The sequence below is a fragment of the Diaphorobacter oryzae DSM 22780 genome (genome assembly GCF_059568935.1).
In genome coordinates this window covers 246093-300499 of sequence record NZ_JCANUL010000002.1, presented here as the reverse complement: position 1 = coordinate 300499, position 54407 = coordinate 246093, and the positions used below count along the sequence as shown (strand labels likewise).

General features: G+C 70.0%; 59 protein-coding genes (1 of these 59 only partly in view). 24 read left to right on the top strand and 35 right to left on the bottom strand.

Annotation, left to right across the window (positions count from 1 at the left end; genetic code table 11):
• Positions 1 to 176, top strand: partial view of a ferric iron uptake transcriptional regulator gene (fur, locus tag BP68_RS04610; RefSeq protein ID WP_496369439.1) — the 3' portion only. Its footprint begins 244 nt before the window's first position; 176 of the gene's 420 nt are visible here — the last part of the coding sequence; its start codon lies beyond the left edge, outside the window; the stop codon is at positions 174 to 176.
• A gap of 7 nt (positions 177 to 183) precedes the next feature.
• Here fur and hprK read toward each other — a convergent pair whose 3' ends face one another.
• From hprK to hpf, 3 genes are all read right to left on the bottom strand, one after another.
• The gene (hprK, locus tag BP68_RS04605) at positions 184 to 1137 is read right to left on the bottom strand and encodes an HPr(Ser) kinase/phosphatase (RefSeq protein WP_496369438.1); all 954 of its coding nucleotides are present in this window, start codon (positions 1135 to 1137) and stop codon (positions 184 to 186) included.
• A 25-nt stretch (positions 1138 to 1162) separates the two neighbouring features.
• On the bottom strand, positions 1163 to 1630 hold the full coding sequence (locus BP68_RS04600; RefSeq protein WP_496369437.1) for a PTS sugar transporter subunit IIA: 468 nt from the start codon (positions 1628 to 1630) through the stop codon (positions 1163 to 1165).
• A gap of 136 nt (positions 1631 to 1766) precedes the next feature.
• The gene (hpf, locus tag BP68_RS04595) at positions 1767 to 2117 is read right to left on the bottom strand and encodes a ribosome hibernation-promoting factor, HPF/YfiA family (protein ID WP_496369436.1); all 351 of its coding nucleotides are present in this window, start codon (positions 2115 to 2117) and stop codon (positions 1767 to 1769) included.
• A gap of 371 nt (positions 2118 to 2488) precedes the next feature.
• Here hpf and BP68_RS04590 point away from each other — a divergent pair, with 371 nt between their 5' ends.
• Positions 2489 to 3409: a phosphoribosylaminoimidazolesuccinocarboxamide synthase gene (locus BP68_RS04590; protein WP_496369435.1), complete on the top strand. Its 921-nt coding sequence runs from the start codon at positions 2489 to 2491 to the stop codon at positions 3407 to 3409.
• Between the two features lie 15 nt (positions 3410 to 3424).
• Here the strand turns inward: BP68_RS04590 and BP68_RS04585 are convergent, their stop codons facing one another.
• Both BP68_RS04585 and trxA read right to left on the bottom strand, forming a co-directional pair.
• Complete coding sequence (locus BP68_RS04585; protein ID WP_496369434.1) at positions 3425 to 4234, bottom strand: META domain-containing protein; 810 nt, start codon at positions 4232 to 4234, stop codon at positions 3425 to 3427.
• A gap of 40 nt (positions 4235 to 4274) precedes the next feature.
• Positions 4275 to 5183, bottom strand: coding sequence for a thioredoxin (trxA, locus tag BP68_RS04580; RefSeq protein ID WP_496369433.1), 909 nt, complete (start codon positions 5181 to 5183; stop codon positions 4275 to 4277).
• 176 nt (positions 5184 to 5359) lie between these two features.
• Between trxA and BP68_RS04575 the strand changes: the two genes are divergently transcribed.
• The 6 genes from BP68_RS04575 to BP68_RS04550 all read left to right on the top strand — a co-directional run bounded on the left by BP68_RS04575 (position 5360) and on the right by BP68_RS04550 (position 10182).
• Positions 5360 to 5941: a DJ-1/PfpI family protein gene (locus BP68_RS04575; RefSeq protein WP_496369432.1), complete on the top strand. Its 582-nt coding sequence runs from the start codon at positions 5360 to 5362 to the stop codon at positions 5939 to 5941.
• A 132-nt stretch (positions 5942 to 6073) separates the two neighbouring features.
• A complete protein-coding gene (locus BP68_RS04570; RefSeq protein WP_496369715.1) occupies positions 6074 to 6418 on the top strand; it encodes a ribbon-helix-helix domain-containing protein in 345 nt (114 codons plus the stop codon).
• Positions 6419 to 6482: 64 nt separating this feature from the next.
• Positions 6483 to 6977 (top strand): 5-(carboxyamino)imidazole ribonucleotide mutase, encoded by a 495-nt coding sequence (purE, locus tag BP68_RS04565; RefSeq protein ID WP_496369431.1) that lies wholly within the window; start codon positions 6483 to 6485, stop codon positions 6975 to 6977.
• Positions 6974 to 8149, top strand: coding sequence for a 5-(carboxyamino)imidazole ribonucleotide synthase (locus BP68_RS04560; RefSeq protein WP_496369430.1), 1176 nt, complete (start codon positions 6974 to 6976; stop codon positions 8147 to 8149). The genes purE and BP68_RS04560 overlap by 4 nt, the downstream gene beginning before the upstream one ends.
• 11 nt (positions 8150 to 8160) lie before the next feature.
• On the top strand, positions 8161 to 9159 hold the full coding sequence (locus BP68_RS04555; RefSeq protein ID WP_496369429.1) for an L-threonylcarbamoyladenylate synthase: 999 nt from the start codon (positions 8161 to 8163) through the stop codon (positions 9157 to 9159).
• Between the two features lie 69 nt (positions 9160 to 9228).
• A complete protein-coding gene (locus BP68_RS04550; protein ID WP_496369428.1) occupies positions 9229 to 10182 on the top strand; it encodes an SGNH/GDSL hydrolase family protein in 954 nt (317 codons plus the stop codon).
• Positions 10183 to 10195: 13 nt separating this feature from the next.
• Here the strand turns inward: BP68_RS04550 and dacB are convergent, their stop codons facing one another.
• Positions 10196 to 11695, bottom strand: a complete 1500-nt coding sequence (dacB, locus tag BP68_RS04545) for a D-alanyl-D-alanine carboxypeptidase/D-alanyl-D-alanine endopeptidase (protein ID WP_496369427.1) — start codon at positions 11693 to 11695, stop codon at positions 10196 to 10198.
• Positions 11696 to 11782: 87 nt separating this feature from the next.
• On the opposite strand from dacB, the gene tsaB reads away from it, so the two are divergent.
• The 9 genes from tsaB (at position 11783) to corA (ending at position 19523) form a co-directional block, all read left to right on the top strand.
• Positions 11783 to 12496, top strand: a complete 714-nt coding sequence (gene tsaB, locus BP68_RS04540) for a tRNA (adenosine(37)-N6)-threonylcarbamoyltransferase complex dimerization subunit type 1 TsaB (RefSeq protein ID WP_496369426.1) — start codon at positions 11783 to 11785, stop codon at positions 12494 to 12496.
• The gene (gene rimI, locus BP68_RS04535) at positions 12493 to 12969 is read left to right on the top strand and encodes a ribosomal protein S18-alanine N-acetyltransferase (RefSeq protein ID WP_496369425.1); all 477 of its coding nucleotides are present in this window, start codon (positions 12493 to 12495) and stop codon (positions 12967 to 12969) included. The genes tsaB and rimI overlap by 4 nt, the downstream gene beginning before the upstream one ends.
• Positions 12966 to 13745, top strand: coding sequence for a uracil-DNA glycosylase family protein (locus BP68_RS04530; protein ID WP_496369424.1), 780 nt, complete (start codon positions 12966 to 12968; stop codon positions 13743 to 13745). The genes rimI and BP68_RS04530 overlap by 4 nt, the downstream gene beginning before the upstream one ends.
• 193 nt (positions 13746 to 13938) lie before the next feature.
• Positions 13939 to 14433 (top strand): 4Fe-4S dicluster domain-containing protein, encoded by a 495-nt coding sequence (locus BP68_RS04525; RefSeq protein WP_496369423.1) that lies wholly within the window; start codon positions 13939 to 13941, stop codon positions 14431 to 14433.
• Between the two features lie 40 nt (positions 14434 to 14473).
• Entirely contained in the window at positions 14474 to 16321 is a 1848-nt protein-coding gene (locus tag BP68_RS04520) for an aldehyde ferredoxin oxidoreductase family protein (RefSeq protein WP_496369422.1), read from the top strand.
• 89 nt (positions 16322 to 16410) lie between these two features.
• The gene (locus tag BP68_RS04515; protein ID WP_496369421.1) at positions 16411 to 17691 is read left to right on the top strand and encodes an NAD(P)/FAD-dependent oxidoreductase; all 1281 of its coding nucleotides are present in this window, start codon (positions 16411 to 16413) and stop codon (positions 17689 to 17691) included.
• A gap of 88 nt (positions 17692 to 17779) precedes the next feature.
• The gene (gene thiS, locus BP68_RS04510) at positions 17780 to 18034 is read left to right on the top strand and encodes a sulfur carrier protein ThiS (RefSeq protein ID WP_496369420.1); all 255 of its coding nucleotides are present in this window, start codon (positions 17780 to 17782) and stop codon (positions 18032 to 18034) included.
• Positions 18035 to 18038: 4 nt separating this feature from the next.
• On the top strand, positions 18039 to 18338 hold the full coding sequence (locus BP68_RS04505) for a hypothetical protein (protein WP_496369419.1): 300 nt from the start codon (positions 18039 to 18041) through the stop codon (positions 18336 to 18338).
• A gap of 198 nt (positions 18339 to 18536) precedes the next feature.
• The gene (gene corA, locus BP68_RS04500; protein WP_496369418.1) at positions 18537 to 19523 is read left to right on the top strand and encodes a magnesium/cobalt transporter CorA; all 987 of its coding nucleotides are present in this window, start codon (positions 18537 to 18539) and stop codon (positions 19521 to 19523) included.
• A 206-nt stretch (positions 19524 to 19729) separates the two neighbouring features.
• On the opposite strand, the gene BP68_RS04495 is transcribed toward corA, so the two are convergent.
• From BP68_RS04495 to BP68_RS04445, 11 genes are all read right to left on the bottom strand, one after another.
• Positions 19730 to 20491 carry a 5'-methylthioadenosine/adenosylhomocysteine nucleosidase gene (locus tag BP68_RS04495; protein WP_496369417.1) on the bottom strand — a complete coding sequence of 254 codons (762 nt, stop codon included), beginning with the start codon at positions 20489 to 20491 and terminating at the stop codon, positions 19730 to 19732.
• Between the two features lie 85 nt (positions 20492 to 20576).
• On the bottom strand, positions 20577 to 22256 hold the full coding sequence (locus BP68_RS04490; protein ID WP_496369416.1) for a long-chain-fatty-acid--CoA ligase: 1680 nt from the start codon (positions 22254 to 22256) through the stop codon (positions 20577 to 20579).
• A 114-nt stretch (positions 22257 to 22370) separates the two neighbouring features.
• Positions 22371 to 23795 (bottom strand): NAD(P)(+) transhydrogenase (Re/Si-specific) subunit beta, encoded by a 1425-nt coding sequence (locus BP68_RS04485; RefSeq protein ID WP_496369415.1) that lies wholly within the window; start codon positions 23793 to 23795, stop codon positions 22371 to 22373.
• A 12-nt stretch (positions 23796 to 23807) separates the two neighbouring features.
• Positions 23808 to 24137: an NAD(P) transhydrogenase subunit alpha part 2 gene (locus BP68_RS04480; protein WP_496369414.1), complete on the bottom strand. Its 330-nt coding sequence runs from the start codon at positions 24135 to 24137 to the stop codon at positions 23808 to 23810.
• A gap of 57 nt (positions 24138 to 24194) precedes the next feature.
• Positions 24195 to 24914, bottom strand: a complete 720-nt coding sequence (locus BP68_RS04475) for a hypothetical protein (RefSeq protein WP_496369413.1) — start codon at positions 24912 to 24914, stop codon at positions 24195 to 24197.
• A gap of 33 nt (positions 24915 to 24947) precedes the next feature.
• Entirely contained in the window at positions 24948 to 26063 is a 1116-nt protein-coding gene (locus BP68_RS04470) for a Re/Si-specific NAD(P)(+) transhydrogenase subunit alpha (protein WP_496369412.1), read from the bottom strand.
• A gap of 210 nt (positions 26064 to 26273) precedes the next feature.
• Positions 26274 to 27338 (bottom strand): class II fructose-bisphosphate aldolase, encoded by a 1065-nt coding sequence (gene fba / locus BP68_RS04465; RefSeq protein ID WP_496369411.1) that lies wholly within the window; start codon positions 27336 to 27338, stop codon positions 26274 to 26276.
• A 136-nt stretch (positions 27339 to 27474) separates the two neighbouring features.
• Positions 27475 to 28911 carry a pyruvate kinase gene (gene pyk, locus BP68_RS04460; RefSeq protein WP_496369410.1) on the bottom strand — a complete coding sequence of 479 codons (1437 nt, stop codon included), beginning with the start codon at positions 28909 to 28911 and terminating at the stop codon, positions 27475 to 27477.
• A 105-nt stretch (positions 28912 to 29016) separates the two neighbouring features.
• A complete protein-coding gene (locus BP68_RS04455) occupies positions 29017 to 29403 on the bottom strand; it encodes a nuclear transport factor 2 family protein (protein WP_496369409.1) in 387 nt (128 codons plus the stop codon).
• Positions 29400 to 29603, bottom strand: a complete 204-nt coding sequence (locus BP68_RS04450) for a tautomerase family protein (RefSeq protein ID WP_496369408.1) — start codon at positions 29601 to 29603, stop codon at positions 29400 to 29402. Before BP68_RS04450 ends, BP68_RS04455 begins: the two co-directional genes overlap by 4 nt.
• A gap of 11 nt (positions 29604 to 29614) precedes the next feature.
• Positions 29615 to 30169 carry a flavodoxin family protein gene (locus tag BP68_RS04445; protein ID WP_496369407.1) on the bottom strand — a complete coding sequence of 185 codons (555 nt, stop codon included), beginning with the start codon at positions 30167 to 30169 and terminating at the stop codon, positions 29615 to 29617.
• 108 nt (positions 30170 to 30277) lie between these two features.
• Between BP68_RS04445 and BP68_RS04440 the strand changes: the two genes are divergently transcribed.
• Positions 30278 to 31273, top strand: coding sequence for a LysR family transcriptional regulator (locus BP68_RS04440; protein ID WP_496369406.1), 996 nt, complete (start codon positions 30278 to 30280; stop codon positions 31271 to 31273).
• Between the two features lie 26 nt (positions 31274 to 31299).
• On the opposite strand, the gene BP68_RS04435 is transcribed toward BP68_RS04440, so the two are convergent.
• Positions 31300 to 32013, bottom strand: coding sequence for a CPBP family glutamic-type intramembrane protease (locus BP68_RS04435; RefSeq protein WP_496369714.1), 714 nt, complete (start codon positions 32011 to 32013; stop codon positions 31300 to 31302).
• Between the two features lie 44 nt (positions 32014 to 32057).
• The gene (locus BP68_RS04430) at positions 32058 to 33437 is read right to left on the bottom strand and encodes an aminopeptidase P N-terminal domain-containing protein (RefSeq protein WP_496369405.1); all 1380 of its coding nucleotides are present in this window, start codon (positions 33435 to 33437) and stop codon (positions 32058 to 32060) included.
• 64 nt (positions 33438 to 33501) lie between these two features.
• Between BP68_RS04430 and BP68_RS04425 the strand changes: the two genes are divergently transcribed.
• A complete protein-coding gene (locus BP68_RS04425) occupies positions 33502 to 34251 on the top strand; it encodes a hypothetical protein (RefSeq protein WP_496369404.1) in 750 nt (249 codons plus the stop codon).
• Positions 34252 to 34263: 12 nt separating this feature from the next.
• Here the strand turns inward: BP68_RS04425 and BP68_RS04420 are convergent, their stop codons facing one another.
• Genes BP68_RS04420 through kdpF form a run of 8 tightly spaced genes read right to left on the bottom strand, consistent with a single transcriptional unit; the run spans position 34264 to position 43317 of the window.
• The gene (locus BP68_RS04420; protein WP_496369403.1) at positions 34264 to 35016 is read right to left on the bottom strand and encodes a nucleotidyltransferase family protein; all 753 of its coding nucleotides are present in this window, start codon (positions 35014 to 35016) and stop codon (positions 34264 to 34266) included.
• A gap of 33 nt (positions 35017 to 35049) precedes the next feature.
• Positions 35050 to 35769 (bottom strand): two-component system response regulator KdpE, encoded by a 720-nt coding sequence (gene kdpE / locus BP68_RS04415; RefSeq protein WP_103738485.1) that lies wholly within the window; start codon positions 35767 to 35769, stop codon positions 35050 to 35052.
• A 6-nt stretch (positions 35770 to 35775) separates the two neighbouring features.
• On the bottom strand, positions 35776 to 38535 hold the full coding sequence (locus BP68_RS04410; RefSeq protein ID WP_496369402.1) for a DUF4118 domain-containing protein: 2760 nt from the start codon (positions 38533 to 38535) through the stop codon (positions 35776 to 35778).
• Between the two features lie 12 nt (positions 38536 to 38547).
• Complete coding sequence (locus BP68_RS04405; protein ID WP_496369401.1) at positions 38548 to 38691, bottom strand: hypothetical protein; 144 nt, start codon at positions 38689 to 38691, stop codon at positions 38548 to 38550.
• Positions 38681 to 39301: a potassium-transporting ATPase subunit KdpC gene (gene kdpC, locus BP68_RS04400; protein WP_454536557.1), complete on the bottom strand. Its 621-nt coding sequence runs from the start codon at positions 39299 to 39301 to the stop codon at positions 38681 to 38683. The genes BP68_RS04405 and kdpC overlap by 11 nt, the downstream gene beginning before the upstream one ends.
• Before the next feature lie 11 nt (positions 39302 to 39312).
• Positions 39313 to 41406: a potassium-transporting ATPase subunit KdpB gene (gene kdpB / locus BP68_RS04395; RefSeq protein ID WP_496369400.1), complete on the bottom strand. Its 2094-nt coding sequence runs from the start codon at positions 41404 to 41406 to the stop codon at positions 39313 to 39315.
• Positions 41407 to 41413: 7 nt separating this feature from the next.
• Complete coding sequence (gene kdpA, locus BP68_RS04390; protein ID WP_496369399.1) at positions 41414 to 43216, bottom strand: potassium-transporting ATPase subunit KdpA; 1803 nt, start codon at positions 43214 to 43216, stop codon at positions 41414 to 41416.
• Between the two features lie 2 nt (positions 43217 to 43218).
• Positions 43219 to 43317: a K(+)-transporting ATPase subunit F gene (gene kdpF / locus BP68_RS04385; protein WP_496369398.1), complete on the bottom strand. Its 99-nt coding sequence runs from the start codon at positions 43315 to 43317 to the stop codon at positions 43219 to 43221.
• A gap of 318 nt (positions 43318 to 43635) precedes the next feature.
• Here kdpF and tkt point away from each other — a divergent pair, with 318 nt between their 5' ends.
• From tkt to BP68_RS04365, 4 genes are all read left to right on the top strand, one after another.
• The gene (tkt, locus tag BP68_RS04380; RefSeq protein ID WP_496369397.1) at positions 43636 to 45693 is read left to right on the top strand and encodes a transketolase; all 2058 of its coding nucleotides are present in this window, start codon (positions 43636 to 43638) and stop codon (positions 45691 to 45693) included.
• A 56-nt stretch (positions 45694 to 45749) separates the two neighbouring features.
• Complete coding sequence (gap, locus tag BP68_RS04375; protein WP_496369396.1) at positions 45750 to 46751, top strand: type I glyceraldehyde-3-phosphate dehydrogenase; 1002 nt, start codon at positions 45750 to 45752, stop codon at positions 46749 to 46751.
• A 180-nt stretch (positions 46752 to 46931) separates the two neighbouring features.
• Positions 46932 to 47297: a tRNA-binding protein gene (locus BP68_RS04370; RefSeq protein ID WP_496369395.1), complete on the top strand. Its 366-nt coding sequence runs from the start codon at positions 46932 to 46934 to the stop codon at positions 47295 to 47297.
• Positions 47298 to 47329: 32 nt separating this feature from the next.
• Complete coding sequence (locus tag BP68_RS04365) at positions 47330 to 47869, top strand: DUF924 family protein (RefSeq protein ID WP_496369394.1); 540 nt, start codon at positions 47330 to 47332, stop codon at positions 47867 to 47869.
• A 120-nt stretch (positions 47870 to 47989) separates the two neighbouring features.
• On the opposite strand, the gene BP68_RS04360 is transcribed toward BP68_RS04365, so the two are convergent.
• Positions 47990 to 48334: an HPF/RaiA family ribosome-associated protein gene (locus BP68_RS04360; RefSeq protein WP_496369393.1), complete on the bottom strand. Its 345-nt coding sequence runs from the start codon at positions 48332 to 48334 to the stop codon at positions 47990 to 47992.
• 189 nt (positions 48335 to 48523) lie between these two features.
• Here BP68_RS04360 and BP68_RS04355 point away from each other — a divergent pair, with 189 nt between their 5' ends.
• Positions 48524 to 49396 carry a gamma-glutamyl-gamma-aminobutyrate hydrolase family protein gene (locus BP68_RS04355; protein ID WP_496369392.1) on the top strand — a complete coding sequence of 291 codons (873 nt, stop codon included), beginning with the start codon at positions 48524 to 48526 and terminating at the stop codon, positions 49394 to 49396.
• A gap of 91 nt (positions 49397 to 49487) precedes the next feature.
• Here the strand turns inward: BP68_RS04355 and BP68_RS04350 are convergent, their stop codons facing one another.
• The 7 genes from BP68_RS04350 to BP68_RS04320 form a co-directional block, all read right to left on the bottom strand.
• The gene (locus tag BP68_RS04350) at positions 49488 to 49961 is read right to left on the bottom strand and encodes an FKBP-type peptidyl-prolyl cis-trans isomerase (protein WP_496369391.1); all 474 of its coding nucleotides are present in this window, start codon (positions 49959 to 49961) and stop codon (positions 49488 to 49490) included.
• Between the two features lie 111 nt (positions 49962 to 50072).
• Positions 50073 to 50558, bottom strand: coding sequence for a DUF1579 domain-containing protein (locus BP68_RS04345; protein WP_496369390.1), 486 nt, complete (start codon positions 50556 to 50558; stop codon positions 50073 to 50075).
• A gap of 87 nt (positions 50559 to 50645) precedes the next feature.
• Positions 50646 to 51113: a GyrI-like domain-containing protein gene (locus tag BP68_RS04340; RefSeq protein ID WP_496369389.1), complete on the bottom strand. Its 468-nt coding sequence runs from the start codon at positions 51111 to 51113 to the stop codon at positions 50646 to 50648.
• A gap of 50 nt (positions 51114 to 51163) precedes the next feature.
• Positions 51164 to 51586 carry a VOC family protein gene (locus BP68_RS04335; protein WP_496369388.1) on the bottom strand — a complete coding sequence of 141 codons (423 nt, stop codon included), beginning with the start codon at positions 51584 to 51586 and terminating at the stop codon, positions 51164 to 51166.
• 63 nt (positions 51587 to 51649) lie between these two features.
• Positions 51650 to 52054, bottom strand: a complete 405-nt coding sequence (locus tag BP68_RS04330; protein ID WP_496369387.1) for a hypothetical protein — start codon at positions 52052 to 52054, stop codon at positions 51650 to 51652.
• A gap of 174 nt (positions 52055 to 52228) precedes the next feature.
• Positions 52229 to 53227: an SDR family oxidoreductase gene (locus tag BP68_RS04325; RefSeq protein WP_496369386.1), complete on the bottom strand. Its 999-nt coding sequence runs from the start codon at positions 53225 to 53227 to the stop codon at positions 52229 to 52231.
• Positions 53228 to 53317: 90 nt separating this feature from the next.
• Positions 53318 to 54407, bottom strand: a 1090-nt coding sequence (locus BP68_RS04320; protein WP_496369385.1) for an Ig-like domain repeat protein, incomplete at its 5' end; no start/stop codon positions are given.

The following is a 54407-nucleotide window of genomic DNA, read 5'->3' as shown; positions in this document are numbered from 1 at the left end:
ACGAGGGCCAGCACCACGACCATTTCATCTGCACCGCATGCGGCAAGGTCGAGGAGTTCTACGACCCCGAGATCGAAAAGCGCCAGAACCTGATCGCCCAGTCCAAGGGCTGGGTGGTGCACGACCACGCCATGGCGCTGTACGGCCAGTGCGCCACCTGCGCCAAGAAGGGCTGAACGCCGATCAGGCGCCCCCGCGCTCCATGGCGCGGCGGTGGCGCTCCACGAACTCCTGGTAGGTGTCGATGCCGCGCAGCTGCAAGATGGTGTTGCGCACCGCCGCCTCGACCAGCACGGCGATGTTGCGCCCCGCCACCACCTGGATCACCACCTTGAGCACGGGCACGCCGAGCACGTCCTGCGTGAGTGGCTCATAGGGCATGCGCTCGTAGTCGCGCTCCAGGGTTTCCTTGCGCACCAGGTGCACGATGAGCTTCAGGCGCATGCGCCGGCGCACCGCCGTCTCGCCGAAGATCGCCCGGATGTCCAGCAGGCCGATGCCGCGCACCTCCAGCAGGTTCTGCAGCAGCTCGGGGCACTTGCCCTCGATGGTGGTCTGGTTGATGCGGTACAGGTCCACCGCGTCGTCGGCCACCAGGCCGTTGCCGCGCGTGATCAGCTCCAGCCCCAGCTCGCTCTTGCCCAGGCCGGATTCGCCGGTGATGAGCACGCCCAGGCCCAGGATGTCCATGAACACGCCGTGCATGGTGGTGCGGTCGGCGAAATGCTTGGACAGGTAGGCGCGCAGCACGTCGATCACGAAGGCCGCCGACTCCTGCGTGGAGAACATCGGAATCTGCGCGCGCTCGCACATCGACACCACCTCGTCCGGCGCGGCCTGGCCGTCGGCCAGGATCAGCACCGGGGGCTCCAGCGTGACGATGCGCGCGATGCGGCGCTTGCAGTCCTCCGGCGTGGCGTTGGTCAGGTAGGCGACCTCACGCTCGCCCAGAATCTGCGCGCGATAGGGATGGATGTAATTCAGGTAGCCGACCAGGTCGGCGCCCGAACGCGCGGCGCGCACGGCGACCTCGGTGAAGCGGCGCTCGGAGGCACCCAGCCCGGCCACCCACTCCCATTTCAGGAGGGCGCGGAATTCCTCGAAAAGCACATCGGCGCTGACGACGTTTGGTTTCACGGCGGCCCGATGGTGAAGCGCTGCGTCAGCCGCCCTGGGCGGACTGCCAGCCGGAGATCATGCCGTGCAGGCCGGCCGCGTCGGTACAGGTCTTCAGGCGCTCGCGCAGCGCGCCGTCACTCAGCAGCTCTGCGATTTCCGACAGGATTTCCAGGTGCTTTTGCGTCGCCGCCTCGGGCACCAGCAGGAAGATCAGCAGCGCCACGGGCTGCTCGTCGGGGGCATCGAAGCCGATGGGCTGCGCCAGCTGGAACACCGCCGCCATGGGCGCTTTGAGGCCCTTGATGCGGCCATGCGGAATGGCCACGCCATGGCCCAGCCCCGTGGAGCCCAGACGCTCGCGCGCGAAGAGACTGTCGGTGATCAGGGCCCGGGACAAGCCGTGCTGGCTCTCGAACAGCAGGCCCGCCTCCTCGAAAGCACGCTTTTTGCTGGTGGCATCGACGCTCACGAGCACTTGTGCGGGAGGCAATATGGAAGCAAGTCGATTCATGGTCAGTGTGCGACGATTATGCACGCCTAGCGGAAACCCTAAAAGTGTATCCAACAGAAACAAAAAACCGCCCCTGGGGCGGTTGCTGCATCACCGCCTTCGCAGGCGGCGATGCGGATGGGCCCAAGACTGCCCGTCATGCGGCCGCAGCGGCGGCCTGGATGGTGGCGCGGCGCACGCCGGCCTGGTGATCCTGCAGACGATCCTTGTGGCGCACGACCATGCGGTCGAGCTTGTCCATCAACTCATCCACGGCAGCATACAGATCGAAATGGGTGCTTTCCACAAACAGATCGCTTCCTTTCACGTGCACATTGCATTCGGCGCGCTGGCGCTTTTCCTTCTCCTTCTGCTTCTCTACGGTCAGTAGCACCTTGACATCCACCACCTGATCAAAGTGTCGCGTGATGCGTTCCAGCTTGGATGTCACATAGCTGCGCAAGGCGGGGGTCACTTCAAGGTGATGACCGCTGATCGTCAAGTTCATAGACAAGTCTCCTGTGACTCACAGTTGAAAAACGCCACCCCTTGCCGGTCCGGGGCGGCTGGCGAACTTGAATGCATTCAGGCCTGGGTTCACTATGCGCCCCTGGCTCCCGGAAAGCAACGCGTTCCCGTCCCCCACGCACGGGATATGACGGGCAGGTGTCAAGCGGCCCAAAAAGCTTCACAATCGTCCGGTTGTCCTGCCGCCGGCAGCCCAGGCGTATCGCGCTCGCGGTCCACCGCGCCGGGTACCGACACCACGCCGCCCGCCGCGGCCGCGCCGCTAAAATTCATCCTTCGGCCCGGCAATGGCGGGCCGTCCCCTCCGATCATCGCGCGCGCTCTTTCCCGGCCGCCTTCCGTCCGACTGCCATGACCCAGCCCAGCACCTCCGCCCTGCACACCTCCGCCCTGACCTCGCTGCCGCTGCTGGCACGCGGCAAGGTGCGCGACAACTACGCCGTGGGTGAAGACCGCATCCTGATGGTGGCCAGCGACCGGCTTTCGGCCTTCGACGTGATCATGGGCGAGCCCATCCCCGGCAAGGGCGAGCTGCTGACCAAGATGGCGCTGTTCTGGTTCGACAAGCTCGGCCATGTCGTGCCCAACCACCTCACGGGCGAGGCGCCCGAGAGCGTGGTCACGCCCGCCGAGGTGCCCCAGGTGCAGGGCCGCTCGATGCTGGTCCGCCGCCTCAAGCCCATCCCCGTCGAGGCCGTGGTGCGCGGCTACCTGGCCGGCAGCGGCTGGAAGGAATACCAGGAGTCGCGTTCGGTCTGCGGCGTGCCGCTGCCCGAGGGCCTGACGAATGCCGCCAAGCTGCCGCACAGCATCTACACGCCGGCAGCCAAGGCCGCCATGGGCGAGCACGACGAGAACATCAGCTTCGAGCGCACGGTGGAGATGATTGGCCTGGAGCTGGCTTCCCGGATCCGCGACATCTCCATCCAGCTGTACGAGGCCGCCGCCGCCATCGCGCTGGAGAAGGGCATGATCATTGCAGACACCAAGTTCGAGTTCGGCCTGACCGACAGCGGCGAGCTGGTGCTTATGGACGAGGTGCTCACGCCCGACAGCTCGCGCTACTGGCCCGTGGAGGGCTATGCCGAGGCCCTGGCCAAGGGCGAGAACCCGCCCAGCTACGACAAGCAGTTCGTGCGCGACTGGCTGGAGCAGGCCCAGGTGAACGGCAAGCCCTGGAACAAGACCGCGCCCGCGCCGCGCCTGCCGCGCGAGGTGGTGGAGAAGACCGCCGCCAAGTACCGCGAGGCGCTGCAGCGCCTCACGGCCTGATCACTCCCAGCCCCCTTACTGCGGCTGCATGGGCGGCACCTCGTCCTCCAGCCGCGGCATGCCCCGCTCCTCGGCCACGAAGCGCAGCAGGGGCTTGCCCTCTGCATCGCGCAGCTCCAGCTCCCGCCCCTGCTGGTGGTAGAACGCCACGGCGCCGAGGCGTTCGAAGAACGCCGGCTCCGACCCACCGCCCGCCAGGCACAGGCGCAGCGACGAGTTCAGCCCCGACAGGCGCAACCGCCCGCCCTCCTGCGCATAGTCCGCGATGAAGCGGTTGCAGCCGCCCGAGCCGCTGGCGCGGCCCGCGTCGCGCTCCAGCAGCAGATGGGCCATGGTCGCCCCTGCAGCGGGCGGCGCCACGGGCTCGCCGCCCACCACCTCAACCAGCTTCCAATAGGTCTGGCGCAGCGGCACGGCCGCCATGGCCGTGGCCGCCAGCAGCGGCACGCGCGCCAGGATCACGTCCACATGGCGGAAGGCCGGGTCGATCAGCGCCGGGTGCACGCCCGGCATGTCCAGCAGCAGCCGGCCCTGCTGCGTGACGGCGGCGCGCACCTCGTAGCGCCCCTGGGGCGGGGTGCGGGCCTGGTGGTAGGGCAGGCGCAGCGCGTAGGGCGGCGGCCCCGCGGGGTCGATGCGCTGGCGCGCCAGCACCACGGGCGGCTCGCCCTCGCGCGTCACGTCCACGAGCGTGGCCTCGAACAGCGCATCGGGTGGCACGTAGAGCCGCTCGCGCGAGATCGCCGTGCCGGTGACCTGCGCATCGGGCGCCGGCGCGGTGGCGCAGCCGGTCAGCCAGGCGGCGGCCAGCCAGGCCGCGGCCACCCCGCCGATCCGTTTCCAGCGCCGCGCCCGCAAGCCCCGCTCAGCTCAGGACGACGCTGGACAGGCGGCGGCGGTAGGTGGCCACCACCGGGTCCTCGGGCGGGATCTGGCCGTCGGCCACCTTGACCTTGGGCGGCTCGATGATTTCCAGCACCGCCACGTAGGCCTTGCGCGCGGCCTCGTCGCTCCAGGCCTTGTCGCGCATGAGGATTTCCAGCAGCTCGTCCATGGCGTCCGTCCAGCGCTGCTGGGCCATGAGCCAGCGCGCGCGGCCGAAGCGCGCCTCGAAGTCGCGCTTGTTGGCGGCAATCTTGGCATCAAATTCGGCACCAGCGCCCGCCCCATGAGCGTTAACAGCTACGAAATCAATAGCATCCATCCAGGCCTTGAGCGCCGCGAGCTTGCGCGATGTCTCGGCCTTGGCGATCACCGGGGCGAAGGCCACCTTGGCATCGTCGACGCGGCCCAGCTGCAGCAGCAGCTTCACGTAGTCGAACCGCGCGTCGTCGTTGGCCGGGTCGGTGGCCACGGCGGCCTGCAGCTTGTCCAGCGCGCCCTCGGTATCGCCCTCGGCCAGGGCGTCCAAGGCCTCTTCTTCCTGCTCCTCGGCCTCCAGCTCCTCGGCGCTGGGCAGGTGCTTGTCCAGGAAGGCGCGCAGCTGGCCCTCGGGCTGGGCGCCCATGAAGCCGTCCACCGGCTGGCCGTTGATCATCAGCACGCAGGTCGGAATGCTGCGGATGCCGAACATGGCGGCCAGCTGCTGCTCCTGGTCGGAGTCGATCTTCACCAGCTTGAAGCGGCCGGCGTACTCCGTCTCCAGCTTTTCCAGGAGGGGGCCCAGGGTCTTGCACGGGCCGCACCAGGGCGCCCAGAAATCGACCAGCACGGGCGCCTGCATCGACGCGGCGATGACTTCGGTTTCAAAAGTTTCTATGGTGACGTCGATCATGTGTAGGCAGTCCCGGTAATGTGGCGCGGCGCGCCGGTCATCAAGAGTCAGGGGATTCTCGGGCAATTTCGCGCGCAGCAGGCGCATGGCGCCGCTGTAGTAGCGGGTTAATACCCGCCCTGCGGCCGGGCTGCCCACAATGCCAGGCTCCGAAACCACCACACAAGGAGACAACCATGGCAGGCAAGAAGATTCTGATGATCTGCGGCGACTACTGCGAGGACTATGAAACCATGGTCCCCTTCCAGGCGCTGCTGGCCGTGGGCCACCAGGTGCATGCGGTCTGCCCCGGCAAGAAGGCCGGCGACCAGATCAAGACGGCCATCCACGACTTCGAGGGCGCGCAGACCTACAGCGAAAAGCCCGGCCACAACTTCACGCTCAACGCCACGTTCGCCGACATCCGGCCCGAGAGCTACGACGCGCTGGTGATTCCCGGCGGCCGCGGCCCCGAGTACCTGCGCAACGACGCCGCCGTGTGCGCCGCCGTGCGCCACTTCTTCGACGCCAACAAGCCCGTGGCCGCCGTCTGCCACGGTGCCCAGCTGCTGGCCGGCGCGGGCGTGCTCCAGGGCCGCACCTGCTCCGCCTACCCCGCCTGCCGCGCCGAGGTGGAGCTGGCCGGCGGCACCTACGCCGACATCCCCGTGGACCAGGCCCACACCCAGGGCAACCTGGTCAGCGCCCCCGCCTGGCCGGCCCACCCGGCCTGGATCGCGCAGTTGCTGGCGCTGCTGGGCACGCGCATCACGCTTTGAGTCAAAATAGGCTGCAGCGCTTTTCCACAAAGCGCTCGCAGCTATTAATTCAATAGCATACATCACCCGGCTTGACGCAGGCCCCGCCGGCCCCCACCATGGCCGGCCTTGCATGTGTCCCAGGAGTCCGCCGTGTGCCAGGTCTTCATCAGCGCCGATCCGCAGCTCTACGCCTACCGCGCCCGCTCCGTGCGGCTGCACGGGGTGGCGACCAGCATCCGGCTGGAAAACATGTTCTGGCAGGTGCTGCAGGAGATCGCCGCGCGCGACGGCTACAGCGTCGCCCAGCTGTGCACGCGGCTGTATGACGAGCTGATGGCCGAGCATGGCGCGGTGGACAACTTCACCTCCTTCCTGCGCGTGTGCTGCACGCGCTACCTGGCGCTGCAGCTGTCGGGCGACATCGCGCGCGACGCGCGCATCCCCATCCGTTCGATCACGCTCGGGGCGGGCGCCGCCGCCGCGCTGGCGCACTGACGGCGCGCACAAAAAGTAAAATCGCGGGTTCCACCCAGGCGAGCGCCCCGCGCGCCCCACACACATGAACCCCATCCAGATCGGCGTGGTCATGGGCTCCAGCAGCGACTGGGACACCATGCAGCACGCAGTTGCCATCCTCCAGCAATTCGGCATCGCCCACGAGGCCCAGGTGGTCTCCGCCCACCGCATGCCGGACGACATGTTCCGCTACGCCGAGGCCGCGGCCGGCCGCGGCCTGAAGGCCATCATTGCCGGCGCGGGCGGCGCCGCGCACCTGCCCGGCATGCTCGCCGCCAAGACCCCCGTGCCCGTGCTCGGCGTGCCCGTGGCCAGCCGCCACCTGCAGGGCGTGGACTCGCTGCACTCCATCGTGCAGATGCCCAAGGGCGTGCCCGTGGCCACCTTCGCTATCGGCAACGCCGGCGCCGCCAATGCCGCGCTGTTCGCCGTGGCCCTGCTGGCCAACGAAGATGCCGCGCTGCGCGCCAGGCTCGAGGCCTTCCGCGCCGAGCAGACCGAGGCCGCGCGCGCCATGACGCTGCCGGTGCATGCATGAGCGACGCCCCCATGCCTGACGTGATCCTGCCCGGCGCCACGCTGGGCGTGCTGGGCGGCGGCCAGCTGGGCCGCATGTTCGTGCATGCCGCCCAGTCCATGGGCTACTTCACCGCCGTGCTCGACGCCGACGCCACCAGCCCCGCCGGCCTGGTGAGCCACCACCACATCCGCACCGGCTACGAAGACCCGCAGGGCCTGGCCGGGCTGGCCCGGGTCTGCGCGGCCGTGACCACCGAGTTCGAGAACGTGCCCGCCGCCGCCCTCGACACGCTGGCGCGCAGCCTGCCCGTGTCGCCTGCCGGCAGCGCCGTGGCCATCGCCCAGGACCGCGCGCAGGAGAAGGCGCACTTCGTGCAATGCGGCGTCCCCGTCGCCCCGCACGCCGTGATCGCCACGCCCGCGCAGCTGGCCGCCGTGCCGGCCGACCTGCTGCCCGGCATCCTCAAGACCGCCCGCATGGGCTACGACGGCAAGGGCCAGGTCCGCGTGAAGACGCTGGACGACCTGGCCGCCGCCTGGGACCAGCTGGGCCGCGTGACCTGCGTGCTCGAGAAGATGCTGCCGCTGGCGCACGAATGCTCGGTCATCGTGGCGCGCGGCCGCGACGGCCAACTCGTCCACCTGCCCGTGCAGCGCAACCTGCACCGGGACGGCATCCTGGCCGTGACCGAGGTGTATGAAGGAAATCTGCCACCAGCCCAGGTACAGCAAGCGCTGGCAGCCGCGAAATCCGTAGCAGACGGCCTGCGCTATGTGGGCGTGCTGTGCGTGGAGTTCTTCGTGCTGGAAGACGGCTCGCTGGTGGTCAATGAGATCGCCCCGCGCCCGCACAACAGCGGCCACTACAGCCAGAACGCCTGCGACGTGTCGCAGTTCGAGCTGCAGGTGCGCTGCATGACCGGCCTGCCGCTGGTGCAGCCGCGCCTGCACAGCCCCACCATCATGCTGAACCTGCTGGGCGACCTGTGGTTCGCAAGCGGCGACACGCCCGCCGCGCCGGCCTGGGACCAGGTGCTGGCCCTGCCCGGCTGCCACCTACACCTGTACGGCAAGGCGACGCCCCAGCGCGCCCGCAAGATGGGCCACCTGAACATCACCGGCGCCACGCCGCAGGCCGTGCGCGACACGGCGCTGCGGGCGGCGGCCATCCTGGGCATCGCCCCGTTCTGAAAGGCCGCGCCGTGATCCTGGATGGGACGCTCCCCACCGCGGTGCAGGCCGCCGCGCAGGCCCTGGCCCGCGGCGAACTGCTGGGCCTGCCGACCGAGACCGTCTACGGCCTGGCGGCCGACGCCGACAACGACGCGGCCGTGGCGCAGATCTTTGCCGCCAAGGGGCGCCCCGCCAACCACCCGCTGATCGTGCATGTGGCCGACGCCGCGGCCATCACCCATTACGCCAAGGAGGTGCCGCTGTTCGCGCAGCAGCTCATCGACGCCTTCTGGCCCGGCCCGCTGACGCTGATCCTGCCGCGCCTGCCCCAGGCGGCCCGGGCCTCCACGGGCGGCCAGGACAGCGTGGGTCTGCGCTGCCCGGCCCACCCCGTGGCCCATGCCGTGCTGGCCGCCTGCCAGCGGCTCGACCCGCCCGTGTGGGGCGTGTCGGCCCCCAGCGCCAACCATTTCGGCAAGGTCAGCCCGACCACCGCGCGCCATGTGGCCGACGCGTTCGGCGACGCGCTGCTGGTGCTCGACGGCGGCGCCTGCGCCGTGGGCATCGAGTCCACCATCATCGACTGCACGCGCGGCGTGCCCGTGCTGCTGCGCCCCGGCGCCATCTCGCGCGAGGACGTGCAGCGCGCCTGCGGCCTGCGGCCGCTATCGAAAGAAGAGCTTCCCGCGCTTACCCCACGGGCCTCAGGCACGCTTTTGGCACATTACGCCCCCACGGCCCGCGTACGCCTGATGGACGCCAAGCAGCTGCAGGCCGGCCTGGACGTACTGGGCGCGGACGCCGCGCACATGGCCGTGTACGCGCGCGCGGCGCTGCGCTCGCCGTCCTCCAGGATCATCCTGCGCCGCATGCCCGACGACGCGGCCGCGGCCGCGCAGCAGCTGTTCGCGGCGCTGCGCGGCTTCGACGAGGCCGGCGCCAAGCTGATCTGGATCGAAACCCCGCCCGGCAGCCCCGACTGGGAAGGCGTGCGCGACCGCCTGCAGCGCGCCGCGGCCGCCGGCTGAACCTACATTGCGCTACAAGCCCGCGTGACGCCCTCGTTACACTCTCGCCCACTTATTCCGGAGAATTACATGCCAGCACATTGGATGCGCCGCACCCTCGTGGCCACCACCTGCGCAGCCGCCGCCCTGCTCGCGGCCTGCGGCTCCAGCAGCATTGAATCGGCCATCTCGCCCGAGCGCTTCATCACCTTCGGGGATGGCTCCATCGACGTGGGGCAAAAGGGCTCCAGCTACACCGTCAACAACGGCAGCATCAACAACTGGACGCTGCAGGTGGCTTCCCACTACGGCAAGACCATCCGTCCCGTGTCGGCCGGCGGCCTGAGCTATGCGCAGGGCAATGCCCGCGTCACCGCCACGCCCGACGCGGCCGGCAACGCCACCACCCCGACCGTGAAGCAGCAGATCGACAGCTTCCTGGCCGGGCAGGCGTTCCGCGAGGCGGACGTGGTCATCATCGCCGCGGGCGTGAGCGACATCGTCGCCGGCATGGCCGCCGTGCGGGCGGGCGCGCAGAGCGAGGACGCCTTCGTCACCGCCTCCGGCCAGGCCGGCAAGGACCTGGCCACGCAGGTGCGCCGCCTGTCAGATTCCGGCGCCAAGCACATCCTGGTGACCGGCACCTACGACCTGAGCCGCACGCCCTGGGCCAAGGCCATCGACAAGGAACAGCTGATCAGCCGCGCCAGCCGCCGCTTCAACGACGAGCTGCTGATCGCCATCGAAGACCTGCGCAAGACCGTGCTCTACGTGGACGTGGCCTACTACGTGAACCTGTTCGAGGGCTCGGCCGGCGGCTATGGCTTCAGCGACGTCGAGAACCCGGTCTGCACCTCGGTGGATGCCGGCCCCGGCATCGGCATCGGCGCGGGCGAGGTGAACTCGGCCCTGTGCACCGGCTCCACGCTGCGCCCGAACGCCAACCCCGACCGCTTCCTGTTCGCCGACAAGGTCTACATCACCCCGGCCGCCCACCGCGAATTCGGCAACTACGCCTACGACCGCCTGCGCGTGCGCTGGTGATGCGTGCCAACCGCTAGCGCGTCGGCGCGCTGGCGGTCTCGCGGTCGCGGTCGTTCAGCGCCCAGTCCACCAGGGCCTCGACGGCCGGGCGCGCCGCGGGCGCATTCGGGTGATTGACGATGGCCACCAGCACATAGCGGCGGCCGCTGGCGGCGTGCACATAGCCCGCCATGGCCGTCACGTCGCGCAGCGTGCCGGTCTTGAGGTGGGCCGATCCCGCGGCCGCCAGGCCCGGGCGGCGGCGCAGCGTGCCGTCCACCCCGGCGATCGGCAGCGAGGCCATCAGCTCCGGCATCACCGGCGAAGCCCAGGCCTGCTGCAGCAGGCGCCCCAGCGCCCGGGGCGTCAGGCGCGCCTCGCGGCTCAGGCCCGCGCCGTTGTCCACCACCAGCGCCTCGCTGGCGCCCACGCGCTGGCGCCACCACTGCGCCAGCACCGCGCGCGCCGTGTCGAAGCGCCCCACGCCCCCTTTTTGCAGCCCCAGCGTCAGGAACAGCTGCTGGGTCATGACGTTGTTGCTGTACTTGTTGATGTCGCGCACCACCTCCGACAGGGCGGGCGACACGCTGCTGAAGGCCGGCTGCAGGCCCGCGGGCACCTGGCCGTCGCGCACGCGGCCGGTGAGTTTGCCGCCCAGCTCGCGCCACATGCCCTCCACGGCGCGCGCCGCATAGCCGCGCGGGTCGGCCGGGGCCACGGACCACTCCCGCTCCCCGCAGGCGGCCGGGTACGGGCCCTGGAACGCGATGCGCGCGGCATCGGAGAACTCGGCCCGCAGCCCCGTGCGCCAGTCGCCGCAGGCGGCGCCCGCGGCCGCCAGCGGCACCGTCGCCGGCAGGTCGATCTGGGCCAGGGGCGGCTCGTAGCGCACGCGCGCCACGCCAGCCGCCACGTCGGGCACGAAGCCCATGGCCACCGACTTGTAGTTGAGCAGCAGCGCGTCGGGCGCCGCGTTGTAGGGGCGCCAGGGCTCGCCGTCGAACAGGGCCGGGTCGTGGGCCGGCACCTCGAAGGCGCTGCGGTCGAGCACGATGTCGCCCAGGATCACGTCGATGCCCTGCGCGCGCAGGCGCCGCATGAGCAGCCACAGGCGCTCCACCACTAGCTTGGGGTCGCCCTGCCCCTTGATGTAGACATTGCCGCGCAGGCTGCCGCCCTGGGGCGCCGCGTCCAGGTACACGGGCGTGTCCCAGGTGAAGGCCGGCCCCAGCAGGTCCAGCGCCGCATAGGTGGTGACCAGCTTCATGACCGAGGCCGGGTTCACCGCCGCCTCGGCCTGGTAGGCCAGGCGCGGGGGCTGGCGCCCCTCGACCTCCACGACCAGCGCCGACAGCGCCTCGCGCGGCACCTTGGCGCGCTGCAGCAGGGCCTCGACGGCGGGCGGCAGCGCGGCGGCCTCCGCCGGCGCGGCCGCGGGGCGCTGGGCCCCGGCGGGCAGGCAGACGGCCAGGAGAGCCGCCCAGGCCAGGCGGCGCAGGCGGCCACGGGCCTGCGCGAACGGGAAAAACAACATCCCGCCGAGTCTATCGCCCGCGCCACCCCGGCCGAACCGGCCCCGTGCGCCGCAATGGCTTGGCGCGCAGCCGATAATCGGGCGGCCATGAACCTGCTCGCCTTCGACACCAGCACCGACACCCTGTCCATCGCCGTGCAGCAGGGCGGCCAGGTGCACGAGCACAGCGGCCCGGGCGGCGCCCAGGCCTCGACCACGCTGATCCCGGCCATCCGCGCCCTGCTGGCGCAGGCGGGCCTGTCGTTCGCCCAGCTCGACGCCATCGTCTTCGGGCGCGGGCCGGGCTCGTTCACCGGGCTGCGCACGGCCTGCGCGGTGGCCCAGGGCCTGGCCTTCGGTGCGCGCGGCGGCCAGGGCGTGCCGGTGCTGCCGGTGGACACCCTGCTGGCCGTGGCCGAGCAGGCACGCGCGCAGCATGGCTGCACCCGCGTGCTGGCCACGCTGGATGCGCGCATGGACGAGGTCTATGCCGCGCCCTTCGAATGGCAGGACGCTGCCGGGCACTGGCTGGCGCCCCAGGACTTCGGCCTGAGCGCGCCCGAGGCCGTCGCAGTGGAGCCCGGCTGGACGGTGGCCGGCAACGCCCGGGCGGCCTATGGCGAGCGGCTGGCGCCGCAGGCGCCCCATGTGCATGCCCTGCCCACGGCCGCGGCCCTGCTGCGCCTGGCGCCCGCGCTGCTGGCGGCCGGCGCCGCCGTGCCCGCCGACGCGGCGCTGCCGCGCTACATCCGCGATAAAGTGGCGCAAACCACCGCCGAACGGGAGGCCGCCCGCCGCGCCGCCCCGGCCCACCAACCATGAGCGCCATTCCCCAGCCCCCCATGGCCATCGAGGCCGGATTCGAGCCCATGACCCCGGCCTGCCTGGACGCGCTCATGCCCATCGAACAAAGCGCCTACGACCACCCCTGGACGCGCGGCAACTTCATCGACGCCATGGCCTCGGGCTACCAGGCCCAGCTGCTCATGGCGGACGGGCAGATCCTGGGCTACTTCGTCGCCATGCGCGGCGTGGACGAGGTGCACCTGCTCAACATCACCGTGGCGCCGGCCTTCCAGCGCCAGGGCTGGGCCCAGGTGATGCTGGACGCGCTGGCCCTGTGGGCGCGCGGCCTGGGCGCGCAATGGCTGTGGCTGGAGGTGCGCATGAGCAACGAGCGCGCCCGCCATATCTACGAAACCCACGGCTACCGCCGCGTGGGCGAGCGCAAGCGCTACTACCCGGCCGCGGACGGCCAGCGCGAGGACGCCGTGGTCATGAGCCTGCCGCTATGAGCCTGGAACTCGACGCGCGCCAACGCGCCATGCTGCAGGAGATGGGCATCGCCGTCTGGGCCCCGCCACCGGCCCGCCCGGCCCCTGCCGCCGCACCGCAACCCGCCGCCGCAAGCGACACGCCCCCGGCGCAAACCGTGGCGGCCATGCCGGCCCCCCAGCCCGCCGCGGCGCCCCCCGGCGTGCGCCGGCCGCCCATGGCGGCGCACGCGCCGACGCCCCCCGTGCGAGCCGCTGCAGTTGGCGGCGCGGCCGGCTCCGCCCAGGGCGGGCTGCTGCTGCGCGAACCCCAGGCGCTGTACCCGCAGGCCGACCACGCGGCCACGCCGCCGGAACTGGGCACGGGCTGGCTGGTCGTGCTGGAAAACCCCACGCCCGGCGAGCCCCTGGCGGGCGACACCGGCCGGCTGCTGGACAACATGCTGCGCGCCATGCGCCTGCACCGGCATCCGCGCGCCTACCTGGCCGCGCTGGGCCGCCCCACCCCCGGCCAGCCCGCCGAGGGCGTGGAGCCCGCCACCGGCCTGCCGCAGGCCCTGGCCCAGCTGCGCCCGGCCATGGTGCTGGTGCTGGGCCTGGGCGCGGCGCGCGCGGTGCTGGGCAGCCGCGAGCCGCTGGGGCGCCTGCGCGCGGGCGTGCACCGCCTGGCGGACGGCACGCCGGCCGTCGTGAGCTACGACCCGGCCTACCTGCTGCGCGCCCCCGAGGCCAAGGCCGCCGCCTGGGCCGACCTGTGCCGCGCGCTGGCGCTGGTGCGGCTCGAAGCCACCCGCTGAGCGGCACCGCCGCCCTCCCCGTTCGCCGCCCCCGCCCGGTACCCCGCTGACGGGGGCGCCCGCCGTGCGCGCCCGTCCTACACGGGTTTTCCCTGTATCGCATGCCACCCCCTCCCTGCCCACAATGCCTATGCAAAACAGTTCATAGGCAAGGCGTCCCCTGCCCCGGGCGCCGGTACCCAAGGAGACGTTCATGCAAAAGGTGTTGCACATCAACGCCGACAAGTGCACCGGCTGCCTGCAGTGCGAGATGGCCTGCTCCTTCGAGCACTACGGCGTGTACGCCACCGCCAAGTCGCGCATCAAGGTCTTTGACTTCCACACCACCGGCAAGAAGGTGCCCTACACCTGCACCCAGTGCGACGAGGCCTGGTGCCTGCACGCCTGCCCGGTGGAGGCCATCACCGTGGACCGGCCGAGCGGCGCCAAGGTCGTCAGTGAATCGACCTGCGTGGGCTGCAAGGTCTGCACCATCGCCTGTCCCTTCGGCACCGTGAACTACGTGGCCGACACCGGCAAGGTGCAAAAGTGCGACCTGTGCCACGACCGCGCCGAAGGCCCGGCCTGCGTGGAGGCCTGCCCGACCACGGCCATCACCTACATCGACGCCAACTGGACCGGGCTGGAGCGCATGAAGCAGTGGGCCGACAGGCTCGGCAATCAAGCCAATTCGCCCGCCGGCGCTTGACCATCAAGCGCCGACAGCTATCAATCAAGGAGCACACATCATGTCCTGGGCTGGCAAGATTCTGCGCGTCAACCTGAGCGCGGGCACCGTCACACCCGAGCCGCTGAACATGGACTGGGCCCGCCAGTACATCGGTTCGCGCGGCCTGGGCTCCAAGTACCTGGTGAGCGAGATCGACCCCAAGGTCGATCCGCTGTCGCCGGACAACAAGATCATCTGGGCCACGGGGCCGCTCACGGGCACCATGGCCTCCACGGGCGGGCGCTACACCGTCATCACCAAGGGGCCGCTCACGGGCGCCATCGCCTGCTCCAACTCGGGCGGCTACTGGGGCGCCGAGCTGAAGATGGCCGGCTGGGACATGATCATCTTCGAGGGCAAGTCCCCCAAGCCTGTGTACCTGTACGTCCACGACGACCTGGCCGAGTTGCGCGACGCCGCCGACCTGTGGGGCAAGAGCGTCTGGGAGACCGAGGAACACCTCAAGACCACGCTGCAGGACCCGCTGACGCGCATCTCCGGCATCGGCCGCGCGGGCGAGAACCAGGTGCTGTTCGCCGCCGTGGTCAACGACCTGCACCGCGCCGCCGGGCGCTCGGGCGTGGGCGCGGTGATGGGCAGCAAGAACCTCAAGGCGATCGCCGTGCGCGGCACCAAGGGCGTGGGCAACATCCGCGACCCCAAGGCCTTCATGGCCGAGACCTTCGCGCGCAAGAAGATCCTGCACGACCACCCCGTCACCGGCCAGGGCTTGCCCACCTTCGGCACGCAGGTGCTGATGAACGTCATTAACGAGGTGGGCGCACTGCCCACGCGCAACCACCGCGACGTGCAGTTCGAGGGTGCCAAGGACATCTCGGCCGAGGCCATGGCCACGCCGCGCGCGAGCGACGGCAAGAAGCAGCTGGTGACCAACCAGGCCTGCTTCGGCTGCACCATCGCCTGCGGGCGCATCAGCAAGATCGACGAGACGCACTTCACCGTGCAGAACAAGCCGCAGTACTGGGGCGCCAGCGGCGGCCTGGAGTACGAAGCCGCCTGGGCGCTGGGCGCGGCCAACGGCGTGAACGACCTGGAATGCCTGCAGTACGCCAACCTGCTGTGCAACGAGCAGGGGATCGATCCCATCAGCTTCGGCGCCACCGTGGGCGCGGTGATGGAGCTGTACGAGATGGGCGTGCTGACCAAGGAGCAGATCGGCATCGAGGCGCCCTTCGGCTCGGCCCAGGCGCTGGCCTTCCTGGCCGAGGAAACGGTGAACGGCCGCGGCTTCGGCAAGGAGGTGGGCCAGGGCTCCAAGCGCCTGTGCAGCAAGTACGGCCACCCCGAGCTGTCCATGTCCTCCAAGGGCCAGGAGTTCCCGGCCTACGACGGCCGCGCCATCCAGGGCATCGGCCTGGCCTATGCCACCAGCAACCGCGGCGGCTGCCACCTGCGCGGCTACACCATCGCCTCGGAGATCCTGGGCATTCCGGTCAAGACCGAGCCCACGGCCACCGAGGGCAAGCCCGAGCTGGTCAAGGCCTTCCAGGACGCGACGGCGGCCTTTGACTCGGCCGGCGTGTGCATCTTCACCACCTTCGCCTGGAGCCTGCCCGACCTGGCACCGCAGCTGCAGGCCGCCTGCGACGAGGGCTTCAACGTGCAGGAGCTGGAGAAGATCGGCGAGCGCATCTGGAACATGGAGCGCGAGTTCAACAACGCCGCCGGCTTCACCAAGGCCGACGACAGCCTGCCCCGGCGCCTGCTGACCGAAGCCGCCAAGACCGGCGGATCGCAGGGCGCCGTCAGCCACCTGCCGGAGATGCTGCCCAAGTACTACGCCGTGCGCGGCTGGGACGCCGAGGGCCGGCCCACGCCGGAGACGCGCGCGCGGCTGGGGCTGTGAGGGGGCGGCGCGCGCAGATACCAGGCAAAACAGGCCGAAGCGCCCGCTCCACAAGCGCCAATAGCTATTGAATATATAGCATTCATACCATGCACCACCTGATCCTGGGGGCCGGCCCGGCCGGCGTCATCGCGGCGGAGACCCTGCGCAAGCACGCGCCGGGCGACCGCATCACCCTGGTGGGCGACGAGGCCGAGCCGCCCTACTCGCGCATGGCCATTCCCTACCTGCTGATGGAGCACATCGGCGAGAGCGGCACCTACCTGCGCAAGCGCGCGGACCATTTCGCGGCCCAGCGCATCGAGCGGCTGCAGGGCCGGGCCACGGCGGTGGACGCGCCGGGCCGCACGGTCACGCTGGACAACGGCGACACCCTGGGCTTCGACCGCCTGCTCATCGCCACCGGCTCGCACCCCGTGCGCCCGCCCATCCCGGGGCTGGACCTGCCGGGCGTGGAGACCTGCTGGACGCTGCGCGATGCGCGCGCCATCGCCGCGCGGGCCCGGCCCAGCGCGCGCGTGGTGCAGATGGGCGCGGGCTTCATCGGCTGCATCATCATGGAGGCGCTGAAGCAGCGCGGCGTGCGGCTGTCGGTGGTGGAGATGGGCGACCGCATGGTGCCGCGCATGATGGGGCCGGTGGCCGGCGGCATGATCCGCGACTGGTGCGAGCGCCAGGGCGTGGCGGTGTTCACGGGCCGCAAGGTCGAGCGCATCGAGCCGGGCGACGGCGACGCGCTGCGGGTGCACCTGTCGGGCGGCCAGGTGCTGGAGGCCGACCTCGTCATCAGCGCCACCGGCGTGCGCCCGGCCATCGGCTTTCTGGCCGGCAGCGGCATCACCTGCCTGCAGGGCGTGCTAACGGACGAGCGCATGCAGACCAGCGTGCCCGGCATCTACGCCGCGGGCGACTGCGCCGAGGCCTTCGACCCCTTCACGCGCAAGACCGTGGTCAGCGCCATCCAGCCCAACGCGGCCGAGCAGGCGCGCGTGGCCGCGCTCAACATGGTCGGGCGGCCCACGGCGCTGGCGGTGGTCACGCAGATCAACGTGCTGGACACGCTGGGGCTCATCTCCACCAGCTTCGGCAACTGGCAGGGCGTGCCCGGCGGCGAGCATGCCGAGCTGACCGACGCGGCCGCCGGCAGGCACCTGAGCCTGCAGTTCGAGGGCGACCGGCTCGTCGGCTGCAACTCGGTGGGCATGACCCAGCATGTGGGCGCCATGCGCGGCCTGGTGGAGGGGCGGGTGCACCTGGGCCCCTGGAAGGACCGGCTGCGGCGCGACCCCACGCGGATCATGGAGGCCTACCTCGCCAGCGCCCAGGCGCAGGGCGCCTGGAGCGGTCCCCAGGATGCACGCCGGCGCTGAGGATTGCTATTCAAAACATAGCTACCAGCGCTTGCCACATGGGCGCAAAATGCCGATTTGACTGCAAAGACAGGCCGACCGAGACCGTATGCGCATCACCTTCAAGCTCTTCGCATCGCTGACCGACTACCTGCCGCTCGAGGTCCGGCCCGGCAACCAGATGCCGCTGGACGTGGCCCCCACGGACACCATCAGCCAGATCATCGCGCCCTTCCGGCTGCCGCCCCAGCTGGTGCACCTGGTGCTGGTCAACGGCCGCTACATCCCGCCCGCCGCGCGCGCCAGCACCACGCTGAGCGAGGGCGACGCGCTCGCCATCTGGCCGCCCATCGCCGGCGGCTGAGCGCGTGGCGGACTGGCCCGACCGCTTTGCGCGCGACATGAGCTGCTCGCGCGCCGAGTGGCAGCGGCTGCTGCGCCAGGCGCTCACGGGCCTCGACTGGCGGCCCGAGGGCGAGGCACAGGCGCGCATCACCCTGGACGGCGGCGCGCTGACGCTGCGCTGGGCCGACGGCCCGCCCCGCTGCATCGCCCTGCTGCGCCTGCCCACGCTGCGGCTGCACTTCGCCTTCGACGGCGTAACCCCTGCCGCGCGTCGGGCCTTCATGCGCCACCTGGACCTGCACACCCACCGCGGCGGCGGCTGAGGCGCCATCACCGCCGCACGCCTGTCATGCATGGGCGTTCCAATCGGGGGCCGGTGCGATAATCCCCGGCTTATTCATCACGACGAGACAGCTCCGTGGAAACCTACCCCAGTTGGTAGCTTTCAGCCTCCCGGCCTGCCGAGGGGTTGAAAGCGCCCCGCCCCCCGCAGACGCCACAAGAATCAGGGAGAGTGAGCCATGCTCAACATCTTTACGCTCGCCAATGGCCGGCTGGTCCAGGAAGAAATCGAATCCCTGGAAGAGCTGGCCCGCTTCCAGCCGATCTGGGTGGACCTGGAGTCCCCCACGCTGGAAGAGAAACGCTGGATCAAGCAGCACTACGGCCTGTCCATCCCCGAGGATGCGATGGACGAGGACATCGAGGAATCCGCCCGCTTCTACGAGGAAGACAACGGCGAACTGCACATCCGCAGCGACTTCCTGGTGGATGTGTACGACGAGCCGCGCTCGGTGCGAGTGGCCTTCATCCTGAACCTGGTCAACGACGAGCTCAAGAGCAAGGGCGTGCTGTTCTCCATCCACGACGAGGACGTGCCCGTGTTCCGCCTGGTGCGCATGCGCGCGCGCCGCGCGCCCGGCCTAATCGAGGATGCCAAGGAGGTGCTGCTCAAGCTCTTCGACGCCGACGCGGAATACTCCGCCGACACGCTGGAGGGCATCTACGACGACCTGGAGCAGGTCAGCACCCAGGTGCTGGCCGGCGACGTGACCGACGCGCGCGCCGGCGAAGTGCTGGCCGCCATCGCGCGCCAGGAAGACCTGAACGGCCGCATCCGCCGCAACGTCATGGACACGCGCCGCGCCGTGAGCTTCATGATGCGCAGCAAGATGCTCAACGCCGAGCAGTTCGAGGACGCGCGCCAGATCCTGCGCGACATCGAGTCGCTGGACAGCCACACGGCCTTCCTGTTCGACAAGATCAACTTCCTGATGGACGCCACGGTCGGCTTCATCAACATCAACCAGAACAAAATCATCAAGATCTTCTCCGTGGCCAGCGTGGCGCTGCTGCCGCCGACGCTGATCGCCAGCGTCTACGGCATGAACTTCCAGTTCATGCCCGAACTGAACTGGGAATACGGCTACCCCTATGTGGTGGGCCTCATGGTGGCCAGCGCCGTCGTGCCCATGCTGTACTTCCGCAAGCGCGGCTGGTTGAAGTAGGAACACCCCCTGAGGCGCTGCGCGCCTTCCCCCTCTCTCTCGCATCGCTGCGCGCTGCGGGAGGGGGGACGACGCCAGTGGCCTGGCCAAGCCAGTTCCACGGCGCCTGCTGGTGCGGCCTGCTCCGCGGCCATCGGACTGGAAAGGGCGCGCCAGTTTCAAGCCAAACAGGCCTCTGGCGCTTGTGCATCAAGCGCCAACAGCTCTCATTTTGGGAGCATCTGCACGAAGCGCTGCACGATGTGGTCCGCATAGCGGCTGGCCACGTTCTGCACGAAGTGCGCGAAGTCCACATGCGCGCTGTCGTCCGCGCGGTCGGAGATGGTGCGCACGGCGGCGAAGGGCAGGCCGTAGTCGCGGCAGACCTGGGCCACAGCGGCGCCCTCCATTTCCACGGCCAGCACGTCGTGGTCCGCCGCCAGCAGCGCGGCGCGCAGCGCGCTGGACTCCTGGGCGGTGGACACGAAGCGGTCGCCGCTGGCCATCAGGCCATGGTGCACCTGCGGAGCCCGCGCCGCCGCCGGCAGATCTGCGGAGAAATGCGCCCCAGCGTCTGCCAGATAGGCGCGCGCCGCCTCCAAAAGCAGCGCATTCAAGGCCGCGTCGCAGTCCATGCGCGCGCGGCCGTAGCCGGGCACCTCCCAACGCGGGAAGATGGGCGAGGCGTCGAAATCATGCTGCAGGTAGTCCTGCGCCACCACCACGTCGCCCACCTGCACGCCCTCGCCCACGCCGCCGGCCACGCCGGTGAACACGATGCGCGCGGCGCCGAAGCGCTCGGCCAGCACCGCGGCCGTGGTGGCCGCCGCCACCTTGCCGATGCCCGACAGCGCCAGCACCACGGGCTGGCCGTGCAGGCGGCCGCGCCAGAAGCTGCGGCCCGCGTGCTGCAGTGGCTCGGGTTGCTGCAAGGCGTGCATGAGGCCGCCCTGCTCTTCGGGCAGGGCGCTGAGGATGGCAGTGGTCATGAAGGTCGGGGCCCGGCGTAAAAAAGCCGGGATTATCCCGGCTGTGGCGCGGCAGGAGCCCGCGCGAGGCGCGGGGGCTCTCGGCCTATTTCTTGTCGCGCAGCTCGCGGCGCAGGATCTTGCCCACGGGGGTCTTGGGCAGCTCGGTGCGGAACTCGATCACCTTGGGCTGCTTGTAGCCCGTGAGGTTGGTGCGACAGAAGTCCTTGACCTGCGCCTCGGTGAGCGCCGGGTCCTTCTTGACGATGACCAGCTTGACGGCCTCGCCGGTCTTCTCGTCGGGCACGCCGACCACGGCGCACTCCAGCACGCCGGGCATCAGGGCCACCACGTCTTCCACCTCGTTCGGGTAGACGTTGAAGCCGCTGACCAGCACCATGTCCTTCTTGCGGTCCACCACCTTGAAGTAGCCGCGCTCGTCCATGATGCCGATGTCGCCGCTCTTGAAGTAGCCGTCCTCGGTCATGACCTTGGCGGTCTCGTCGGGCCGCTGCCAGTAGCCGGCCATGACCTGCGGGCCCTTGATGGCGATCTCGCCGGGCTGGCCGGAGGCGGAGATGTCGCGCCCCTCGTCGTCAAGGATGCGCATGGAGGTGCTGGGCAGCGGCACGCCGATGGTGCCCGAGAATTCCTTCACGGTGACCGGGTTGCAGCTGGCCGAGGGGCTGGTCTCCGACAGGCCGTAGCCCTCGCAGATCGGGCAGCCCGTCTTCTCCAGCCACAGCTTGGCCACGGCCGCCTGCACGGCCATGCCGCCGCCGACCGAGACCTTCAGGTTCTTCCAGTTGACAGTGTTGAAGTCGGGGTGGTTGGCCAGGCCATTGAACAGCGTGTTCACCGCGGGGAAGCTGTGGAAGGTGTGCTTGGACAGCTCCTTGAGCACCGCCTGCAGGTCACGCGGGTTGGGAATCAGGATGGTCTTGCCGCCCGTGTGCATGGACAGCATCATGTTCACCGTGAAGGCGAAGATGTGGTACAGCGGCAGCGCACAGACGGCCGTGGGCTGCTCGTTCGCCGGGATCTTGCTGGTGGCGGGGGCGTTCCAGGCCTCGGACTGCAGCACGTTGGCGATCACGTTGCGGTGCAGCAGCACGGCGCCCTTGCTCACGCCCGTGGTGCCGCCCGTGTACTGCAGCAGCGCGATGTCGTCGGGCTTGATCTCGGGCTGGCTCAGCGTGGCCGAGGCGCCCTTGGCCAGCGCGTCGTTGAAGCGCACCGCGCCCGGCAGCTGGTAGTCCGGCACCAGCTTCTTGACGTTGCGCACCACGTAGTTGACGAGCAGGCCCTTCAGGAAACCCAGCCGGTCGCCCATGGCGCACAGCACCACATGCTTGACCGCGGTGTTGGCGATGCAGGCCTGCAGCGTGGCGGCGAAGTTCTCGATGATGACGATGGCCTTGGCGCCCGAGTCCTTGAGCTGGTGCTCCAGCTCGCGCGGCGTGTACAGCGGGTTCACGTTCACGACCACGAAGCCCGCGCGCAGCACGGCGGCCACGGCCACCGGGTACTGCGGCACGTTGGGCATCATGAGGGCCACGCGGTCGCCCTTCGCCAGGCCCAGGCTCTGCAGGTAGGCGGCCAGCTGGCGGCTCTGCGCATCGGTCTCGCCGTAGCTGACGTCCTGGCCCATGAAGCTGTAGGCGGTGCGGTTCGCATAGTCGCGAAAGGCCCGCTCCATCAGCTTCACCAGCGATGCGTACTGCGTCGTGTCGATGTCGGCGGGCACGCCCTGCGGGTACGCGCCAAGCCAAGGGCGATCGGTCATAGATATGTCTCCTGGAATCTTCTAGTTACGGATCACGCGCAAAGTGCGGCGGATTGTGTCCGCGCCGCCGGCTTTGCGCGCCTGGAATTACCCTAGCGCAGCCGCCGGCAGGCGTTACTCCACGGCCTTGCCGATGTCCTCGACGACCTTCTTGGCGTCGCCGAAGACCATCATGGTCTTGTCCATGTAGAACAGGTCGTTGTCCAGGCCCGCATAGCCGGCGGCCATGGAGCGCTTGTTGACGATGACGGTCTTGGCCTTGTAGGCCTCGAGGATGGGCATGCCGTAGATGGGGCTGCCCTTGACGAGCGCGGCGGGGTTCACCACGTCGTTGGCGCCCAGGACGATGGCCACGTCGGCCTGGCCGAACTCGCCGTTGATGTCCTCCATCTCGAACACCTGGTCGTAGGGCACCTCGGCCTCGGCCAGCAGCACGTTCATGTGGCCCGGCATGCGGCCGGCCACGGGGTGGATGGCGTACTTCACCGCGATGCCCTTGTCGGTGAGCTTCTGCGCCAGCTCCTTCACCGCGTGCTGGGCGCGCGCCACGGCCAGGCCGTAGCCGGGGACGATGACCACCGACTCCGCCTGGCTCAGCAGGAAGGCCGCGTCGTCGGCGCTACCGCTCTTGGCCGTGCGCTGCACGGCGCCGCCCGCCGTGGCCGCGGTGGCGTCGCCGCCGAAGCCGCCCAGGATCACGTTGAAGAACGAGCGGTTCATGGCCTTGCACATGATGTAGCTCAGGATCGCGCCCGAGCTGCCCACCAGCGAGCCCGCGATGATGAGCATGCTGTTGTTCAGCGAAAAGCCGATGCCCGCCGCCGCCCAGCCCGAGTAGCTGTTGAGCATGGACACCACCACCGGCATGTCGGCGCCGCCGATGGGGATGATGATGAGCACGCCCATCACGAAGGCCAGCGCCAGCATGGCGAAGAACGCGGTCCAGTTCTCGGTGAACATGAACACCAGCCCCAGGCCGATGGTGGCCAGGCCCAGCACCAGGTTGAGCAGGTGCTGCCCGCCGAACACCACGGGTGCGCCCTGGAACAGGCGGAACTTGTACTTGCCCGACAGCTTGCCGAAGGCGATGACCGAGCCGCTGAAGGTGATGGCGCCGATGGCCGCGCCCAGGAACAGCTCCAGCCGGTTGCCCAGCGGAATGGGCTGGCCCTTGGCCACGATCTGGAAGGCCCAGGGCTCGGCCACGGCCGCGATGGCGATGAACACCGCCGCCAGGCCGATCATGCTGTGCATGAAGGCCACCAGCTCGGGCATCTTGGTCATCTCCACGCGCTTGGCCATCACCGCGCCCGCGCCTCCGCCCACCACCAGGCCGGCCAGCACATAGGCCATGCCCAGGCCCTTGTCGCCAGCCAGTTCCACGATGAGCGCCGCCGTGGTCAGCACGGCGATCGCCATGCCGGCCATGCCGAACAGGTTGCCGCGGATCGACGTGGTGGGATGCGACAGCCCCTTGAGCGCCTGGATGAAACAGACGCTGGCCACCAGATACAGCAGCGTGACGAGATTCATGCTCATGTCGAACGCTCCTTATTTAGTAGCGCCTTGCGCACTACCGCCGGTCGTTTTGCGCTCTTTCTTCTTGAACATCTCCAGCATGCGCCGGGTGACCAGGAAGCCGCCGAACACGTTCACCGCCGCCAGCGCCACGGCCAGCACGCCCATGCTCTTGCCCAGGGTGGTCTCGGTGAGCGCCGCGGCCAGCATGGCGCCGACGATGACGATGGCCGAGATGGCGTTGGTCACCGCCATGAGCGGCGTGTGCAGCGCCGGGGTGACGGTCCACACCACGTGGTACCCCACATAGATGGCCAGCACAAAGATGATCAGGTTGATCAACGTGGGCGAAACCGACTCCATCACAACGCTCCTTGAGAAAGGGCCGCCGCGGCGGCCCCGGTTGACAACGGGAAACGCCTATTCCGGCAAGGCCTGCGGAAACGGCGGAACGACGAAACGGCCGTCGAGCATGGTGATGCTCTGACGCGCCGCCAGCGCGAGCTGCTCCACCCACGCCTGCGCCGGACGGCCCGCGTGCAGGAAGTCCTCGTTGTTGCGCGTGGCCGGGCGCAGCAGCCGCTGGTCGGCCAGCATGTCCACGGACACGTAGCCGCCCTCAGGCGTGGAGTAGCGGTACGACACATGCGCATAGGGCTTGGTCGGCACGGCCTGGTGCCGGCCCAGCCACTGCGCCAGCGCCGGGCGGCTCTGGGCCAGGTAGTCTCCGGCATCGGCACGGCGCTTGTAGCGCAGGCAGTCGATGCGCACCGGGCTGCCGCGCGCGGCGTCTTCCACATGCACGCCCTTTTGCGCGGGGCAGGCCGCGGTCCACAGCGTGGTGTCGCGCGGGTCGTTCGTGGCGTTGGTCTGCACCAGCAGCGCCGCCAGCGGCGCCTTGTCCGGGCCGCGCAGCACCATGGCACGCGACTGCATGGGCAGGTCGCGCGCGGTGTCGTCGGGGAGCATGTCGAAGCGCTCCTCTTCGCCGCCCAGCGGCTCCCACTGGCCGGGCGGCAGCTGGAGTTCTGCGCGGCCCACGCGCACCAGATCGGATTGCATGGGTGCGCAGGCGGCCAGGAACGACAGGGCGGCCAGGGCCAGCACGCAGCGGCCAGGGCGGGAACGGGAGAAAGTCAAAACGGAAATCCTTTGCGGTTGTACATCGGTGCGTCAGGCGCGCGTGACCGCGCCCTCGTGCGCCACCAGGCAGGCGACGACGATGTCGTCTTCGCGGTTCAGGTGCAGTGCGCCCTCGCCGTTGATGATGAGTTTGAGGAAGTCGAGCACGTTGCGTGCATACAGCGCCGAGGCGTCGGCCGCCACCAGCGCGGGCAGGTTGGTCTCGCCCACCAGGGTCACGCCGCGGTGCACCACGGTCTGCCCGGCCTGCGTGAGCGGGCAGTTGCCGCCCTGCGCGGCCGCCAGGTCCACGATCACCGAGCCGGGCTTCATGGACTCGACCATCTCCTGCGTGACCAGCACCGGCGCGGGGCGGCCGGGGATCAGCGCCGTGGTGATGACCACGTCGGCCTGCGCCACGCGCTTGGCCACCTCGGCCTTCTGGCGGTCCAGCCAGCTTTGCGGCATGGGGCGGGCGTAGCCGCCCACGCCCTCGGCGGCTTCACGTTCCTCGGGCGTCTCGTAGGGCACGTCGATGAACTTGGCGCCCAGCGACTCCACCTGCTCCTTCACGCTGGGGCGCACGTCGCTGGCCTCGATCACGGCGCCCAGGCGCTTGGCCGTGGCAATGGCCTGCAGGCCCGCCACGCCCACGCCCAGGATCACGACGCGCGCGGCCTTCACCGTGCCCGCGGCCGTCATGAGCATGGGAAAGAAGCGCTGGTACCTGTCGGCCGCGATCATCACGGCCTTGTAGCCGGCGATGTTGGCCTGGCTGGAGAGCACGTCCATGCTCTGCGCGCGCGTGGTGCGCGGCGCGGCCTCCAGCGCATAGGCCGTGACGCCGGCCGCCGCCAGGCGCTGCAGGCCCGCGGCATCGAAGGGGTTGAGCATGCCCACCACCGTGCCGCCGGCGCGCAGCTGCGCGGCCTCGCCCTCGGACGGGGCGCGCACCTTGAGCACCAGGTCACAGCCCCAGGCGCCGGCCGCGTCCGTGATCTCGGCACCGGCGGCCTCGAAGCCCTGGTCGGTGACGCTGGCGGCCACGCCGGCGCCGGACTGCACCCGCACGGTGTGGCCCTGGGCCTTGAGTTTCTTGATGGTCTCGGGCGTAGCGGCAACCCGCGTTTCGCCAGCCAGGGTCTCGGCGGGCACACCTATCAGCATGTCATCTCCTCCTGCACTTCCTGCGCTGCGTATTTCTACTTACCGTGAGCTTACATGAAGAATTTTGCGCCTCCGACACGCGCGCGACATGGCGTGGCGCCGGCGCCATGGCGCCCCGGCTTGCGGGCACAAAAAAGGCCCGGAGCCTGCGGGCTCCGGGCCTGACAGGGGCGCCCCCGGCCTGGTACGGCCGGGGCCATGCGCCCTGCATCAATGCACGACCTGCTGGAGTGCACCGGCGGCGTACTTGGCCGCCATGTCGACCAGCGTGTAGCCCTTGATCTTGGCGGCCTGGCCCTCGCAGCCGAACTCCAGGTAGCGCTGCTTGCAGATGGCCTTGGCGGCCTCGCGCGCCGGCTTCATCCACTCGCGCATGTCGAACTTGTCCGGGTTCTCGGCCTGGAACTTGCGCACCGCGCCGGTCATGGCCAGGCGGATGTCGGTGTCGATGTTGATCTTGCGCACGCCGTGCTTGATGGCTTCCTGGATTTCCGCCACGGGCACGCCGTAGGTTTCCTTCATCTTGCCGCCGAACTGGTTGATCAGGGCCAGCAGCTCCTGCGGCACGCTGGACGAACCGTGCATCACCAGGTGGGTGTTGGGAATGCGGGCGTGGATTTCCTTGACGCGGCTGATTGCCAGCACGTCGCCCGTGGGCGGGCGGGTGAACTTGTAGGCGCCGTGGCTGGTGCCGATGGCAATGGCCAGGGCGTCGAGCTGCGTGGCCTGCACGAACTGCGCGGCTTCTTCGGGGTCGGTCAGCAGGGCCGAGTGGTCCAGCTTGCCCACGGCGCCCACGCCGTCTTCCTCGCCGGCCAGGCCGGTTTCGAGCGAGCCCAGGCAGCCCAGTTCGCCCTCGACGGTGGCGCCGATCTTGTGGGCCATGGCGACCACCTGGCGGGTCACCTCGACGTTGTAGGCAAAGTCGGACGGGGTCTTGCCGTCTTCGCGCAGCGAGCCGTCCATCATCACCGAGCCGAAGCCCAGGTTCAGCGCGCCCTGGCAGATGGCGGGGGAGGTGCCGTGGTCCTGGTGCATGACCAGGGGAATGTGCGGATAGGCTTCGCTGGCCGCGGCGATCAGGTGCTTGATGAAGCTTTCGCCGGCGTATTTGCGGGCGCCTGCGCTGGCCTGCAAGATCACGGGCGCGCCCACCTCATCGGCGGCGGACATGACGGCCTGCACCTGCTCCAGGTTGTTGACGTTGAAGGCGGGAATGCCATAGCCGGCTTCAGCGGCATGGTCGAGCAGTTCGCGCATCGAGACGAGAGGCATGGGGAGGATCCGTTCGAAGGTTGAGAGGGAAAGCGGAAGTAACCGCTCGGTAACCCGCAATTTTAACCGCCCACGCCACCCCGCCCCAGGGGCCCGGAACGCACCCGGGGCGCCCGGCCCCGGTGCCCGGCCGCGCTCAGCGTGCCCGGCAGATCTTGAGCATGTTCGTGCCGCCCGGCGCGCCCATGGGCTCGCCGCAGGTGATCACATACAGGTCGCCCTGCTGCACGATGTTGCGCATCTTCAGGTGGCTCTCCGCCTGGTCCAGGGCGGTGTCGCGGTCGGCGCTGGTGTCCATGAGCAGCGGGCGCACGTTGCGGAACATGGCCATGCGCCGCTGCGTGGCCACCTTGGGCGTCAGCGCGTAGATGGGAATGTGGATGCGGTGACGGCTCATCCACAGGGCCGCGGAGCCGCTCTCGGTCATGGCCACGATGGCCTTGGCGCCCAGGTGGTGGGCCGTGAACAGCGCACCCATGGCGATGGACTGGTCGATGCGCCCCGCCGTCTGGCCATGGAAGTCGGTATCGCGGCCCGGGTCCTCGGCGGCCTCGGCCGCGGCGCAGATCTTGGCCATCTCCTGCACCGTCTCCAGCGGGTACTTGCCGGCGGCGGTCTCGGCGCTGAGCATCACGGCATCGGTGCCGTCCAGCACGGCGTTGGCCACGTCGCTCACCTCCGCGCGGGTGGGCACGGGGTTGGTGATCATGCTCTCCATCATCTGCGTGGCGGTGATCACGACCTTGCTCATGTCGCGCGCCATGCGGATCATCTTCTTTTGCAGCGCGGGCACGGCCGCGTTGCCCACCTCCACGGCCAGGTCGCCACGCGCCACCATGATGCCGTCGCTCACGCGCAGGATTTCCTCCAGGCGCGGAATGGCCTCGGCGCGCTCGATCTTGGCGATCAGGCCCGGCTTGTGGCGGTACTCGGCCGCCGCCACGTTGCACAGCTGGCGCGCCATCTCCATGTCGGTGGCGTTCTTGGGGAAGCTCACGGCGACGTAATCGGCCTGGAAGCTCATGGCGGTCCTGATGTCCTCCATGTCCTTGCCCGTGAGGGCCGGCGCCGTGAGGCCGCCGCCCTGCTTGTTGATGCCCTTGTTGTTGGACAGCTCCCCGCCCACCTTCACGGTGGTGTGCACGGCCTCGCCGCGCACGGCATCCACGCGCAGCACGATCAGGCCGTCGTTGAGCAGCAGCACGTCGCCGGCCCTCACATCGCGCGGCAGCTCCTTGTAGTCCAGGCCCACGCCCTGCAGGTCGCCGGGCTCGGTGCGCGAGGCATCCAGCACGAATTGCGCACCGGACTCCAGCATCACCTTGCCCTCGGCAAACTTGCCCACGCGGATCTTGGGGCCCTGCAGGTCGGCCATGATGGCCACCTCACGGCCCGCACGCTGGGCTGCGGCGCGCACCGTGGCGGCGCGATCAATATGGTCCTGCGCCTTGCCATGGCTGAAGTTCAGCCGCACCACGTTCACGCCCGCGCGGATCATCGCCTCCAGCAACGCCGGATCGCTGGAGGCGGGGCCGAGGGTGGCAACGATCTTGGTGGCGCGGCGCGTGGGCATGGGGAAGTCTCCTGGTTTCATGGCAAAGAAGCGGGTCGTGTAATTGAATTTCAATTCTTACACGAAGCGGTTACATGCCGATTACCGACCGGCGCATGCAGGCAATCACCCTGCCTTTTCTTCTTCAAAGTGGAACACCTTGCTCACGATCTGCCAGCGCCCGTCCAGCCGGACGAGCGTGAGAAAGTCCGTGAAATGCCGCGGCGCGATGGAACACTCGACCGAAGCAAAAGCGGTAACCGGCCCCGCAAACCCCATCGAAAGGATGCGGTCCGTGCGAGGTTGCCCCCGGCTGGCGGGCGAGGGGCGTTGGTCCACCACCGAGAAATACCGTTCCATGCCGAGGTGCAGCAGCTCCCCGCTGGTGGCGCTGCAATAACGGGCCTCGGGATGGAACACCTGCGCCAGCCTGCGCGTGTCGCTGTGGTGCAGCCCGTCGAAGTAGGTCTGCAGCGCAGCCACCACACCTGCGAAATCGGGCGCGGCGGTCATGGTGCCTGCCTCCTGAACTCGGGCACGAGCAAACCGCCCACGCCCCAGTTGTCGAGATCAATCTCCTGGATCACCACGTGCGTGGTCGCCGGCTTTTTATCGAGCACACGCACCAGCAGTTCCGTCACGCCAGCAATGAGTTCTGCTTTCTGCGCACGGGTCACCCCTTCCCGGGTGATCTGGATGTTCACGTAAGGCATGGTGGCTCCTTTCATCCGAGGCGGCGCGCGGCCTGGGCAACGCGCTCGCCAAACAGCCGTGCCGTGGCCAGGTCGCCCAGCACCATCTCGTCCGGCGACGCATCTGACGGCGTGGTGGTCATCAGGCCCGCGAAGGAGGCGAGGTAGTTGATGTCGTTGCGCCCGGCGGCCTTGGTGTTGCTCGGCGGCAAGGCCGTGCCCGCCCAGAGCATGCCGTGCTGCTGGGACAGCGAGAACAGGGTGTAGAGCGTCGTCAGCTTGTCCCCGCTCATGCCCGCGCTGTTGGTGAAGCCGGCCGCCAGCTTGTCCTTCCAGCCCTGCCGCGCCCAGACGGAAGAACTGGCGTCCGCGAACCGCTTGAACTGCCAGCTCACGTTGGCCATGTAGGTCGGCGCTCCGAACACGATGGCCCGGGAGGCATCCAGCTGCGCCCATCCTTCGGGGCCCAACTGGCCCTCTCCGTCAAGCGCGAGCAAAACGCCACTGCTGCCGTCGGCTACGGCCTCTGCAACTCTGCGGGTATGGCCGTAGCCACTGTGAAAAACGATGGAGATGAGAGAAGTCATTGGGTTTTTCAGAACAAGGGAATTGAGGATTCGCCAAGGTTATGAAATACATAAAGACAGATAAACTCACTTCATAGAACCTCATTTATTACACAGAGTAATCAATTGATGGCACGTGAATTCGGTGATGTGATGCTGGGAAGCATCGAACTGTTTTGCTTGGCGGCCGAGGCCGAGAGCTTTACCGAGGCTGCCCTGCAAGCCGGACTGACCCCAGCGGCAGTGAGCCGCTCCGTGGCGCGGTTGGAGGAGCGGCTGCAGGTGCGCCTTTTTGTGCGCAGCACCCGCCAGATACGTCTGACCGACGGAGGCCGCAGGTACTACGACCACTGTCGCCAAGCGCTCATTCGCATCAGCGAGGCCGAGCGTGAGCTGACGGGCACGCAGGCCGAGCCCGCAGGCACTGTGCGCATCAGTGTGCCCACCACGCTGGGGCACTACCGCATCCTGCCGGCACTGGTGTCGTTTCGCATGCGCTACCCCAACGTCCAAGTGGAAGTGGAGTTGAGCAACCGAAACGTGGACTTCACCGCCGAAAGCTTTGACCTGGCGGTGCGCGCGCGGGTGCAGGCAGATTCGGGCCTGATTGCACGCAGGCTGCTGGACGCCGATTTGGTGGTGGTGGCTACGCCGGAGTATCTGCGGCGCAACGGACACCCCGCCTTGCCCGAAGATCTGGCCACGCATGAATGCATCCAGTTCCTGCTGCCGAGCACGGGGCAGGCAGTGGGATGGGTCTTTCGCCGTGGCGGACTGGACTTTGAGCTGCGCACATCGGGTGGCCTGCACTGTGCGGGAGATCTGCTGGGGGTTACCACGCTTGCTCGCCATGGCGCAGGGCTGCTGCAAACCTACCGTTTTCTGGTGGAAGACGACTTGGCGCAAGGACGACTGGTGGAGGTATTGCCAGAGTTTGCGGGGCCATCCAGGCCGTTTTCCATCATCTATCCGGCGGCACGCCACATGCCGCTGCGGGTGCGTGCCTTGATCGACCACCTGATTGAGCAGGTGGCTGCTCCAAAAGCACTTTCCCCTTTTGCCGAGCCATCTCTCGCGCGAGAGCAGAAGAGAAAAAAGGAGCGGGCAGGTCTACCCAACGGCTAGTCCGCCGATTTCCCGGATGCAGGGGACTAGAGCAGCGGTTGAGACAGCGCATGCGCCAGCACATGGGCCAGCATCGCGGCCTCAAGCCCCCAGCGGGCAAACAGCGCACCCGCCACGAGGCCGAACACGGTGTTGCCGATCAACACAAAGGCCAGCACATCGGGCGTCAGCACCCCGGCCATGGCCTGTGCGGCGGGCACATGCCCGGCCGCGAACAACAGCGCGCTGAGCACCACGGCCACAGCGACCCACACAGGCCGGGGGCTGCCTTGCCCGCGCTGCAGCACGCGCCAAAGCAGCCACAGCAGCAGGCCCATGGCGCCCCAGCGAACGAGCAGTTCTTCGGTGATGCCGCCATAGAGCACCTTGACCAGCAGCGGCATGGTGCTGGCAGGATCCGCGGGCCGCAATTCGGAAGGAGCGACATGCGCCAGCAGCACCAGCCAGATGGCGCCGAACATACCGCCCAGCAAACCCGGCATCCATTGCGGCCGCAGCGCCGGGGCCACTCGCCGCCCGCTCAGCCACGCCGTCAGCGCGGGCGCCTGCAGACCGATCCGCGGCGCCCCCCAGGTTCCCACTGCCACGGCGGCCGCCAACAGCACCGCCGCCTGCAAACCGCTGAGCAAGACCACCGCCCACAGCGGCAGAGGCAACAGCGCCTGATTGGCAGCCAGCGGCGGCACCAGCGCCCACACCACAGCCACCACACCCGGCATGCCCAGCAACCACAGCAGCACGCCCAAACGCCAGCGGCCCAGCGGGGGGCGGGCCGCGGGCTCGCTCATCGCATCAGCGCCTCGATCTCGTCGGCCTTCACCGGCACGCCGCGCGTGATCAGCTCGCAGCCAGACTCGTTGACGATGGCGTCGTCTTCAATGCGGATGCCGATGTTGTGGAACTGCTCGGGCACACCGTCGGCCGGGCGCACGTAGATGCCGGGTTCGATGGTCAGCACCATGCCGGGCCGCAGAACGCGGCTGGGACGGTTGGTGATGGTCTCGCCCGAGAGCGGGTCTTTGCGTTCGCTCAGTTGGCCCACCTCGCCCGGCTCCACGTAGCTGCCGCAGTCGTGCACGTCCATGCCCAGCCAGTGGCCCGTGCGGTGCATGTAGAACTGGAAGTAGGCGCGGCGGTCGATCACGTCCTGCACCGTGCCCACCTTGTTGGCGTCCAGCAGCCCCAGGTCGAGCATGCCCTGCGCCAGCACCGCCACCGTGGCGTCATGCGGGTCGGTGAAGCGGTTGCCGGGGCGCGTGGCGGCGATCGCCGCCTTCTGGCTCTCCAGCACCAGGTCGTACAGCGCGCGCTGCGGGCCGGTGAAGCGGCCGTCGGCCGGGAAGGTGCGCGTGATGTCCGACGCATAGCCGTCGAGTTCGCAGCCGGCGTCGATCAGCACCAGCTCGCCGGCGCGCACGGGCGTGGTGTCGGCGCGGTAGTGCAGCACGCAGGCATTGGCGCCCGCGGCGACGATGGAGCCGTAGGCCGGGTACTGCGAGCCCTCTTCGCGGAAGGCGTGCAGCAGCTCGGCGTCCAGGTGGTACTCGCGCACGTCCTGGCCGGCGCGCAGCATGCGGCTGCTGCGCTGCATGGCGCGCACATGGGCGCGGGCGCTGATGGCGGCGGCGCGGCGCATGATGTCCTGCTCGTGCGCATCCTTCACCAGGCGCATCTCGTCGAGCAGCAGGCACAGGTCGCCCTGCTGCGCCGGGCACAGCGCGCCGTAGCGCACGCGCGCTCGCACCTGGTTCAGCCAGGCTTCCACACGCACCGCCAGCCCCGCATGCGTGGCGAAGGGGTACCAGACGCTGGCGCGGTTTTCCAGCAGGCGCGGCAGCCGCGCGTCGAGCTCGGCCGCGGAATGCGCGGCATCCACGCCCAGCGTGGCCACGGCAGCCTCGGGGCCGAGGCGGTAGCCGTCCCAGATCTCGCGCTCCAGGTCCTTGGGCAGGCAAAACAGCGTGCTCTGCCCCTCGGCCGTCAGCACCAGGCAGGCGCCCGGTTCCGTGAAGCCGGTGAGGTAGTAGAAATAGCTGTCGTGGCGGTACAGGTATTCGCTGTCGCGGTTGCGCGAGTGCTCGGGCGCGGTGGGCACGATGGCGATGCCGCCCGCGCCCAGTTGGGCTGCCAGACGCGCACGCCGTTGGGCGTAGATGGAGGTCATGCGCTATCGTACTGCGGCCCCGCCATCGCCCCACGGCCTCCCCGCCCTTGCCCCCATCTCGTCCATGTCCGCCCTGTTTGCCCTTGCCTCCACCACCCTCCTGGCCCTGCTGGGGCCGCTGCTCACCGCGGCGCTGCTGCTCTACGGCGCCTACGTCCGGCTGGTGGACTCGCCCCACAAATGGCTGCTGGAGCGGCGCACGCTGATCGCGCTGTGCCTGGTGGCGCTGCTGTGCGACGGCTGGCTAGGGCTGCGCCTGTTCCTGTCGCAGCGCGCCCAGGACCAGCGCCAGGAGGGCGCCGTGGTGCGCGCCAGCCGCGAACGCTTCGAGCTGCCGCGCGACTTCCAGTACGGCGAGCTGCTGGTCCCCGCGGGCAGCCTGATCAACCGCCGCGACCCCTTCGACAAGGGCGAGGCCCGGCGCCCGCTGGCGCTGCACGGGCTGGAGGCGGTGCGGTTCTCGCAGCCCGTGCAGGTGGCCGGCGTGTGGGCGCAGGCGCTGCAGACGCTGCCGATGCGCGTGGAGCTGGCGCAGGACCAGCGCATCGGCCCCCTGCATCGCTACGACGCCGCCCGCCAGGAATGGGTGGTGAACCCGCTGGTGCCCGCCCTGGCCTGCAAGCGCGGGCAGATCGCCGTGTTCCAGGTGCCGCACATTTCCTACGACGCGCAGGCGGAGATGGACAGCCCCCCGCCCGACGGCCCGCTGGCGCGTTTTCTGCCCAGCCAGTGGCTGTTCCAGAAATGCGAGAACGGCGAGCCCGTGGACGTACAGCCCGCGCTGGCCGGCGGCGCGCCCGTGTGGAGCGACTGAGGCGGCGCGCGCTCAGCGGTTGAGTTCGGCCAGGCGCTCGGGCGTGCCCACGTCCACCCAGAGCCCGGTGTAGAGCTGCGCCGTCACGCGCCCCGCATCCATGGCGCGGCGCAGCAGCGGCGCCAGCGGCGCGGCCACGCCCAGCGGGTTGCCGGGCGCGATGTCGCACCAGGGCACGGCGAACAGCTCGGCGCGCAGCAGGGCGATGGTGCTGTAGGTGTAGCGCGCGCGCCCATCGTCCGCCGGCAGGTGGAGCGCGCGGCCGTCCTCCGACAGGCCGAAGTCGCCGCGCGGGTGGTGCGGCGGATTGGGCACCAGCCACAGATGGGCCAGGGCGTCACCATCAGCGAAGCGCCGCGCCGCGTCGGCATCGAAGCGGAAGTCGGGCGCGAACACATCACCGGCCGCCAGCCAGAACAGCGGCCCCAGCCGGGGCAGCGCGCGCGCGATGCCGCCCGCCGTCTCCAGCGCGGCGCCGAAGTCCCGCCCCTCGTGCGAGTATGAAATTGATAGCTGCTCGCGCTTATCCAGATTGCCTTGCAAGCCAAAAACGCTTGAAAACCTGTCGCTGATCTGCTCGCCCAGCCAGGCCGTGTTGATCACCGCGCGCGCCACGCCCGCTTCGGCCAGCGCGCGCAGGTGCCACTCCAGCAGCGGGCGCCCGCGCACGTCGAGCAGCGGCTTGGGACAGGTATCGGTGAGCGGGCGCATGCGCTCGCCGCGGCCGGCGGCCAGCAGCATGGCGGGGAACTGGGGCATCGTCATGGGCCCGCAGTGTAGGGGCCGCAGCGCCCCCGGTCAGGGCAGCAGGCGGTAGCCCACCGCCGTCTCGGTGAGCAGGTGGCGTGGCTGCGCCGGGTCGACCTCGAGCTTGCCGCGCAGATGGCCCATGTAGACGCGCAGGTAGTGGCTCTGGTCGCTGTGCGCCGGTCCCCAGACCTCGCGCAGCAACTGGCGCTGGGTGAGCACGCGCCCGGCGTTGGCCACCAGCACGGAGAGCAATCGGTACTCGGTGGGGGTCAGGTGCACCTCGTCGCCGGCGCGGCGCACCACGCGCCGGGCGCGGTCCACCTCCACCGCCCCGGCCTCCTCGCCAAAGCGGAACACCGCATCGGCCGGCGCCGGCGCCTCGCCCGCCGCCGCGCGCGGGCGGCGCAGGTTGGCGCGCACGCGCGCCAGCAGCTCGCCGGTGCCGAAGGGCTTGGTGAGGTAGTCGTCCGCTCCCGCGTCCAGCGCGGCGATCTTGTCGGCCTCGTCGGCGCGCGCAGAGAGCACGATGATGGGCACGCTGGACCAGCCGCGCACGTCGCGGATCAGCTCCACGCCGTCGCCGTCGGGCAGGCCCAGGTCGAGCACCAGCAGGTCGGGGTGGCGCGTACCGGCAGCCACCAGGCCCTCGCGCTGGGTGGCGGCCTCGTGCACCAGCCAGCCCTCGTCCTCCAGCGCGCCGCGCACGAAGCGGCGGATCTGGGGTTCGTCCTCGATCACGATGGCGGTGAGGCTAGGGGGAGAAGACATAGGAATTCATTCGGTAACGGCGGGCGGCGGACGGCGCGGCAGCTCGATGGTGAACGCCGCGCCGCCGCTGCCATGCGCATCGGCGGCGGCGTTCGTGGCCGAGATCTCGCCACCATGCGCCTGCACGATGGCCTTGCAGATGGCCAGGCCCAGCCCCACGCCGGGCGTGGTGGACTCCGCCTGGCCGCGGGTGAACTTGTCGAACAGCACCTGCTCGCGCCCGCGCAGGTGGGGCGGCAGGCCCGGGCCGTGGTCGCGCACGGTGATGCGCAGCGCCTGCGGCAGCGCGCTGGCGGCCACGACGATGGGCGGCGCGCCGTAGCGCGCGGCGTTCTCCAGCAGGTTGACCAGCACGCGCTCGATCAGCACGGCGTCGAACTCCACCAGCGGCAGCTCGGGCGCCAGTTCGGTGCGCACCGCCATGCCGCCCAGGGCCGGCTGCGCGGCGCGGATGGCCGCGCCCACGACCTCCTCCACCGACTGCCACTCGCGCCGCAGCTGCACGGCGCCGCTGGCGCTGCTTTCCAGCCGCGCCATGTCCAGCAGGTTGCCCACCAGCGTGCTCAGCGCGCGCGCCTGGGCCACGATGGCCTGCGCCGCCTGCGCCTGCGCGGGCGACAGCGGGGGCGCCAGCGTGCGCAGCGACTCGGCCAGCCCGATCAGCGCCGTCAGCGGCGTGCGCACGTCGTGCGAGATGGCGCCCAGCAAGGCGTTGCGCAGGCGTTCGGACTCGATGTCCACCACCGCCTGCTGCGCCACCTCGACGTAATGCACGCGCTCCACGGCAATGGCGATCTGGCGCGCCAGGGTTTCCAGCTGCCGCGCCTGCTCGGGAATCACCAGCCAGCGCGGCTGCGCCGGACGCAGCGCCAGCACGCCGCGCACGCGCATGGGCGCCACCAGCGGCACGTAGTGCCAGGGCTGGGCCGACAGGGTGGCCGTGGTCAGGCCCGCGCTCTGGCCCTGGCGGAAGGCCCAGTCGGCCACGCTGAAGTCGAACCCCTCGGGCGGATCGGACGGGGGCACGAGCCGGTCCTGGGCGTCGGTCAGCAGCACCCGGGCCTCGCCGCCGAAATGGCGCTGCACCGCCGCCGCGCCCAGCGCCTCGACCTGGCTGGCCTGCAGCGCCGCCGACAGCTCGCGCGCCAGTTCGAACAGCGACTGCGCGCGCCGCTCGCGCCCCGCCGACACGCTGGCCGCGAAGCGCAGGCCCGCCGTGAGCTGCCCCACCAGCAGGCCCACGCCCAGCATGACGGCGAAGGTCAGCAGGTACTGCACGTCGCTCACCGCGAACGAGAAGGTGGGCAGCACGAAGAAGTAATCGAAGGCCATGACGTTCAGCGCCGCCGCGAGGGCCGCCGGCCCGCGCCCGAAACGCCACGCCACGCCCACCACGCCCAGCAGGTAGAGCATGACGATGTTGGTCAGCTCCAGCACGCCCGACAGCGGCGCGGCCAGCCCGGTGAGGGCCACGCTGCTGCCCACGGCCCAGGCAAAGCCGGGCCAGGTGGCGGCATCCGGCTCCTCGGGCAGCTCGCCACGCGCCGGGGCCGCCCAGGGCGTGCGCGCCAAGCGGCGGGCGCTGTCGGCCGGGGCCACACTGACCAGGTCCAGCGTGGGCGCGATGCGCGCCAGCCGCAGCGCCAGCGGCGCGCGCCACCACCCGGCCCAGCGGCGCCAGCCGGCGCGCGCGCGGCCACGGCCCAGCACCAGCATGGCGCAGTTCAGGCGCTGCGCCTGTTCGGCCAGCGCGGGCGCCACCTGCTCGTCGCTCAGCACGGCGGTTTCCGCGCCCAGCTCCTGCGCCAGGTGCAGCACGGCCAGGATGCGGTCGCGCGCGGCATCGTCCAGCCGCGCCAGGCGCGGCGTTTCCACGTAGACGGCATGCCAGCGCACATTGAGCTGGCCCGCCATGCGGGCCGCCGCGCGCACGGTCTGCGCCGCGTCCTGCTCCGGCCCCACGGCCGCCAGGATGGCGCCCGAGGTGTTCCACGCCGGGGGTGCGCCGCCACCCAGCGCGCCGCTCTCGCCCGACTGCTCGATGCGCCAGCCCCGCACGTCGTCCTCGACGTGGTCGGCCGTGCGGCGCAGGGCGATCTCGCGCAGCGCGATCAGGTTGCCCTTGCGAAAGAAGTTCTGCGCCGCGCGCTCGGCCTGCTGGGGCAGGTAGACCTTGCCGGCGGCCAGCCGCGCCGCCATTTCGTCGGGCGTGGCATCAACCAGGGTCACCTCGTCGGCCTCGTCCAGCACGCTGTCGGGCACGGTCTCGTTCACGCGGATGCCGGTGATGGCGCCCACCGTGCCGTTCAGGCTCTCCAGGTGCTGCACATTGAGCGCGGTCCACACATCGATGCCGGCGGCCAGCAGCTCCTCCACGTCCTGCCAGCGCTTGGCATGGCGCGAGCCGGGCGCGTTGCTGTGCGCCAGCTCGTCCACCAGCAGCACCTGCGGGTGGCGCAGCAGCGCGCCGTCCAGGTCGAACTCGCGCAGCAGCTTGCCGCGGTAGGGCCGCTCGCACGGCGGCAGGGCCTCCAGCCCCTCGACCAGCGCGGCGGTCTCGCTGCGGCCATGGGTTTCGACCACGCCGATCACCACGTCGCGGCCGGCCTCCCGTTCGCGCCGGGCCGCGCTGAGCATGGCCCAGGTCTTGCCCACCCCGGCATTGGCGCCGAAGTAGATGCGCAGGCGGCCACGCTGCGCGCGCACCTCGTCGGCGCGCAATTGCGCGAGCAGGGCGTCGGGGTCGGGGCGGCTGGCTTCGGGCATGGCGGGGGCAGGTTAACGCATGGGCGGTGCCGGGCGGCCACCGCGGGCGGGGCGGCGCCGGGGGCGCTGGCCCCGGCTCACCAGCACCCAGGCCAGCAGCACGGGCACGCCGAGCGCCGCCAGGGCGCACAGCAGGTGCAGCCAGTCATCGGCCATGGGCGGCGTCCAGCGCCAGGTTGAGCGCCAGCACGTTCACGCGCGGCTCGCCGATCAGGCCGAACAGCAGCGGCTGCTCCGTATGCTGCCCCACCAGATCCACCAGCTGCTGCGGCGCCAGGCCACGCAGGCGGGCAATACGCGGCGCCTGGTACAGGGCGGCGGCGGGGCTGATGTGCGGGTCCAGCCCGCTGGCCGAGGCGGTGACCAGATCGGCGGGCACGGGCGCCTGGTTGCCGGGGTCGGCCGCGCGCAGGGCTTCGATGCGGGCCCGGACCGCGTCGACCAGGGCCGGGTTCAGCGGGCCCTGGTTCGACCCCGAGGAAGCCGCCGCGTTGTACGCCATGGGCGCCGTGGCCGACGGCCGGCCCCAGAAATGGCGGGGGTCGCTGAAGGACTGGCCAATCAGCGCCGAGCCCACGACGGTTTCGCCCTGCACGACCAGGCTGCCCGCCGCCTGCTGCGGGAACACGGCGCGCGCCGCACCGGTCACGGCCAGCGGGTAGACGATGCCGGTCAGCACGCTCAGCAAGGCAAACAGGGCCAGCACCGGGCGCAGCAGCGCGTGGCGCTGGCTCGGGCCTTGGTTGGGGTTGAGGTTGTTGTTCATCTCCGGCTCCTTTACACCAGGCCGCTGGCGGCCAGCAGCATGTCAATCAGCTTGATGCCCACGAAGGGCACGACCAGCCCGCCCAGTCCATAGACCGCCAGGTTGCGGCGCAGCAGCGCGGATGCGCCGACGGGCCGGTAGCGCACGCCCTTGAGCGCCAGCGGGATGAGCACGACGATGATCAGCGCGTTGAAGATCACGGCGCTCAGGATGGCCGAGGACGGGCTGGCCAGATCCATGACGTTCAGGGCGCCCAGGTGCGGATAGGTGCCCATGAAGATCGCCGGGATGATGGCGAAGTACTTGGCCACGTCGTTGGCGATGGAGAAGGTGGTGAGCGAGCCGCGCGTCATTAGCAGCGCCTTGCCGGTCTCCACCACCTCCAGCAGCTTGGTGGGGTTGGAGTCCAGGTCCACCATGTTGCTGGCCTCCTTGGCGGCCTGCGTGCCGCTGCCCATGGCCACGGCCACGTCGGCCTGGGCCAGCGCGGGCGCGTCGTTGGTGCCGTCGCCGGTCATGGCCACCAGCCGGCCTTCGGCCTGGTACTGGCGGATGAGGCGCAGCTTGTCCTCGGGCGTGGCCTCGGCCAGGAAGTCGTCCACACCGGCCTCGGCCGCGATGGCGGCGGCGGTGAGCCGGTTGTCGCCCGTGATCATCACCGTGCGGATGCCCATGCGCCGCAGCTCGGCGAAGCGATCGCGGATGCCCGCCTTGACGATGTCCTTGAGCTCCACCACGCCCAGCACGCGCGCGCCCTCGGCCACGGCCAGCGGCGTGCTGCCCCGGCGTGCCACCGCGTCGGCGGCCTGGACCACCTCGGGCGGCAGACGCCCGCCCAGCGCCTCGACATGGTGGCGCAGCGCCTCGACGGCGCCCTTGCGCAGCAAAACCCATTCACCCGCCCCGCCCTTCGCGGCCGGCAGGTCGGCCCCGCTCATGCGCGTCTGGGCCGTGAAGGGCACGAACAGGGCCCCCGGCACCGGCTGCGAGGTCACGCCCTCGCGCCGCGCCAGCTCGACGATGCTGCGCCCCTCGGGCGTTTCGTCGGCCAGCGAGGCCAGCAGCGCCGCCTGCGCCAGCTGCGCCTTGTCGACGCCCGGCGCGGGCAGGAAGGCACTGGCCTGCCGGTTGCCGTGGGTGATGGTGCCGGTCTTGTCCAGCAGCAGCACGTCCACGTCGCCCGCGGCCTCCACGGCGCGGCCCGAGGTGGCGATGACGTTGGCCTGCATCATGCGGCTCATGCCCGCCACGCCCACGGCCGACAGCAGGCCGCCGATGGTGGTGGGAATCAGGCACACCAGCAGGGCCACCAGCGCCGTCAGCGACACCACGGCGCCCGCGCCGGAGGCCTGCACGCTGAAGACCGAATAGGGCAGCAGCGTCACGGTCACCACCAGGAACACGATGGTCAGCGCCACCAGCAGGATGGTGAGGGCGATCTCGTTGGGCGTCTTGCTGCGCTTGGCGGCCTCCACCATGCCGATCATGCGGTCCAGGAACGACTCGCCCGGGTTCACGCCAATGCGCACCACCAGCCAGTCGGACAGCACCCGCGTGCCACCGGTCACGGCGGAGAAGTCGCCGCCCGACTCGCGCACCACCGGCGCCGATTCGCCGGTGATGGCGCTCTCGTCCACCGAGGCCACGCCTTCGATCACCTCGCCGTCGAGCGGGATCATGTCGCCGGCCTCGACCAGCACCACGTCGCCCTTGCGCAGGTCGGTCGCCTGCTGGGGCAGGAAGCCGCTGTCGCGGTGCACGCCCTTGAGCTTCTTGGTCCAGGTGTCCTTGCGCAGGCTGCGCAGCGACGCGGCCTGGGCCTTGCTGCGCCCCTCGGCCAGGGCCTCGGCAAAGTTGGCGAACAGCACGGTGAACCACAGCCACACCGCCACCGCCAGGACGAAGCCGGCGCCCATGCCGGTATCGCCGGGCGCGTTGAGCGTGTGCAGCCACAGCAGCGTGGTGAGGATGCTGCCGACATAGACGACGAACATCACCGGGTTGCGCCACTGCGCGCGCGGGCTGAGCTTGGCGAAGGCGCCGCGCAGCGCCGGCCGCAGCAGGGCGGGATCGGCAAGCGAAAGATTTTTTTGCATTGAAGTCATGGCTGACTCACTTCCAGAGCATCAGGTGCTCGACCACCGGCCCCAGGGCCAGCGCCGGCACATAGTTCAGCAGGCCCACCAGCAGCACGGTGCCGACCAGCAGCACCACAAACAGCGGGCCGTGCGTGGGCAGGGTGCCGGAGGTGACCGGCAGGCGCGGCTTGCCCGCCAGCGCCCCGGCCAGGGCCAGAACCGGCACGATCACGGTGAAGCGGCCCAGCCACATGGCCACGCCCAGCATGGCGTTGTAGAAGGGGGTGTTGGCCGACAGCCCGGCGAAGGCGCTGCCGTTGTTGTTGGCCGCCGAGGTGAAGGCGTACAGCACCTCGGAGAAGCCATGGGCCCCGGGGTTGGCGACGCCGGCGCGCCCGGCCGTGGTGCTCACGGCCACGGCCGTGCCCAGCAGCACCACCAGCGGCGTGACGAGGATGATGAACGACACCAGCTTCATCTCGAACACCTCGATCTTCTTGCCCAGGTACTCGGGCGTGCGGCCGATCATCAGGCCGGCGATGAAGACCGCCAGCACGGCGAACACCAGCATGCCGTACAGCCCCGAGCCCGCGCCGCCAAAGACCACCTCGCCCAGTTGCATGAGCACCAGCGGCACCATGCCGCCCAGGGGCGTGAGCGAGTCGTGCATGGCGTCCACGGCGCCGCACGAGGCGGCGGTCGTCACGGCCACGAACAACGCCGTGCCGGAGATGCCGAAGCGCAGCTCCTTGCCTTCCATGTTGCCCAGGGCCGGGTCCACCCCCAGCGCCGTCAGCAACGGATTGCCTGCGCGCTCCGCCCAGGTGACGGCCACCACGGCGGCCACGAAGATCACCGCCATGGCGGCCAGGATCGCCCAGCCCTGGCGGCTGTCGCCCACCGCCCGGCCGAAGGCGAAGCACAGCGCGGCGGGGATCAGGAAGATCGCCAGCATCTGCACCAGGTTGGCCAGCGCCGTGGGGTTCTCGTAGGGGTGGGCCGAGTTGGCGTTGAAGAAGCCCCCGCCGTTGGTGCCCAGCAGCTTGATGGCCTCCTGCGAGGCCACGGGCCCCATGGGCAGCGTCTGCGTCTGCGTGCGCAGCTCCTGCACCACCGGCTGTCCCGCCGCGTCGAGCAGCGGCTGGCCGTCGGCGCCGGTCTGCGGCGCCAGGTAGGTGGTGGCCTCGACGGTCGCCACCTGGCGGTAGCCGTCGAAGTTCTGGATCACGCCCTGCGACACGAAGAAGAGGGCGATCACGAAGGCGATCGGCATCAGCACCCACAGGGTGATGCGCGTGAGGTCCGCCCAGACGTTGCCGACGGCGCCAAAGCGCGTCCCTGCGGCCGGGCGACCCTCGCCCCGCCCGGCAAAGCCACGCACCAGCACAAAAGCCACGGCAATGCCGGTGGCCGCCGACAGGAAGTTCTGCACCGCCAGGCCCAGCATCTGGCTGAGGTAGCTCATGGTGCTCTCGCCCGCGTAGCCCTGCCAGTTGGTGTTGGTCACGAAGCTGATGGCCGTGTTGAACGCCGAGTCGGGCGTCACGGCGCCGAAGCCCTCGGGGTTCAGCGGCAGCCATCCTTGCAGGCGCTGCAGGCCATAGAGGGCCAGCGCACCCAGCGCGTTGAAGGCCAGCAGGGCCAGCGCGTAGGCGCGCCAGCCCATGGATTCGTCCGGACGCACGCCGGCCAGCCGGTACAGCGGCACCTCGGCCCGCTGCAGCCAGCGCGGCAGGCGCCCGTCGATGAGGGCCGCCAGCCAGCGGCCCAGAGGCCAGGCCAGCAGGCCCAGCAACGCCAGAAACAGGGCCAGCAGGCCCCAGGAAGAGGTGTTCATGGTCAGAACTCCTCGGCGCAGATCAGCGCGAACACAAGGTAGGCCATCAGGAGGACGGCCAGCAGCCCTCCCAGGCCGTAAAGAACTTCGAGCGCCATCACACCGGCTCCCCGCGCGCCCGTCCCAGGCGATCCAGGCCCACGGCCAACTGCGCCACTGCCAGCCAGAGCAAGCCCAGCCCGGCAACCCATACGATGTCCATACAACACACTCCTGCCAATCCAAACAGATGACAGGCAGTCTCCCGAAGGGCGCATCAAAACGGGGTAGAAAGGCCTCGGCGGCCTGTAAAAAAAGTGTCAACGGCCGGCGGGCCGAGCCGCCGGCGCGGTCGCCCAATTCGCGGCTGGTGGGCAGGCGGGCCGCCTGCCCGGTAAAATTGCAGGTTTACCCTTACAGCCCCTTCCGGAACCGCCCCGATGGCCAATTCTCAACAAATGGCGAATGCGATCCGCGCACTCGCAATGGATGCCGTTCAACAAGCCAACTCGGGCCATCCCGGCGCCCCCATGGGCATGGCCGACATGGCCGTGGCGCTGTGGGGCCGGCACCTGCGGCACAACCCCGTGAACCCGCTGTGGGCCGACCGCGACCGCTTCGTGCTGTCCAACGGCCACGGCTCCATGCTGCTGTACGCGCTGCTGCACCTGACCGGCTACGACCTGCCCATCAGCGAGCTGAAGAACTTCCGCCAGCTGCACAGCAAGACCGCCGGCCACCCCGAGCACGGCATCACCCCCGGCGTGGAAACCACCACCGGCCCGCTGGGCCAGGGCATCACCAACGCCGTGGGCTTCGCGCTGGCCGAGAAGCTGCTGGCCAAGGAATTCAACCGCGACGGCCATGCCATCGTGGACCACCACACCTACGTGTTCCTGGGCGACGGCTGCCTGATGGAAGGCATCAGCCACGAGGCCATCGCTCTGGCCGGCGCCTGGAAGCTGAACAAGCTGATCGCGCTGTACGACGACAACGGCATCAGCATCGACGGCCAGGTGGCACCCTGGTTCATCGACGACACGCCCGCGCGCCTGCGCGCCTGCGGCTGGAACGTGATCGGCCCGGTGGACGGCCATGACCCCGAGGCCGTGGCCGACGCCATTGCCCTGGCCAAGGACAGCCAGGACAAGCCCAGCTTCATCGTCTGCAAGACGGCCATCGGCAAGGGCTCGCCCAACCGCGCCAATACCGCCAAGGCCCACGGCGAGCCGCTGGGCGCCGACGAGATCACGCTCACGCGCAACGCCATCGGCTGGAGCCATGCGCCGTTCGAGATCCCCGCGGAGATCTACGCCGACTGGGACGCCAAGAACACCGGCGCCGAGGCCGAAGGCCAGTGGCAGCAGCGCTTCGACGCCTACGCCGCCGCCTTCCCCGAGCTGGCGGCCGAGTTCACGCGCCGCATGGCCGGCGACCTTCCCAAGCATTTCGCGCAGACCGCCGTGGACGCCGTGGTGGCCGCCCACACCAAGGCCGAGACCGTGGCCAGCCGCAAGGCCAGCCAGATCGCCCTGGAGGCCTTCACCGCCGCCCTGCCCGAGCTGCTGGGCGGCAGCGCCGACCTGACGGGCTCCAACCTCACCAACACCAAGAGCACGCCCGCGTTGCGCTTCGACGAGGCCGGCAACGTGCTGCAGGTGGAAGTGGCCGTGGGCAACGAGACCGTGAAGGTCGGCGGCCGCCACATCAACTACGGCGTGCGTGAGTTCGGCATGGCCGCCATCATGAACGGCCTGGCGCTGCACGGCGGCTTCATCCCCTACGGCGGCACATTCCTCACGTTCAGCGACTACAGCCGCAACGCCATCCGCATGGCCGCGCTGATGAAGCAGCGCGTGGTGCATGTGTTCACGCACGACTCCATCGGCCTGGGCGAGGACGGCCCCACGCACCAGTCGATCGAGCATGCCGCCAGCCTGCGCCTGATCCCGGGCCTGGACGTCTGGCGCCCCGCCGACACGGCCGAGACCGCCGTGGCCTGGAGCGTGGCCCTGTCCAACCGCAACAAGCCCACCGCGCTGCTGCTGTCGCGCCAGAACCTGCCCTACGCGGCCAAGACGGACCTGGGCGACATCTCGCGCGGCGCCTACATCCTCAGCGAGCCCGCTGCCGTGGGCCTGAAGAAGAAGGCCCAGGCCGTGATCATCGCCACCGGCTCCGAGGTGCAGCTGGCCCTGGCCGCGCAAAAGCTCCTGGCCGAGAAGAAGATCGCCGTGCGCGTGGTCTCCATGCCCAGCACCACCACCTTCGACCGCGAGGACGCCAAGTACAAGAAGCTGGTGCTGCCCGCGGGCCTGCCGCGCATCGCCGTCGAGATGGGCGTGACCGACTTCTGGTGGAAGTACGGCTGCGCCGCCGTGGTCGGCATCGACACCTACGGCGAGTCGGCACCCGCTGGCGTGCTGTTCAAGCATTTCGGCTTCACGGCCGAGAACGTGGCCGACACCGTGCGTGCCGCGCTGCAAAAGGCGCGCTGAGCCGCGACGCCCCGGATTTCGTGTTTCGGTAATTCACTTTCTACAGAGGCAAATCTATGACGATCAAGATTGGCATCAACGGCTTCGGCCGCATTGGCCGCAACGTGCTGCGCTCGGCCGTGCAGAACTTCTCGGACATCGAAGTCGTTGGCATCAACGACCTGCTGGAGCCCGAGTACCTGGCCTACATGCTGCGCTACGACAGCGTGCACGGCCGCTTCAAGGGCGAGGTCTCGGTGGATGGCAACACGCTGATCGTCAACGGCAAGAAGATTCGCCTGACGCAGGAGCGCGACCCCGCCAACCTGAAGTGGAACGAGGTCGGCGCCGACATCGTGATCGAGTCCACCGGCCTGTTCCTGGACAAGGCCACGGCCCAAAAGCACCTGGACGCCGGCGCCAAGAAGGTGCTGCTGTCGGCCCCCTCCAAGGACGACACGCCCATGTTCGTGTTCGGCGTGAACCACGCCACCTACGCCGGCCAGGCCATCATCTCCAACGCGTCCTGCACCACCAACTGCCTGGCCCCCGTGGCCAAGGTGCTGCATGACAAGTGGGGCATCAAGCGCGGCCTGATGACCACCGTGCACGCCGCCACCGCCACGCAAAAGACCGTGGACGGCCCGTCCAACAAGGACTGGCGCGGCGGCCGCGGCATCCTGGAAAACATCATCCCCAGCAGCACCGGCGCCGCCAAGGCCGTGGGCGTGGTGATCCCCGCGCTGAACAAGAAGCTGACCGGCATGTCCTTCCGCGTGCCCACCTCCGACGTGTCGGTGGTGGACCTGACGGTGGAGCTGGAAAAGGAAGCCAGCTACGACGAGATCAAGGCCGAGATGAAGGCCCAGTCGCAGGGCGCCCTGAAGGGCATCCTGGGCTACACCGAAGACAAGGTGGTGGCCACCGACTTCGTCGGCGAGACCTGCACCTCGGTGTTCGACGCCGAGGCCGGCATCGCCCTGGACAAGACCTTCGTGAAGGTCGTGTCCTGGTACGACAACGAGTGGGGCTACTCCAACAAGTGCCTGGAGATGGTGCGCGTGATGGCCGGCAAGTAATTTGCCGCCTGATCGGCCCGCAGCGCTTATGCAGTAAGCGCTAACCGCTATCAAAACAGAAGGCCAGAGCCGCATGCCGGTTCTGGCCTTCTGCATTTTGCGCACCCACTCTGCGCTGCACCCGGCGCACCACAGTCGTTGCTCGACATTGGGCCGCGCCCGCTGCGCCAGCATGCGGGCATGACTGAATCCCCCTCCTCCACCCTCCAGCCTCTCATCACCTGGGACGACTTCACCCGGGTCGAACTGCGCGTGGGCCGCATCGTGGCCGCAGAGCCGTTTGCGCAGGCGCGCAAGCCCGCCTACATCCTGCGGGTGGACTTCGGCCCCGACATCGGCACGCGCAAATCCAGCGCCCAGATCACGGCGCATTACCCGGCCGAGGCCCTGGTGGGGCGGCAGGTCGTGGCCGTGGTCAACTTCCCCAAGAAGCAGATCGGGCCCATCCAGTCCGAATGCCTGGTGACCGGGTTTCCGGACGCGAACGGCGACATCGTCCTGTGCATGCCCGAACGGGAAGTGCCCCTGGGCGCCCGGCTGGCCTGAAAGCCCGCGGCACCGTCCGGCATACTCGCCCCATGACTGCCCAGGACGTACTCCACTTCTGGTTCGACCAGAGCACCCCCCAGCAATGGTTCGCCAAGGACGCGGCGTTCGACGCCGCCATCCGCGCGCGCTTCGGCGCGCTGCATGCCCGCGCCGCCCAGGCCGAGCTGTGGCACTGGCGCGGCGACGCCGCCGGGCGGCTGGCCGAGATCCTGGTGCTCGACCAGTTCTCGCGCAACCTGCACCGCGGCGCGGCGGCCGCCTTCGCGCAGGACGGCATGGCCCTGGTGCTGGCCCAGGAGGCCGTGGCCCGGGGCCTGGACGCGGGCCTGTCCACCGACCAGCGCGCCTTTCTCTACCTGCCCTACATGCACAGCGAATCGCTGGCGGTGCAGCAGGAGTCGCTGCGCCTGTTCACCGCACTGGGCCACCCCGTGAACCTGGACTTCGCGCAGCGGCACGCGGCCATCATCGCGCGCTTCGGCCGCTACCCGCACCGCAACGCCGCACTGGGCCGCGCCAGCAGCGCCGAAGAGGCCGCCTTTTTGCTGCAGCCGGGCAGCGCGTTCTGACGGCGGGCGCAAAAAAAGGGCCGCCGGCACATGCGTGCCGGCGGCCCCTGGTTCTGCATTAAAAGCGGCTCTGGCGCCCTGCTATCAAGCGCCAGAAGCTATTAAATCAATAGCAACCCCTTATTCTGCCGTGCGGATGCTTTCGCGGCCGTTGCGGTCCTTGGCGCGCTCCAGGTCGTCGCCCAGCGAGCGCACCAGCTTGTCGGTGGCGGCGGCGAAGGCATCGGCCACCTTGCCGGCCTCGGCCGTGGCGGCCACGGGCTGGCGGCCGGCGGGGCGGGCCTCGATCACGCAGCGCTTGTCGGCCGTGCCGGACTTGCCGCCGTCCACGTCGGAGAAGAACACCTCCACGCGCGTCACATGCTCGCGAAAGCGCGCCAGCCGCACGGCGGCCTCTTCCTGGACCCAGCGGGCCAGCGACTCGCCGCCCTGGATGTGGTCATCGGTATGCACCTGGATCTGCATGGTTTCTCCTTTTCGCAAGTGGTCTGAACACCCGGGCCCGCAGGCCCGCCATGCCCACATCATGCATCGGCCGCGGACCCCGCGAACTTGATGCGCATCAATAGACCTGCGTCAAGCCCGGGCGGCGCGCTCCTACACCCGCGCGCCGCGGGGCGCTCCACAATCCACGGGGTTGATGGAGTGCCCCCGATGACGTTTCCCGCCCAGCGACTCAAGATCGGCCTGTCGGCCTGCTTTTCGCATGCCGACCCCGGCCGGCCGCTGTTCACCAACAAGACCCTGCAGTACGTGGAGCAGTCCATCGCGCACTGGATCATGTCGGCCGGCGCGCTGGTGGTCATGGTGCCCTGCCCCACGGGCGAGACCGCGCGCGGCGACGTCACGCTCAAGCATTACGCCGAATGGCTCGACGGCGTGGTCATGCACGGCGGCGCCGACGTCTGGCCCGGCAGCTACGGCGAGGTGCCGCTGCACGACGCCTGGCTGGGCGACCGCGTGCGCGACCTGTACGACCTGGCCGTGGTCGAGGCCTTCGAGCAGGCCGGCAAGCCCATCTTCGGCGTGTGCCGCGGGCTGCAGCTCATCAACGTGGCCTTCGGCGGCACGCTGTACCAGGACATCGAGACCCAGCACCCCGGCGCGCTGCAGCACCGCAACGCCAGCACCTACGACCAGCATTTCCACGAGGTGGACATCGTGCCCGGCACGCGCCTGGCGCGCCTGTACCCGGGGCAGCCGCGCGTGACGGTCAACAGCATCCACCACCAGGGCATCAAGAACCTGGCGCCGGGCTTCGACATCGAGGCCTGGAGCTACCCCGACGGCGTGCCCGAGGCCATACGCCGCCACGCCGCCCCTGGGCGCGGCTACATCGCGGCCACGCAGTGGCACCCGGAGTTCCGCTCGCGCGAGGGCGAGGCGCTGGACGACACGCCCCTGCTGCACGACTTCCTGGCCGCCTGCACCCAGGCGCGCCTGCGCCCACGCCCCGGCCACAGCCCGCTGCAAATCCGCGACCGCGCCTCGCGCCTGCTGCGCCGCGCGCTGCTGCTGCGGCGCTGAGTCCATGCGGCCGATGCGCCGCTTTATGTCAAAACGGCCTCCAGCGCTTGCTGGTCAAGCGCCAATAGCTATCCAATTAATAGCAACCGTATCAATGGTGGTGCCCATGGCCGCCATGCACGTGGCGGTGGGCGATTTCTTCGGCGGTGGCCGCGCGCACCTCGGTCACCTTGCAGGCAAAGCGCAGGGCCTTGCCGGCCAGCGGGTGGTTGCCGTCCAGGTGCACCTCGGGGCCCTTGATCTTGACCACGTAGAACATCTGCGGCTGCCCGTCGGCGCCCGGCCCCTGCAGCTGGCCGCCCACCTTCACGCCGGGCGGGAACTCGCTCTTGGGGATGGTGCGCACCAGGCTCTCGTCGCGCTCGCCGAAGGCGTCCGCCACGGCCAGGTCCACCGTGGCGGCATGGCCCGCGGCCTGGCCTTCCAGCGCGGCCTCGACCTTGGGGAAGATGTTCTCGTAGCCGCCGTGCAGGTAGGCCACATGGCCGGAGTCGAGCGGCTGGCCGGTGGTGGGGTCGGTGAGCTTGTAGCTCAGCGTGACGGCGGTGTCTTTGGTGATGTTCATGGCAAGGATTCAAGAGACGCGGCGGGCGGTCCCGCCGCTGCAGGACCGCATTGTCGGCGAACCACAGTACCCGCGCCCACCTCCGCACGCAGGGCATGCCGGGCAGGTTCGTCAAGACGCCTGCCGGCGGTAGGTGGTGGTCATGAACTGGTGCCAGCTGCCATCCTCCTGCAGGCTGAAGGAGGTGAGCGTGCGCTCGTCCTGCCCCACCAGGGTAATGACGTCGCGGTAGCGCGCCGTCTGGCCGTCGCCCTTGAAGCTGGGGCCCGTGGTGTCGAGCGTGAGCACGCGCTGCCCGGCATCCAGCCTGCCTTCGTAGATCCACATGTGGGTCATCATCGAGCCGATCCAGTTGCCCACGAAGACGCCGCGCCCGGGGTCGTAGCCCAGCGTCATGAGCATCCGTGCCATGCCGCCGCCGGGCATGTCGCCCTCGCCTTCGCACAGAATCCACAGCGCGCCCAGCGGGCGCACGCGCTCGGTGCCGCTGGACTGGCAAGGGGGCTCGCCCTGCCCCGCCGGGGCCTCGGATTCGAAGCGCCAGTCGCCCACGAGCTGGGCCAGCCAGCGATGTTGTTCCTGGGGTTCGGCTTGCATGGTGTCACTCCTGCATGCAGTGCATGAAAGACCGCACGGCCCCGCGCCGGCGCGGGGTGGCGGTCGGTTGCGAACGGCCGTGTGCGGCTAGCCGCACAGCGGCTGGTTAAGCTCGGTGCGCCAGGCGCTGGCGTCCGAGCCGGTTTCGGGACCGGTGATGTAGCACTCCCACAGGTCGCCGGTGGTGACCAGGCGCTGCGCCGCTATCCAGTCGCGCAGCGTGCCCCAGGCCTGGGGCAGCTCCTCGTAGCGGCCGCGGTGCATGGTGCGGGCCACGCGCATGGCGGGCCATTCGCCGGGGTGCATGCGGCCCGCCGGGTGCACCGGCTTGTCCACGGGAATGCCGATCTCCAGGTCGAAGCTGTCGGTGGGCCGGCGCAGGTGGTGGATGAACAGCGGCCCCACGGCCTCGGCACCCTGGTCCTTGATGCTGTCGAGCAGCTCGCGCACGCCGCGGCCCAGGGCGCAGCGGATCTCCTCGCACGTGCAGCACAAATGGATCACGGCCGTGATGCGCGCGGGGCGGATGTCGATGATCTGCGGTGAGTCGATCATGGAGCCTCCTGTGTGCACTGCGCTCGACCGTGCTGCAGGCGAAAGGGCGTTCAGGCGGTGTCGGTCACCACCAGCCACGACACGCCGAAGCGGTCGTTGACCATGCCGAACGCGGGGGAGAAAAACGTCTTGGCCAGCGGCGCGACCACCGTGCCGCCGTCGGCCAGCGCATCGAAGCGGCTGCGCGCCTCGGCCTCGTTCGCCACCGACAGCGCCAGCGAGATGCCCTGGAACACCGGACTGCCGCCGCACATCCCGTCCGACGCCATGACCACCGTGTCGCCGATGCTCAGCGCGGCATGCAGGATCTTGTCGCCGGGCACGCCGCCCGCTGGCGCGCATTCGCCCCCGGGGGGCTCGGGGCTGTCCTTGACGCGCATCAGCATCCGGGTCTGTGCGCCCAGGGCCTGGGCGTAGAACGCCAGGGCCTCCTCGCAGCGGCCGTCGAACATCAGGTAGGACTGGACTTTCATTGCGTGCTCCTGTCAGTGGTGCGTGGAACATGGAAGACAACGGGACAGCCGTGCTACAGCCGCCTACACGTCGGCGCTGATGGCGGGACCACCCTGGCCGCGCGGGTCCAGCGTGACCAGGATCTGCGTGGCGTCCTGCACGTCGGTGCGCAGCGCCTCGCCCAGGTCCTGCAGCGCGGTGAACTGCCCGTCGAGGTAGAAATAATTGACGGTGGCGGCGATGTCCGCCAGCGCCTGCTCGGCATCGCCGAAGCCCGCCGCGCCCGCCCGGCCATCGCCGTCGAGCCGGTAGGCCCAGCCCTGCGCCTGCCGCGTCAGCGCACCCAGGTCGATGAGCTTGTCGCGCACATTGCGCGCGTACACGCGCCCCTGCGCGGCATAGAGGGTGAAGGTGTGGCCGGGGTGGGTCTCGGGCGACAACGGCGGCGCCATGTCGGCGCGGCCCGGGCTGTGGCGGGTGGTGGACATGGCAGCTTCCTTGGCGGGTTGAGAGGCCACCCTCCATCGTAGGCAGGCGCGCACGCACCGGCTGTAGGAAAACGCCGGGGCCTGGTAACACCGGATCAAACAGGCCTCAAACGCCCACCTATCAAACGCAACAAGCTATTAAAACAGGAGCAATCAACACCCCCTCCGCGCCCTTCAGCGCCGTTGCCTTCCCAGCCACCAGCCCGCCGCCAGGCCCACGGCGCCCAGCAGCGCCACCAGCCCCGCCGAGCCCGCCATGCGCTGGCGGTGGCCGCCGTCGATCGTGGTCTGGCGCGAGGGGCGAAACAGATTGCCCTCGCTGACCGGCGCGGGGCCGGCGCGGCGCAGCCCCTGGTCGCTGAGCCAGCGCAGGGCGCGGCCCGTGCACTCGGGCGCGACGGCATGGGCCACCCGCCCGGGCAGCGCGCCCAGGCCCAGCCAGGTCACGGCGCGCGGCTGCGGGGCGTCGGCCAGGTCCACGATGGCCTGGGCCACGGCGCGCGGGTCCACCATGGGCAGGGGCGGGCGAATGCGCCGGCCCGTGTAGTTGGCGCCATGCTGCAGGCCGGGCGTGTCGACCATGGTGGGCGCCACGTCGCACACATGCACGCGCGGCAGGTCGGCCACCTCGGCGCGCAGGCTCTCGGACAGCCCGCGCAGCCCGAACTTGCTGGCCGTGTAGGCCGCGGCATAGGGCGTGGGCACCCAGCCGCCCAGCGAAATCAGGTTCACCAGCAGGCCGTGGCCCTGGGCGCGAAAGCGCGTGAGCGCCGCGTGCGCGCCGTGCAGATGGCCCAGCAGATTGGCCTCGACCACGCGGCGGTGCGCCGCCAGCGGCACGCCGTCGAAGCGCCCCAGCGCCCCCACGCCCACGGCGTTCACCCACACGTCGATGCGCCCGAAGTGGCGCACCGCCCGGTCGGCCAGCGCCTGCACGGCCTCGGCGTCGGTGACGTCGGTGGGAATGCCCAGCGCCTGCCCGCCCTCGGCGCGGCAGCCCAGGGCCACGGGCGCCAGCGTGTCGGCATTGCGCGCCGCCAGCACCAGACGCGCGCCGCGCCGCGCAAAGGCCAGCGCCGTGGCGTGGCCAATGCCGCTGGAGGCGCCGGTGATCACCACCACCGGAGAGGACGAGGAAACGCGGGGGGCGGTGGCGGGCGTGGCTGGGGTCATGGTGCGTTGCGTGGTTGGGCTATGTGACAGGTACGGCCTTTGTACCCGCCACACCGCCGCCGCCGCGTAGGACAGGCGGCCATCGCGCCCTCATGTGCGCCTTGGCGCCCCCGCCCCCGCGCGTGCCGGCCGCAGCCGGCGCATGCCCAGCACGGCCGCCAGCCAGGACAGCAGCCACACGCCCCACGCACCCAGCGTGGGCACGGCCACGGGCGCCTGGACCGCGTGGCCCACGGTGTGGGCCAGCGCGCCAGACGTGGCGGCGGCATTGTGGGCGTCGCCCGCATAGCTGGCGGTGATGGTGTGCGCGCCCAGCGCCAGCGCGGCCGTGGTGCAGGTGTAGGGCGGCGCGGCCACGGTGCACAGCACGGTAGCGCCATCCAGGAAGGTGACGCTGCCCGTGGGGCTGCTGCCGCCCGCCAGCGTGGCGGTGAAGCTCACGCTGGCGCCTGGTGCGCTGGGATTGCTGCCACCCACCGCCAGGGCCAGCGTAGGCTGGGCCTTGGCCACGCTGTGGGCCAGCGCGCCAGACGTGGCGGCGGCATTGTGGGCATCGCCCGCATAACTGGCGGTGATGGTGTGCGCGCCCAGCGCCAGCGCGGCCGTGGTGCAGGTGTAGGGCGACGCGGCCACGGTGCACAGCACGGTGGCGCCGTCCCGGAAGGTGACGGTGCCCGTGGGGCTGCTGCCGCCCGCCAGCGTGGCGGTGAAGCCCACGCTGGCGCCATGCGCGCTGGGGTTGCCGCCCGCCGTCCGCGCCAGGGTCAGCGTGGGCTGGGCCTGCGCGACGACGGTGACGGTATAGGTGCGCGGCGCGGCGACGCCGTCGCCCGGCGCCACCACCACCTGCACGGTATTGCTGCCCGGGTTCAACGTGTGGGGGGCCGTTGCGCTGCCGCTGGTCACGGGCACGGGTGCACCGTTGACGCTGGCGGACAGGACCTGGTCCCCCACCCAGGCCGTGGGTGTGAGCGTGAGCGCGGTGCCGCCGACCGTGGCCGCATAGGTGACCGTACCCGGGTCGAACGCAGGCGACAGAACCACCGGCGCGCCCCCCGCCTGCAGCACCAGGCCCCGCAGACGCGTCTCGCTGGAGAGCGCGCCGTTGGTGCTCTTGAAGACACTGCGGTACTGCGTGCCCGCGAACAGCGTCTGCCCATCGCTATGCAGCGCCAGGGCC

Coding starts and splice junctions, on each gene's coding strand:
- BP68_RS04370 (WP_496369395.1), top strand. CDS start 46,932: ATGACTGAATCCCCCTCCTCCACCCTCCAGCCTCTCATCACCTGGGAC.
- BP68_RS04485 (WP_496369415.1), bottom strand. CDS start 23,795: ATGAGCATGAATCTCGTCACGCTGCTGTATCTGGTGGCCAGCGTCTGT.
- BP68_RS04355 (WP_496369392.1), top strand. CDS start 48,524: ATGACGTTTCCCGCCCAGCGACTCAAGATCGGCCTGTCGGCCTGCTTT.
- BP68_RS04560 (WP_496369430.1), top strand. CDS start 6,974: ATGAGCGACGCCCCCATGCCTGACGTGATCCTGCCCGGCGCCACGCTG.
- BP68_RS04340 (WP_496369389.1), bottom strand. CDS start 51,113: ATGATCGACTCACCGCAGATCATCGACATCCGCCCCGCGCGCATCACG.
- BP68_RS04490 (WP_496369416.1), bottom strand. CDS start 22,256: ATGACCGATCGCCCTTGGCTTGGCGCGTACCCGCAGGGCGTGCCCGCC.
- BP68_RS04325 (WP_496369386.1), bottom strand. CDS start 53,227: ATGACCCCAGCCACGCCCGCCACCGCCCCCCGCGTTTCCTCGTCCTCT.
- BP68_RS04455 (WP_496369409.1), bottom strand. CDS start 29,403: ATGACCGCCGCGCCCGATTTCGCAGGTGTGGTGGCTGCGCTGCAGACC.
- BP68_RS04430 (WP_496369405.1), bottom strand. CDS start 33,437: ATGACCTCCATCTACGCCCAACGGCGTGCGCGTCTGGCAGCCCAACTG.
- BP68_RS04525 (WP_496369423.1), top strand. CDS start 13,939: ATGCAAAAGGTGTTGCACATCAACGCCGACAAGTGCACCGGCTGCCTG.
- purE (WP_496369431.1), top strand. CDS start 6,483: ATGAACCCCATCCAGATCGGCGTGGTCATGGGCTCCAGCAGCGACTGG.
- tsaB (WP_496369426.1), top strand. CDS start 11,783: ATGAACCTGCTCGCCTTCGACACCAGCACCGACACCCTGTCCATCGCC.
- kdpA (WP_496369399.1), bottom strand. CDS start 43,216: ATGAACACCTCTTCCTGGGGCCTGCTGGCCCTGTTTCTGGCGTTGCTG.
- BP68_RS04335 (WP_496369388.1), bottom strand. CDS start 51,586: ATGAAAGTCCAGTCCTACCTGATGTTCGACGGCCGCTGCGAGGAGGCC.
- BP68_RS04495 (WP_496369417.1), bottom strand. CDS start 20,491: ATGACCACTGCCATCCTCAGCGCCCTGCCCGAAGAGCAGGGCGGCCTC.
- BP68_RS04420 (WP_496369403.1), bottom strand. CDS start 35,016: ATGACGATGCCCCAGTTCCCCGCCATGCTGCTGGCCGCCGGCCGCGGC.
- pyk (WP_496369410.1), bottom strand. CDS start 28,911: ATGCCCACGCGCCGCGCCACCAAGATCGTTGCCACCCTCGGCCCCGCC.
- BP68_RS04345 (WP_496369390.1), bottom strand. CDS start 50,558: ATGCAAGCCGAACCCCAGGAACAACATCGCTGGCTGGCCCAGCTCGTG.
- BP68_RS04445 (WP_496369407.1), bottom strand. CDS start 30,169: ATGACTTCTCTCATCTCCATCGTTTTTCACAGTGGCTACGGCCATACC.
- trxA (WP_496369433.1), bottom strand. CDS start 5,183: ATGATCGACGTCACCATAGAAACTTTTGAAACCGAAGTCATCGCCGCG.
- BP68_RS04520 (WP_496369422.1), top strand. CDS start 14,474: ATGTCCTGGGCTGGCAAGATTCTGCGCGTCAACCTGAGCGCGGGCACC.
- BP68_RS04600 (WP_496369437.1), bottom strand. CDS start 1,630: ATGAATCGACTTGCTTCCATATTGCCTCCCGCACAAGTGCTCGTGAGC.
- corA (WP_496369418.1), top strand. CDS start 18,537: ATGCTCAACATCTTTACGCTCGCCAATGGCCGGCTGGTCCAGGAAGAA.
- kdpE (WP_103738485.1), bottom strand. CDS start 35,769: ATGTCTTCTCCCCCTAGCCTCACCGCCATCGTGATCGAGGACGAACCC.
- BP68_RS04365 (WP_496369394.1), top strand. CDS start 47,330: ATGACTGCCCAGGACGTACTCCACTTCTGGTTCGACCAGAGCACCCCC.
- thiS (WP_496369420.1), top strand. CDS start 17,780: ATGCGCATCACCTTCAAGCTCTTCGCATCGCTGACCGACTACCTGCCG.
- BP68_RS04360 (WP_496369393.1), bottom strand. CDS start 48,334: ATGCAGATCCAGGTGCATACCGATGACCACATCCAGGGCGGCGAGTCG.
- dacB (WP_496369427.1), bottom strand. CDS start 11,695: ATGTTGTTTTTCCCGTTCGCGCAGGCCCGTGGCCGCCTGCGCCGCCTG.
- BP68_RS04410 (WP_496369402.1), bottom strand. CDS start 38,535: ATGCCCGAAGCCAGCCGCCCCGACCCCGACGCCCTGCTCGCGCAATTG.
- BP68_RS04405 (WP_496369401.1), bottom strand. CDS start 38,691: ATGGCCGATGACTGGCTGCACCTGCTGTGCGCCCTGGCGGCGCTCGGC.
- rimI (WP_496369425.1), top strand. CDS start 12,493: ATGAGCGCCATTCCCCAGCCCCCCATGGCCATCGAGGCCGGATTCGAG.
- BP68_RS04425 (WP_496369404.1), top strand. CDS start 33,502: ATGTCCGCCCTGTTTGCCCTTGCCTCCACCACCCTCCTGGCCCTGCTG.
- hpf (WP_496369436.1), bottom strand. CDS start 2,117: ATGAACTTGACGATCAGCGGTCATCACCTTGAAGTGACCCCCGCCTTG.
- BP68_RS04330 (WP_496369387.1), bottom strand. CDS start 52,054: ATGTCCACCACCCGCCACAGCCCGGGCCGCGCCGACATGGCGCCGCCG.
- BP68_RS04575 (WP_496369432.1), top strand. CDS start 5,360: ATGGCAGGCAAGAAGATTCTGATGATCTGCGGCGACTACTGCGAGGAC.
- kdpB (WP_496369400.1), bottom strand. CDS start 41,406: ATGACTTCAATGCAAAAAAATCTTTCGCTTGCCGATCCCGCCCTGCTG.
- fba (WP_496369411.1), bottom strand. CDS start 27,338: ATGCCTCTCGTCTCGATGCGCGAACTGCTCGACCATGCCGCTGAAGCC.
- BP68_RS04480 (WP_496369414.1), bottom strand. CDS start 24,137: ATGGAGTCGGTTTCGCCCACGTTGATCAACCTGATCATCTTTGTGCTG.
- BP68_RS04440 (WP_496369406.1), top strand. CDS start 30,278: ATGGCACGTGAATTCGGTGATGTGATGCTGGGAAGCATCGAACTGTTT.
- BP68_RS04590 (WP_496369435.1), top strand. CDS start 2,489: ATGACCCAGCCCAGCACCTCCGCCCTGCACACCTCCGCCCTGACCTCG.
- BP68_RS04350 (WP_496369391.1), bottom strand. CDS start 49,961: ATGAACATCACCAAAGACACCGCCGTCACGCTGAGCTACAAGCTCACC.
- gap (WP_496369396.1), top strand. CDS start 45,750: ATGACGATCAAGATTGGCATCAACGGCTTCGGCCGCATTGGCCGCAAC.
- BP68_RS04530 (WP_496369424.1), top strand. CDS start 12,966: ATGAGCCTGGAACTCGACGCGCGCCAACGCGCCATGCTGCAGGAGATG.
- BP68_RS04450 (WP_496369408.1), bottom strand. CDS start 29,603: ATGCCTTACGTGAACATCCAGATCACCCGGGAAGGGGTGACCCGTGCG.
- BP68_RS04515 (WP_496369421.1), top strand. CDS start 16,411: ATGCACCACCTGATCCTGGGGGCCGGCCCGGCCGGCGTCATCGCGGCG.
- kdpC (WP_454536557.1), bottom strand. CDS start 39,301: ATGAACAACAACCTCAACCCCAACCAAGGCCCGAGCCAGCGCCACGCG.
- BP68_RS04550 (WP_496369428.1), top strand. CDS start 9,229: ATGCCAGCACATTGGATGCGCCGCACCCTCGTGGCCACCACCTGCGCA.
- BP68_RS04470 (WP_496369412.1), bottom strand. CDS start 26,063: ATGCTGATAGGTGTGCCCGCCGAGACCCTGGCTGGCGAAACGCGGGTT.
- tkt (WP_496369397.1), top strand. CDS start 43,636: ATGGCCAATTCTCAACAAATGGCGAATGCGATCCGCGCACTCGCAATG.